This is a genomic window from Cupriavidus sp. PET2-C1, from assembly GCF_054515855.1.
Genome location: NZ_CM137259.1, coordinates 3,120,352 through 3,174,857 on the forward strand (window position 1 = coordinate 3,120,352; position 54,506 = coordinate 3,174,857).

Here is a 54,506-nt window from a genome sequence, read left to right on the forward strand (position 1 = left end):
CGCTGTCGGTCAAGATGGTTTTGCAAACCGTTGATTATACGGGGAAGCCTGACCGTGCGGCATTCCGCCAGGGATTCGCCTTGCGCCGCCCGCAACACCGCGCCCCGCCGCGATCCGGGCCGGCCGCGATGTGCTCCCGGCGGCCTGCCGGTGGTAAAGTGCTGGCTGTCCCAGCCGGACGCCCCCGGGCCTGGTTTCGCGCCAGCTTCCGATTGCCCCGCAAGCCGCCACCCAGACCAGACGGCGGGGCCGCCCGGCCTTCCCTCGCCCACCCCTTGCCGGATCCGCAATACACCCCATGGGAGCTTTAAGCCACCTCCGCGTCCTCGACCTGACCCGCGTTCTCGCCGGGCCATGGTGCGCCCAGAACCTTGCCGACTTCGGCGCCGACGTGATCAAGATCGAGCGCCCCGGCGCCGGCGACGATACCCGCACCTGGGGCCCGCCCTGGCTGCAGGACGGCGAAGGCCGCGATACCGCGGAAGCTGCCTACTACCTGGCCGCCAACCGCAACAAGCGCTCGGTGACCTGCGATATCAGCACGCCCGAGGGCCAGGAGCTGGTGCGCGCGCTGGCCGCCCAGAGCGATGTGGTGCTGGAAAACTACAAGGTCGGCCAACTGAAGAAGTACGGGCTGGACTACGACTCCCTCAAGGCGATCAAACCGGACCTGATCTATTGTTCGGTGACCGGCTTCGGCCAGACCGGCCCCTACGCGGCGCGCCCGGGCTACGACTTCATCATCCAGGGCATGGGCGGCTTCATGAGCCTGACCGGCGAGCGCGACGACCTGCCCGGCGGCGGCCCGCAGAAGGCCGGCGTGGCCATCTCCGACCTGATGACCGGGCAGTACGCCACCATCGCCGTGCTGGCCGCGCTGGCCCACCGCGAGCGAACGGGCGAAGGCCAGTACATCGACATGGCCCTGCTCGATGTGCAGGTGGCCATGCTGGCCAACATGAACACCAACTACCTGGCCAGCGGCGAAGCGCCCAGGCGCTGGGGCAACGCGCACCCCAATATCGTCCCCTACCAGACCTTCCAGGCCGCCGACGGCTGGATCATCGTGGCGGTGGGCAACGACGGCCAGTTCCGCAAGTTCGTCGTTGCCGGCGGACGCCCCGAACTGGCCGACGACCCGCGCTTCGCCACCAACCCGCAGCGGGTTGCGCATCGCGATGTGCTGGTGCCGATCCTCGCCGACATGGTCAAGCCGCGCACCCGCGCCCAGTGGATCCTCGACCTGGAAGCCGCCGGCGTGCCCTGCGGCCCGATCAACACGCTGGACGACGTGTTCGAGGATGCCCAGGTCAAGGCACGCGGCCTGCGCGTGGATCTGCCGCACCCGAGCGCCGGCGAGGTCAAGCTGGTGGGCAGCCCGATCAAGATGAGCGCGACGCCGCCCGAGGCCGTGCGCCACCCGCCGCTGCTGGGCGAGCACACCGACGCGGTGCTTGGCGACATGCTGGGCTACACGCCGGAGCAGATTGCCGCGCTGCGCGCCAAGGGCGTGCTGTAGGGTGCTTGCCGCCCGTGCCCGCAGTGGCGGCGCGCGGGCGGCAAGCCGAAGTTTGCCGTCGTTGCCGTCGTAGTTGCCGTAGCGTAAAAAAATAGCAAGAACCCTGCCCCCCGCGCGCGCCGGCGTACGGCGCATGCCTAACCACAAAGGAGTTTGGATGCTGACCGACGCCCTGCTGGCCTTCCTGCACTACACCTTCATCTTCCTGCTGATCGCCTTGATGACCGCCGAAGCGGTCGTGCTGCGCCCCGGCATGACGCCGCCCGTGCTCAAGCGCCTGTCGATCTACGACCTGCTCTACTTCCTCACTGCCATGGCGGTGCTGGCAACCGGCCTGCTGCGGCTGTTCTACGGCGCCAAGGGCGCACAGTTCTACCTGCACAACCCGTGGTTCCACGCCAAGATCACCGTGTTCGTGGTGATCGCCCTGTGCTCGCTGCCGCCCACCTTCGCCATCCAGCGGTGGCGCCGCCAGGCGCGCAGCCTGCCGGACTTCGTGCCCATGCCCGCCGAGCTGAAGTCCACGCGGCGCTGGGTCATGATCCAGGCCCACCTGCTGATCCTGCTACCGCTGTGCGCGGTGATGATGGCGCGCGGCATCGGCATGAAATAGGCCGCAGCGCCTTCGCCGCCAGATGCCCCCGGGGCGCCTGGCGCACCCAGATTCCCAATCCAACCCGACGCATCTCCATGCTCAAGAAAAAACTCGCCGCGGCGTTGCTCGCCGCCGCCCTGCCCGCTATCGGCACCTTTATCGCTCTTGGCGCCCTTAGCGTCTTTAGCGCCACGCCGGCCGCCGCGGCCGCCGCCTACCCGACCAAGCCGCTCAAGTTCGTCGTGCCCTACCCGGCCGGCGGCCCGCTGGACACGGTGGCGCGCGCCATCGGCGACAAGCTCAAGGACAGCCTGGGCCAGCCCGTGGTGGTGGAAAACCGCCCGGGCGCCGGCGGCAATATCGGCGCCGACTACGTGGCCAAGCAGCCGGCCGACGGCTACACCATCGTGATGGGCGCCGTGGCCACCCACGCCATCAACCCCAGCCTCTTCGCCAAGATGCCGTACGACCCGGTGAAGGACTTCAGCCCGATCACGCTGGTGGCCGACGTGCCCAACGTACTCGTCATGCACCCCGGCAAGGCCGCCGAGCTGCATATCAGCAATGTGCGTGAGCTGGTGGAATACGCGCGCAAGAACCCCGGCAAGCTGGACTACGCCTCGGGCGGCAACGGCAGCGCGGGACATTTGTCGGGCGAGCTGTTCAAGAGCATGGCCAAGGTCAGCATGGTCCACATCCCCTACAACGGCGCCTCGCCCGCACAACTGTCGGTGCTGTCCGGCCAGACCGACATGATCTTCGATAACCTCGCCTCCGCCTCGGCCAACATCAAGGCCGGCAAGCTCAAGGCGTTCGCCGTCACCACCGCCACCCGCGCCGCAGCCTTGCCCGAACTGCCCACGATCGCCGAAGCCGGCAAGGGGCTCGGCCTGGAAGGCTTCGACATCTCCACGTGGTTCGGCGTGTTCGCCCCGGCCAACACCCCGAAAGAGATCGTCGACCGCCTCAACCACGAGATCGTGGCCATTCTCAAGACCGACGACATGAAGGCAAAGCTGGCCCGCATCGGCGCCCAGCCGGCACCGACCACGCCGGAGCAGTTCGGCGCACTGGTGCAGCGCGAGCTGAAGAAGTACGCGCAGATCGTGAAGGTGTCGGGCGCCAAGGTGGATTGACACGCGCGGGGCATCTGCCAAGGGCATTGGCCGAAGCCGCCGAACAGGCCAAAGCCGCACGCCATGACGACGGCTGTCTCTCCCTCTCCCCTCAGGGGGAGAGGGCCGGGGAGAGGGGTGGCTTAGCTAGGAGCCGCTCAAAGCGGAGCCCGTGGTTTTTTCCAGCTCGACAGCATAATGAGCGCCCGCCCTCTCCCCCAGCCCCTCTCCCACAAGTGGGAGAGGGGAGACCACCGGCGCAAATCCTGCTTTGTCAGATTGCCTCCGGCTCCGCCCGAGGCAACAACAACCCCACCTGAATAATCCGCGGCCCATCCATCCGCATCACAGTCAGCTTCAGCCCGGCAATTTCCACGGCATCCCCCTCCACCGGCGGTGTTGCGAAGGCCTCTTGCATAGCGGCTTCCAGCGTCCGTGCCGCCTCGGCATGGCTCAATTCCCGCGTCCCATAAAGCCCCGCCACATCCCGCAGCATGGCCTCCCCGGACAGCAGGAAATCATGGCTAGCCTTGCCCCAGGCAGGTGCCGGCCCAGGCCGATGGAACAACAGCGCCAGCATCGGCACGCTGGTCCCCGGCGCCAGGATCGACACCATGTCCCCAGCCCGCAGCACGGTCTGCCCGAGCGCAGCCAGCGCTTCGTCCCGCACCACGGTCAGCAGCCGGCAACGGGGCGGCAATTCGAGCTGGTCGGCGCGCAGGTTCTCAGCCGGCGAATCGGCCTCGACCCTGAACTGCATCACCTCCAGCGCAGGCGCATGGGTGCCCTGCAGCCGCGAGCGGGCCAGCGGCTCCGGATAGGCGGGACGCAGCACGCGCGCCAGCCGCGCCGCCAGCGGCACGGTGGTGCCCTGCAGCAGCAGGCTGGTCAGCACCACCGCAAAGGCGATGCGAAACAGCAGGCCGGAATCAGGCATGCCCTGCAGCATGGGAAACAGCGCCAGCACGATCGGCACCGCCCCACGCAAGCCCATCCAGGCCACGAAGCCCTTCTCCCGGGCACTGAAGCGAAACGGCAGCAACGCCAGCCAGACCGCCGCCGGGCGCGCCACCAGCATCAGGAATGCCGCCACCGCCACCGCCGGCAACGCCACTTCCCAGATCCGGTGCGGCGCCACCAGCAAGCCAAGCAGCAGGAACATCACGGACTGCGACAGCCAGGCCATGCCGTCCATCGCACGCATGGTGTCGGGGCCTACCGCGCGGTCGCGGTTGCCCACCAGGATGCCGGTCAGGTAGACGGCCAGGAAGCCGCTGCCGCCCGCCGTCTGCACGATGGCGAACACCATGGCACCGCCCGAGCACAGCAGGATGGCCTGCAGGCCTTCGGCCACGCGGATGCGCTCCATCACGTTGGCCATGCAGTAGCCCAGGCCCAATCCGAGCAATCCGCCGACCCCGAACTGCACCACCAGGCGCCACAACAGCGCGCCGGGGCTCAGGCCCGCGGGCGCGGCGATCCAGTCGATCAGGGTAAGGGTCAGGAAAATGGCCATCGGGTCGTTGATGCCGGATTCGATCTCCAGCACGCTCGCCACCCGCTCCTTGAGCCGGATGCCGCTGGTATTGAGCAGCGAAAACACCGCCGCGGCATCGGTCGAGCCGACGATGGCGCCCAGCAGCAGGCCCAGCTTCCAGTCAATCTCCAGCACCCAGGCGGCAAACAGGCCCACCAGGCCGGTCGTGACCAGCACGCCTACGGTCGCCAGCGACAGCGAGGGTTTCAGCGCCACCCGGAACGTGGCCAGCCGGGTGCGCAAGCCGCCATCGAGCAGGATCACCGCCAGCGCCAGGTTGCCGACCAGGAAGCTCAGCCAGGTATTGGAGAAGCGGATGCCGCCGGGGCCATCCACCCCGGCCAGCATGCCGACCGATAAAAAGACGAGCAGGAAGGGCACGCCCACGCGCGCCGAGAAGGCGCCCACCACAATGCCCAGCGACATCACGACAGCGCCGATCAGGATGACATGGTCAATGCTTTCCAAAACGGCCTTCCTTTTTCACTTTTCACTTTCCATGCCGTGCCGCATCGGCCACAGGCTGCGGACGCATCGGCAACGGCAGTGCAGCCGTTGATGATAGCGCAGCCCTGTGACCACTCTGCCGCGGGGATGTGAAAGCGGCACCCGGCAACGGAGCGAGCGGCCTCTGGATGTCTCCTAGGGAGATACCCGCAGATTGACCATTTTTGCAGACATCTGAAAGGTAGCTGAAAGGTCTTCCCCTTAATTTCCTCCCTGCCAGCGGCGGGACGGTTGCGCGCGCGCTTTTAACGCACCGCAACATCCATCGCCGCACGGATTTCAAGCAGTTTTTTCGAGGAGAATCATTTTGCGCATTCGTAGCCAAAAGGACTTTGCCTCCGGCCTGATGTTCATCCTGGTCGGATTCAGCTTTTCCTGGGTCGCACGCGGGTATTCCATGGGCACAGCCGCGAAGATGGGCCCCGGGTATTTCCCGTTCTGGCTCGGCATCGTGCTCGCCTTGCTGGGCGCGCTGGTGCTGTGGAGTTCCCTGTCCGCCAAGAAGGAAGAAGACCAGCTCGCACGCTGGGACATCAAGACCCTGCTGTGGATCCTGGGTTCGGTGGTGCTGTTCGGCCTGATGCTCAAGCCGCTGGGCATGGTGCTGTCGGTGCTGGTGCTGGTGCTGGTGTCGTCGATGGCCAGCCATGAATTCAGCTGGAAGGGTGCCGTTGTCAACGCCATCGTCCTGGTGATCATCAGCCTGGGCGCCTTCGTCTACGGCATCAATCTTCAGATGCCGGTGTGGCCGGCATTCTTGGCAGGATAAGGAGACGGCCATATGGAACTACTAGCCAACCTGGGCCTGGGCTTTTCGACCGCCCTGACCCTGCAAAACCTCGCATACGCCTTCCTGGGCTGCGTGCTGGGCACCCTGATCGGCGTACTGCCGGGCCTGGGGCCTCTGGCCACCATCGCCATGCTGCTGCCGGTGACCTACACGCTGCCGCCGGTGGCCGCGCTCATCATGCTGGCCGGCATTTATTACGGCGCCCAGTACGGTGGATCGACCACCGCCATTCTGGTCAACCTGCCGGGTGAATCGTCGTCGGTGGTGACTACCATCGATGGCTACCAGATGGCCAGGCGAGGGCGAGCGGGGGTGGCGTTAGCCACCGCCGGCCTAGGCTCGTTCTTCGCCGGCTGCGTGGCAACCCTGATCCTGGCCGCGTTCGCAGCGCCGCTGTCGGAACTGGCCTTCAAGTTCGGCCCCGCCGAATACTTCTCGCTGATGGTGCTGGGCCTGATCGGCGCCGTGGTGCTGGCGTCGGGCTCGCTGGTCAAGGCCATCGCCATGATCGTGCTGGGCCTGCTGCTGGGCCTGGTCGGCACCGACGTGAACTCGGGCGCCGCGCGCTTCTCGTTCGACGTGCCTGAGCTGACCGACGGCCTGAACTTCGTCTCGGTCGCCATGGGTGTGTTCGGCTTCGCGGAAATCATCGCGAACCTGGAACAAAAAGATGCCCGCGAAACCTTCACGGACCACATCACCAACCTGTTCCCGACCAAGGAAGACTTCAAGCGCATGATCCCGGCGGTGCTTCGCGGCACGTTCCTGGGCTCCGCGCTGGGCATCTTGCCGGGCGGCGGTGCGGCGCTGGCTTCGTTTGCAGCCTACTCGCTGGAAAAGAAGACCTCAAAGTTCTCGCATGAGTTCGGCAAGGGCGCCATCGAAGGCGTGGCAGGTCCGGAATCGGCCAACAACGCCGCGGCGCAGACCTCCTTCATCCCGCTGCTGACGCTGGGCATTCCGCCCAACGCCGTGATGGCGCTGATGGTGGGCGCGATGACCATCCACAACATCCAGCCGGGCCCGCAGGTCATGACCAGCAACCCCGCGCTGTTCTGGGGCCTGATCGCCTCGATGTGGATCGGCAACTTCATGCTGATCATCCTGAACCTGCCGCTGATCGGGATCTGGGTCAAGCTGCTCAAGGTGCCTTACCGCTACCTGTACCCGGCCATCCTGGTGTTCTGCTGCATCGGCGTGTACTCGGTCCAGAACACCACGTTCGACGTGTTCCAGACCGCTGCTTTCGGTGTGATCGGCTACCTGTTCATCAAGCTCAAGTGCGAGCCGGCGCCGCTGCTGCTGGGCTTCGTGCTGGGGCCGATGATGGAAGAGAATTTCCGCCGCTCCCTGCTGCTGTCGCGCGGCGAGTTCAGCGTGTTCCTGACCCGCCCGCTGTCGCTCGGCCTGCTGATCGCAGCCGCGGTGCTGGTCCTGATCGTGGCGCTGCCGTCGATCAAGAACAAGCGCGAGGAAGCTTTCCAGGAAGAATAAGAGAGCAAGTCCCGCGGCCGGTATCCGTGCCGGCCGCGGGCGACGCTGCCAGAGAAAGAAGACCCTCAAGGTGCCGCAAGGCACCTTTTTTCATGCCTTGCCCGCTGCGGCGCTCAGATACTGGCGGCAAGCGCACCGGCTCGCGCCAGCCAGGCATCCCGCTGCCCGGGCTGCGAGCCCAGTACCGGGCCGAACGCCATGGTGCTGACCGGCCTGATCCCGCAGAACTCCAGCGTGGTCTTGCGCATCTGGCGGATGCCCGGCATGCGGTAGATCCACTTGAAATACCAGGGCGGCGTATCCATGGTCACCAGGAGATGCGCCGAGCGGCCCTTCAGGAGCTGCTCAGGAAACGCTTTGCCGGCGCGGTACTTGAAGGCGAAGCCGGGCAGTAGCACCCGGTCCAGGAAGCCCTTGAGCAAGGCGGGCGGGCCGCCCCACCAGATCGGGAAGACGAACGCAAGGTGTTCCGCCCAGGCCATGGCGTCCTGTGCCTCGACCAGATCGGGCTCGAGGCCCTGGATGGCGTTGTAGCCCGCATGCAGGATGGGATCGAACTTCAGCACATCCAGCCTGAGCAGCCGGACTTCGTGCCCCGCGGCTTCGGCGCGGGCCGCATAGGTCTTGGCAATGGCGCCGCACAAGCCATCGTTCGAAGGGTGACCCATGATCACCAGTACTCGCTGCCGCATCGCGACGCTCTCCCAAAAAGGTTGACGCCGCGAGCGTAAGGCTTGCCCCTTGAGGCAGAGTCAAGGCCGCGGGCACGCCGTTGCATCGTGCGGCGGACCGCTGGCCGCTTCGCGCGCTTCGCCACGGCCAAGGCACGCGCGGATTTCCGCGCCGATCTCGCCAAGCTCGGCGTCCAGCTTGCGCAACCTGTGGATCTCCTCGCGCAGGCTCGCACGCTTGCTGTCGACCTGCTGCACGAGCCGGTGCCAGTCCGGCTCCCCAGCGCCCGCATCCATCACCGGAAGCAGCTCGGACAGGCGAAAGCCCAGGGCCTGCGCCTGCCGGATCAACCCGACCTGCCTGACTGCGTCGTCCGCGTAGACGCGGTATGAGCCGGCGCGCGTGACCTGCCCTAGCAAGCCAAGCGATTCGTAGTGGCGGATCGCCTTCGGCGACGCGCCCGTGCGCCTGGCAATTTCTCCGATGAACATCCCCGTTCCTCCCTTGCATTGGTACGAAACGCCAGTGGCATCCGGCGGCTTGCCCTGGCTTGGCTTGTGGCGCGAGCCCTGTCGCAAGCGCTTCACAGGGTAAGGCTTGCCCTTAGGGGCAGAGTCAAGCTTCCTCGGCGTGCTCCTGTCCCTGTCCGGACCCTTGCCCCTGCGCCGCTACGCCGGCGCCAGGGACATCGAACAGGCCCGCGCAGGCGTCCCGCACGGCCGCCGTGACGTGGCGGCGCGCCTGGTCGCGCCGCTCCAGCATGCCGATGGTGCGCAGCACCGGCGCGCCACCGATCTCGAGCGGCAGGATGCGCAGGGCTTCGTCCTCCAGCCAGCGTGCGCGCTGCAGCAACGGCACCACGGTCACGCCCACCTGCTGGCGCACCAGTTCGACGAGCGCTTCGATCGAGTTCAGCTCGAGGAACTCGTTGACGCGCAGATGCGCGCGGCGCAGCGCCCGCGCAACCAGCATGCCGGTGCGCTGGCCGCGGTCGAAACGCAGGAAGGGGTTGGCTGCCAGCGCTACGCGCGCGTTCGCGCCCAGGCTGTCGCGCCCGGCAATCGCCACCAGCGGCTCCTGGTAAAGCGGTGTCCACACCAACGTGCCGGGCAGGCGGCCCGCCCCTTCCACCAGCATCGCCGCGTCCAGCTCACCGGCTTCCACCTGCGCCGCCAGCTCGATAGACTTGGCGCTGACCAGGCGCACGTCCAACGCCGGGTATTCGCGCTTCATGCGCGCCACCACATGCGACAGGCCGCCCATGACCGACACCACCGCGCCCACCGCTACCGCGCCGGCCATCGCGTCCGGCGCTTCCGGAGGCAGGCGCATCTCGTCGTAGAGCGCGAGCATGCGGCGCGCCTGCGGCAACAGTTCGCGCCCGCCGGCATTGAGCGCCACCACCCGGCCTCCCCGGTCGAACAGCTCGCGGCGCAGTTCCATCTCCAGCGCGCGCATCTGCAGGCTGACCGCGGCCTGGGTCAGGGCCACCCGCTCGGAGGCGGCGGCAAAGGAGCCGTGGTCGGCCACGGCGACGAAGGTGCGCAGGAAACGGATGGTGCTCATGGCGAGAAAGTCATGATGTGCGGCTTGGTGCGTGGCTTGGTGCCTGGCTTGGTGCGTGGCTTTCCATGTTACTTATTATCGACATCAATACTTAAGAAAACCTTTAGACATAAGAAAGAAATATTAGCTTTCATTATGATGACCTGCACGGAATAATGGATCCGCAGCACCGCCTGGCAGCATTCGCAGCGGAGTGTGTTGCCCGAGGGCCGGCCCCGGCCTGCGTTTGCCTTGCTTCCCCGATCCGGAGATCACCATGAAACACTGGCTGCGCCTGTTTGGCACGAGCCTCGCCACGGGACTTGCGCTGAGCGCCGTCCCGGCACTCGCCGACACCTACCCGAACAAGCCGATCCGCCTGATCGTGCCGTTCCCGGCCAGCGGCGCCACCGATTTGCTGGCTCGCGCCATCGCGCAGAAGGTGGGCACCAACATGGGCCAGCAGATCGTGGTCGACAACCGGCCCGGCGCCGGCGGCGCCATCGGTTCCGACATGGCCGCCAAGGCCCCGGCCGACGGCTACACGCTGCTGATCGCCACGACCAGCACGCATTCGATCGGGCCGTACATCAACACGCGCCTGCCGTACAACACCGAGACCGACTTCACGCCGATCGGCCAGGTGGCCATCGCCACCAACGTGCTGGTGGTGCCGAACAGCCTGCCGGTGAAGAACGTCAAGGAGCTGATCGACTACGCCAAGAAGCATCCGGGCGAGCTGAACTACGCGTCCAGCGGCAACGGCACCGTGGTGCACCTGACCGCCGAAGCCTTCAAGGCGCAGGCCGGCGTATTCATCACGCACATCCCGTATCGCGGCACCGCGCTGGCCGTGCCCGACCTGATCTCCAACAAGGTGCAGGTCCTGTTCGACAGCATCGTCTCGGGCCTGCCGCACGTGAAGGACGGCAAGCTCAAGGCGCTGGCCGTGACCAGCCTGAAGCGTTCGCCGCTGGCACCCGAGATCCCGACCGCCAGCGAGTCCGGCCTGCCCGGCTTCGAGTCCGATACCTGGTTCGGCATCTATGGCCCCAAGCAGATGCCGGCCGAGCTGGTGAACCGCCTCAACGCCGAATTCAACAAGGCGATCCAGGCGCCCGACGTGAAGGAGCGCCTGGGCAAGCTGGGCGCGGAACCCGTTGGCGGCACGCCGGCCCAGTTCGCCGCGATGGTCAAGAAGGACAGTGCGCGCTGGGGTAAGCTGATCAAGGATCGCAAGATCACCGTGGAATAACGTACGAACGCTGGCAAGCCGGCCGCGGCATCGCGGCCAAGCGCTGCCAGCGCATCGAACCGAGACAAGCATGCAGAACTTCAACTGGACCAATCCCTACCCTTCCGTGCGCATCCCGCTGTTCGCGCGCAACGTGGTGTCCACCTCGCACCCGCTGGCGGCGCAGGCCGGCCTGCGCATGCTGCTCAAAGGCGGCAACGCGGTCGATGCAGCCATCGCCGCGGCGGCGGCCATCACCATCGTCGAGCCGGTCTCGTGCGGCCTGGGCAGCGACGCTTTTGCGATCCTGTGGGACGGCAAGGAAATGCATGGCCTGAACGCTTCGGGCGTGGCGCCGGCGGCATGGAGCCCCGAGTATTTCAAGAGCAAGTACGGCACCGATGCCAACGGCATCGCCAAGCGCCCCGTGCGCGGCTGGGACGCCGTCACCGTGCCGGGCGTGATCGCCGGCTGGGCCGCGCTGCATGAGCGCTTTGGCAAGCTGCCCTTTGCCGAGCTGATGGAGCCCGCCATCGAGATCGCCGAGCGCGGCTACGCCGTGCCGCCGGTGGTGGCGCACAAATGGGCCGCCGCCGTGCCGGAACTCAAGGACCAGCCTGGCTACGCCGAGGCCTTCATGCCCAATGGCCGGGCACCCAACGTGGGCGAGAAGTTCACGCTCAAGGCTGCCGCCGACACGCTGCGCAAGATCGCCGCCAGCAAAGGCCGCGCCTACTACGAAGGCGAGATCGCCGAGAAGATCGTCGCCTTCAGCCAGGAATGCGGCGGCGCCATGACGGCCGACGACCTGCGCAACTACAAGCCCGACTGGGTCAAGCCGATCAGCAAGGCCTACCGCGGCTACGAGCTGCACGAGATCCCGCCGAATGGCCAGGGCATCGCCGCGCTGGTGGCGCTGGGCATCCTGGACCAGTTCGACATGGCCGCGCTGCCGGTGGATTCGGTCGAGTCGCAGCATCTGCAGATCGAGGCGATGAAGCTGGCTTTTGCCGACCTCTACCGCTACGTGGCCGACCCTGGCAGCATGGAAGTCACGCCCGAGCAGATGCTGGACGACGCATACCTGAAGTCGCGCGCCAAGCTGATCGACATGGAGCGCGCCACGCACTTCGATTTCGGCATGCCCAAGGTCGGCGGCACCATCTACCTGACCGCCGCCGACGAGAACGGCATGATGATCTCGTTCATCCAGTCGAACTACATGGGCTTCGGCTCCGGCGTGGTCGTGCCGGGCACCGGCATCAGCCTGCAGAACCGCGGCGTGGGCTTCTCGATGGATCCGAAATCCCCCAACGTGGTGGCCGGCGGCAAGCGCCCCTTCCACACCATCATCCCGGCCTTCCTGACCAAGGACGGCCAGCCAGTGATGAGCTTCGGCGTGATGGGCGGCGACATGCAGCCGCAGGGCCATCTGCAGACCGTGGTGCGCATGGTGGACTACAACCAGCAGCCGCAGGCCGCGTGCTGCGCGCCGCGCTGGAAGGTCAACCGCGACTTCACGCTGGACGTCGAATCCACCATGGATCCGGCGGTCGTTGCTGGCCTGAAGGCTCGCGGCCACCAGCTCAAGTCGGTTGACGACCCGTACATGGATTTTGGCTCGGGGCAGTTTATCTGGCGCCTGTCGGACGATGCCGAGCATGGCTATGTGGCCGCCAGCGACAGCCGGCGCGACGGGCAGGCCGTAGGGTTTTGAGTACCCGTAGGTAGCACTGGGAGCGCCCGCCGCAAGGCGGGCTTTTTTTGAGAGACCAGGGGCATTGGACGAGGCCGGCAGGACGCACCAAAGCCGTCTGGAATGGCGACGGCTGGGAGAGGGTCGGTTTGACTAGGAGCCGCTGGAAGCGAAGCCAATGGTTTTGTCCGGCATGCCGGCATAACGAGCGCCCGCCCTCTCCCCCGGCCCCTCTCCCACAAGTGGGAGAGGGGAGCCAACCGGCGGGAAAAGAGAACCATTCGGTGTAGCCGTGATTTCCGCCGCCCAGGCGGAAATCACCCACGCGCGATGCGAAGCGAGCCGTCAAGGTTTGAATCTCCCGTTATGCGGCGCCTCGTCGGCAAGCCAAAAGAGCGGAAAAGAGGGACCCATGTCTGAGCATCGCCCTAAGGCGATGTGAGTTTGGGTCCCGGCCGCTCTTTTGGCTTGCCGACGAGGAGTCTTTCGCCGCATCCGGGTCGCCTTCTTTGCCTACTTTCTTGGCGAGACAAGAAAGTAGGTCGCCTCCCCGCAGGGGAGGTGAAACTGCAGTTGACTTTAAGCTTTTGACCTTCTGACCTTCTGACGTCAAGCAGGCCAATGCCACGGAGCAACCCGACCCAAACTGTCAGCAACTGGCCTGCCCGCCTTCCCGGCGAGTGTGCATGGTGTACGCAGCGAGGAGACTTACACTGATGTCTTTGCCTCCACTACAACTGCCATGACCACCTACGCTTTCCGCCTGCTCAACGTCTTCGCCGAATCCACCTTCGGCGGCAATCCCCTGTGCGTGTTCGAGGATGCGCGCGGGCTCGACACGGCCACCATGCAGGCCCTGGCGCTGCAGTTCAACCTGTCCGAAACCACCTTCATCCTCCCCTCCGAACAGGCCAGCGCGCACGTCCGGATTTTCACCACGGGCTATGAGATGCCCTTTGCCGGCCATCCCACGCTGGGCACCGCCCATGTGGTGCGCGACCTGGCCGCTACCGGCGACGCGCTCACGCTGGAGTTCAAAGCGGGCGTGGTGCCGGTGACCGCGCAGGGCGACGTGTGGACCTTCACCGCACCCCATGCGGGTGCGCCCAGGACCGCGCCGGCGGGCCTGCCGGACGCGCAGATGGCATCGCTGCTCGGGCTTGCCGAGACCGACCTGCTGGCGGCGCCGATCTGGGTCGACACCGGCGCCGACCAGCTGATGGTGCCCGTGAAAACCGTGGACGCGGTGCGCCGCGCGCAGCCTGACAGCGCACGCCTGGCGTCCTGGCCGCAGAGCAGCCTGGGCCGCAAGACGGCCTACGTCTTCGCCTTCGACCCGACCCGGCCGGGCCAGGTGGTGTCGCGCTATTTCTTCACCAAGCAAGGCGGCGGCGTGGCCGAGGACCCGGGTACCGGCTCGGCCTGCGCCAATCTGGGCGGCTGGCTGATCGCCAACGATTACGCGCTGCCGGCCGCCTATCAGGTCTCGCAGGGCGAGGCGGTCGACCGGCCGTGCACGCTGCGCCTGGAAGTCACCGGCGAGCGGGCCATCCGTGTGGGCGGACGCGTGATCGAGCTGGGACGCGGCACCATCAACCTGTGATGCGCAGGCTTGCGGCGTCAACGCGACAAAAGGCGCGCTACTGCGTTACAGTGAGCGTCTGCCCGGTCTTCCCAACGCCCTAACGAGCGCCCCACATGCGCCGCCTGACATGACCACGCCGCACGCCCTGACCACGCTGGCCGAGCTGGAGGCCCACTACGCCGAAGCCGGCGAAGCCTCGCTCGCCAAGGAAGTCGACTACCTGCACCCGCACTACCGTGCTTTCGTCGAGGCCGCCCCGCTCTGCATGCTGTCCACGGTGGGCGGCGAGTACGCGGAAGTCTCCCCGCGCGGTGATGCGCCGGGCTTTGTGCAGGTGCTGGACGAGCGCACGCTGCTGCTGCCGGACCGGCGTGGCAACAACCGCCTGGACAGCCTGCGCAACATCATCGCCGACCCGCGCGTGGGCCTGCTGTTCCTGATCCCGGGCGTGAACGAGACCATCCGCGTGGCGGGCACCGCCCATGTCTCGGTGGACCCGGCGCTGATCGCGCGCTGCATCGTGGATGGCAAGGCGCCGGCCACCGTGCTGGTGATTTCGATCCAGTCGGTGTTCTTCCAGTGCGCCCGCGCGCTGGTGCGCTCCAAGCTGTGGGCACTGGAAACACAGGTGGCGCGCAGCAGCCTGCCGAGCAACGGCACCATCCTTGCCGCCGTGAGCCGGGACCCCTTCGACGGCGTCGCCTACGACGAGTCGCAGCCCGCGCGGATGAAGCAAACCCTGTATTGACCCCATGTACACGCCATCCCACTTCGCCAGCACCGAAAGCGACGCCATCGACGAAGTCATGCGCCGCTACCCCTTTGCTACGCTGATCGGCAACGACGCCGACGGGCTGCCGTTCGCCACCCACCTGCCGGTGGTGGCCCAGCGCAGCGGCGACGCCTGGCAGATCGAAGGCCATATGGCGCGCGCCAACCCGCACTGGCGCTGGCTGGAGCAGACACCCAGCGCCCTGCTGGTGTTCCAGGGGCCGCATGGCTATGTGTCGCCAGCGTTGTACGAGCAAAAGCTGTCGGTGCCGACCTGGAACTACGTGGCCGTGCATGTGTACGCGGAGATCGCCACGATCCATGACGCCGATGCCAAGGATGCGTTGCTGAAGCGGTTGATCGCGCAGAACGAACCCGGCTACGCTGCGCAGTGGCGCGCGCTACCGGAGGATTTCCAGCAAAAAATGCTGGGCGCGATCGTGGGCCTGCGCATCGTGCCCACACGCATCGAAGCCAAGTTCAAGCTCAGCCAGAACCGCCCGGCGGGCGACCGCGCCCGCATTCTCGCGGCCCAGCAGGAAGGCAGCCCCATCGAGCGCGACATGGCAGCGTGGATGGCACGCATGACGGGCGCCTGAAGGGCGCCTGAAGAGCGCCTGAAGCCCCTCTCACGGCCAGCTTCGAACCCGGCTCTCGCGCCGCTCAGGCGCGCGGCAGCCACTCCGGCGCGTGCGTGCCCAGCGGCACCGAAGGCAGCGCCCAGTGCGCGGGTGTCTCGGACAAGCGTCCCGCGTGCGACACCGCGCGCAGTTCGCCAAAGCCCGACGGCAGGGTCACCAACAGGTCGGACACGTCCTCGAAGCGCTGGTCCGGCGCCTCCAGGCCACCGTCGACCCGGCCCAGGCCGCGCAACCACTGGCCAACCTGCGCCAGCGACACCCGCACATGCCAGCTGCCACCCTCGGCCGCACGGCGATGCAGCCCGGCCATGGCGCCAAGCGCCAGCAGGTAGCCGGCCGCATGGTCCAGCACTTGCGCCGGCAGCGGCAGCGGCTCCTCGCTGCGTGCCGCGGACGCTTCCGCCTGATTGAAGCCGCTGGCGGTCTGCACCAGCGAATCGAAGCCGCGCTTGCCAGCCCAAGGACCCACATGCCCGTAGGCACTTAACGTCACATAAACGATGCCGGGGCGGGCGCGGGCCACCGCCTCCGGCCCCACGCCCAACTCCGCCAGCCCCTGCGGGCGATAGCCCTGGATCAGCACGTCGGCGCCGTGCAGCAGCTTGTGCAGGGCGCGTTTGTCGTCGGGGTCGCGCAGGTCCAGCTGGCAGGCGCGCTTGCCGCGCCCGGTGTCGATCACCAGCGGGGGAATGCTGGGCAGGTGGGCCGCGCTCACCTGCAGCACATCGGCGCCGTGGGCGGCCAGCGTGCGTCCGGCTACCGGACCGGCGATGATGCGGGTGAAATCCAGCACGCGCACGCCGCCGAGCGGGCGCGCGCCGGCCGTGGGCAGCGCGGCAAGCGGCTGCGGCGGCGCTTCGCCGATGCGCTCGATGGTGAGTGGCGGCATGCCATGCAACGCCTGCCCCTGCGCATGGCGGTCCCATTCGTCGAAGCTGCGCAGGGCGGCCACGACCAGGCCGGCCTCGGAGGCGGTGGCCTCGAAGGCCTCGGCGTCCCATTTCTGCAAGGCTGAGCGCACCGCGGCGAGATCGTGCGGGCAGCCCAGGATGCGCAGCACGCCGTCCCGGTGATGGGGAAAATTGGCATGCACGCGTACCCAGCGGCCGTCGCCGCAGCGGTAGAGGCCAGACACCTTGTCGCGGAACTCCGCCGCGGGCTCGCCGCCCACGCGCAGGTAGCGCTCGCTGCGGAACTCGGCCACGGCATGGCGCATGTCGACGGCCACGTCCTGCCAGCGCCCGCTGCGCTGCTGCCACAGCATGGCGGCGGCCAGCGCCGACGCGCCCAGGCTGGCCTGGGCGGCCGTGCCCACGGCGAACGACGACGGCAGCACCGGATCGGCACCGCTGAGCTGCAGCCGGTCCAGGGCGGCGGCTGGCAGCCCGGCGGCCAGCCAGAGCCCGGCTACGGCCTCCAGCGGGGTTGGGCGGGTGGCTTGGGAAATAGTTGGCGTCGGCATGGCGGCAAGGCTCCACAGGGCGGGTGCGCTCTCTCCATCCTAGGCCGCGCCGGGTGTTTTTGCGCCCGTGCGCGGAGTTTGCACGACTCCGGTCCCCGGCACGGTAAAATCACCCGATCCGGCATTCCGCCATGCAATCGAGCAGCGCGGCAGGCTGCGCGCCAGACTCCGGCCGCCGCCCCGCCTCCTGACTTAACCGCCCACCGGCGCCACCATGAGCAACGACCCCAAAGCCAACGACAGCACGACCGCCGCATCCAATTTCCTGCGCAGCATCATCGACCAGGACCTCGCCGCCGGCACCTACGCCGGCCGCCAGGATGCCCAGGGCGAGCCGTTGCCCCCCGTCATCACCCGCTTCCCGCCGGAGCCCAATGGCTACCTGCATATCGGCCACGCCAAGAGCATCTGCGTGAACTTCGGCATGGCGCGCGATTTCGGTGGCCGCTGCCACCTGCGCTTCGACGACACCAACCCGGTCAAGGAAGACACCGAATACGTCGATTCCATCATCGACGCGGTGCACTGGCTCGGCTTCAGCTGGGACACCACGGCCAAGGACGGCAGCAAGCAGCCGCACCTGTACTACGCCAGCGACTACTTCGACCAGCTCTACGCCTTCGCCGAAAAGCTGATCGAGCGCGGCGTCGCCTACGTGGACAGCCAGAGCGCCGAGCAGATCGCCACCAACCGCGGCGATTTCTCCCGCCCGGGCACGCCCTCGCCGTTCCGCGACCGCAGCGTCGAGGAAAACCTGCAGCTGTTCCGCGACATGCGCGACGACAAGTACGCCGACGGCGAGCACGTGCTGCGCGCCAAGATCGACATGAACGCGCCCAACATCGTGATGCGCGACCCGGTGATCTACCGGATCCGCCACGCGCATCACCACCGCACGGGCGACAAGTGGTGCATCTACCCGATGTACGACTTCACCCACTGCATCTCGGACGCGCTGGAGAACATCACGCATTCGCTGTGCACGCTGGAGTTCGAGAACAACCGCCCGCTGTACGACTGGGTGCTGGCGCAGTTGCGCGAATGCGGCGTGTTCAGCGAGCCGCTGCCGCACCAGTACGAGTTCGCCCGCCTGAACCTGACCTACGCCATCACCAGCAAGCGCAAGCTGCTGCAACTGGTCGCGGAAAACCGCGTGGACGGCTGGGACGATCCGCGCATGCCCACCATCGTGGGCGTGCGCCGCCGCGGCTTTACGCCGGAATCGATCCAGTTGTTCTGCGACCGCATCGGCGTGGCCAAGTCCGATAGCTGGATCGACATGAGCACGCTGGAAGGCGCCGTGCGCGACGACCTCGACGCGCGCGCCGCGCGTGGCGCCGCCGTGCTGGATCCGCTCAAGCTGATCCTCGACAACTACCCCGAAGGCCAGAGCGACGACTGCACGGCGCCGGTGCATCCGAAGAAGCCGGAACTGGGCATGCGCGTCTTCCCGCTCACGCGCGAGCTGTGGATCGAGCGCGACGACTTCAGCGAAGCGCCGCCCAAGGGCTACTTCCGCCTGTTCGCGCCCAAGGACGGCACCCCGGGCAGCAAGGTGCGCCTGCGCCACGGCTACGTGATCGAATGCACGGGCGTGGACCGCGACGCCGACGGCAAGGTCATCGCCGTGCACGCCAACTACCTGCCCGAAACCCGCAGCGGCACGCCGGGCGCGGACAGCGTCAAGGTCAAGGGCAACATCCATTGGGTCAGTGTGGCGCATGCCTATGAAGCCGAGGTGCGGCTGTACGACCGCCTCTTCAACGACCCGAACCCGGACGCCGGCGGCAAGAACTTCCTCGACGCGCTGAACCCGGACTCGAAGAAGGTCGTCACGGCCTACCTGGAACCCGGCCTGGCGCAAGCCGCTCCGGAAGATCGCTTCCAGTTCGAGCGCCAGGGCTACTTCGTGGCCGACCGCGTGGATTCGAAGCCGGGCAAGCCGGTCTTCAACCGCATCGTCGGGCTGCGCGACAGCTGGGGGAAGTAAGCCCATGCAAACCGTAACCTTCCCGCTGGAGGGCGAGCATATCGCCCTGAACGACCTGCTCAAGGTCGCCGGCGTGTGCGACAGCGGCGGCGCCGGCAAGGCGCTGGTGGCGGCCGGCGAAGTCTCGGTCGACGGCACGGTGGAATCGCGCAAGACCGCCAAGATCCGCGCCGGCCAGGTGGTCAGCGTGGCTGGTGTGAAAATCCGCGTGGTGGCGGCCTGAGGCCATCTCGTTCGCGAGCACGCCCGGCAGCCGGCCAGTCCGGTCGCCGGGCGTTTTCCTCCAAGCAAAGGAAATGACAATGCCGATTGCATTCTGGTGTGTGCTGCTGGCGGGGATCCTGCCCGTCATGACGGTGGGCGTGGCCAAGGCGAGCGGACGCGCCTACGACAACCACGACCCGCGCGGCTGGCTGGAAAAGCAGGCCGGGCGCGCGCGGCGCGCCGACATGGCGCACCGCAATCACTTCGAGGCCTTCCCCTTCTTCGCCGCGGCGGTGCTGTGCGCCACGCACCTGCAAGCGCCGGCGGCACGCATCGATGAGCTGGCGCTGGTCTTCCTCGCCGCGCGCATCCTGTACACCGTGTGCTACCTGGCCGATCGCGCCACCTTGCGCACGCTGTGCTGGACCATCGGTTTCCTGTCGGTGATCGGCATCTTCCTGTTGCCGGTGTTCGTCCACTGAGGACACGCATCATGCGGCTTTCGACAACCGTCGCTTGCGCGCTCTGCCTGCTGGCGCCGTGCCTGCCCGGCACGGTGCAGGCCGAGCCCGTCAACTTCACGGTGGACCCGACGCACACCACCGTGTACTTCGCCGCCAGCCACTTTGAGCGAACCTCGGTGCGCGGGCGCTTCGGCAAGATCGATGGCCGCATCAGCTTTGACGAAGCCAGCGGCAGCGGCGCGATCGATTTCACGGTCGATGCCGACTCGGTCGATTCCGGCAACCGCACGCTGGACGGCATCCTGCGCTCGGCCCAGTTTCTCGATGCCCAGAATTTTCCCGTGGTCCGGCTGCGCGCGAATCGCTTCGTGCGGGACGGGGACCGGCTGGTGGCCGTGGAAGGCGAGCTGACCCTGCATGGCGTCACGCAGCCGCTGCGGCTGGAAGCCGAGCGCTTCAGCTGCGGCGAGACCTCCCTGTTCGGCATCAAGCGCCATGTGTGCGGCGGAGACTTCCGCGCCGTGCTGTCGCGCAGCGCGTTTGGCATGACGCGCTTCCTGCCGGAGGTGAGCGATACCGTGGTTCTGACCCTGTCGGTGGAAGCCGCGCCGGCACTTCCGCCGCTGGAGTGACAGCCACGTCACGCTCGCCTTCTTGCCGCCGCGACATGTCGGCCCAGCGACACCTGAAAACCGGAATTCTTCTGTAGAATCAGCGGTTTGCATTTTTCCGGCCGGTCATTTCCCGGCCTCCGCCTGAACGGGGAACCCGAGAACAATGATCACGATTCAAGTTGGGGATGTGGTGGCAGCCTCGCTAGCCGCCGCGGGCGCCTGCCTGATCTGCAGCATCCCGATGGCCTTCCTGCGCAATTTCCCCGCGTGGGCGCTGCGCACCTATGGGCGCCGCGCACTGCTGGTGCCCCTGATGATCCTGCCGGTAGGCAGCTGGCTGGCCAGCCTGGCGCTGTCGGGACAGATCGACAGCCCCGCCGGGCACGCCATGGTGATCGCCCTCGCTTTTCTCTGCCTGACGCTGGCGTCGGCGCTGCTGCGCTACTACCTGAGCGACTACAAGAAATCTCGCTGAAGCGCCGCCAGGCCCACCATGAACACGCCCCTGCGCTTTGACATCAAGGCCGGCGCCGAAACGCTGGCTGCCGACCGCGTGGACGCCGGCAACGGCGCGAGCTGCCTGCTGCTGCACGGCGCGGGCACCAGCCACCGCGCGCGCTGGCTGGCCTTGCGCCAGGCGCTTGCCGCGCAGGGCGTGGGCAGCGTTGCCATCGATTTTTCCGGACACGGCGAAAGCTCGGCGCGCACGCCCAACTCGCTGGCCAAGCGCCTGCGCGAGGCCCAGGCGGCGCTGGCGCACCTTGACGGCACCAGCCCCCGGGCCGTGATCGGCATCAGCATGAGCGGGGAAATCGCCGTGCGGCTGGCCGCCGATCCGAGCAACCGCATCGGGCGGCTGCTGACGCTGGTGGGCGCCGCCTATGACCCGGCCGCGTTCGAGCTCCCCTTCGGCCCGGCCTTTACGGCAGTGCTGCGCACCCCCGGCAGCTGGCGCGCCTCGCTCGCCTTCGACCTCATTGCCGGGTTCCGCGGCCGCCTGACGCTGGTGCGCGGCGCCGAGGATGCCGTCATTCCACCCGGCATCGCCGATACGCTCGCCGAACGCGCCGTCCTGGCCGAGCGCGTGGAGGTGATCGACCTGCCGGATACCGGTCACTTGCTGGGCGAGGCCTGGCAGAACCAGCCCGGCTTTGCCGGCAGGCTGAGCGCGATCGCGCTGCGCGCCGTGGGCGCCTGAGCGGGCACTTGAAAGTCCGGCGCGAGATCGCCCCGCCCGATTCACGTATGATGCGGCCTTTCGCTTCTCGCAGCCTTTGCCGCCCCCGCTTCCTTCATGGCTCTTAAATCCACCATCTACAAGGCCGAACTGTCCGTATCCGACATGGATCGGCCCTATTACGGCAGCCACGCCCTGACCATTGCCAAGCACCCGTCGGAAAACGACGCGCGCATGATGGTGCGGCTGCTGGCCTTTGCCTGCGAAGCCAGCGACACCTTGACCTTCACCCGTGGCCTGGACGAGCCCGACGAGCCGGACCTGTGGGAAAAGACCCTCACCGGCGACATCGCACACTGGATCGAGCTGGGCCAGCCCGACGAATCGCGCCTGAAGCGCGCCGCGGCCCGTGCCGATCGCGTCACCGTGTTCACCTACAATGGTGCGAGCGCGCGTGAATGGTGGAAGGGCATGGCCGGCAAGGCGGGCAAGCTGCGCAACGTGACCATTTACAATGTGCCGGCCGAGGCCGTGGAAGCACTTGCTGCCCTCGCCCAGCGCGCCATGCGGCTGTCGGTGACGATCCAGGATAGCGAGATCTGGGTCAGCGACGACGACCATAACGTCCGCATCACGCTCGAAGTCCTGCAACAGCCCGCGGGCTGAGCCAAACCCGTTCAACCAATCCGCCCGGTGCGGCCGGTTTGCCGCCAGCCTCACCGAACCCGTGACCCTCGCTGATACAGCACAAGGAAGCCATCCATGAATACCACTCCCTCCGGCCTGCAATTTGAAGACACCGTCACCGGCGAAGGCGCCGAAGCCACGGCAGGCAAGCATGTCACGGTGCACTACACCGGCTGGCTCTACGAAAACGGGCAAGCCGGCCGCAAGTTCGACTCGAGCAAGGACCGCAACGACCCGTTCGTGTTCCCGCTGGGCGCCGGCCACGTCATCCGCGGCTGGGATGAAGGCGTGCAAGGCATGAAGGTTGGCGGCACCCGCCGCCTGGTGATCCCGGCCGAGCTGGGCTACGGCGCGCGCGGCGCGGGCGGCGTGATCCCGCCGAACGCCACGCTGCTGTTCGAAGTGGAACTGCTGGCAGTCTGATCGCCTGGCCGCCGCTACGGCAGCGGCCAATCGCATCCATCCGCGCCTTGCGCGGATCACGCAAGCAAGAGGGGCGCCCACGGGCGCCCCTCTTTGCATTGCGCCGCGGACAGGCCGCGATCAGAAACTGATCGCGGCGTTGCCCACGTCGACCCGGACCTTGTCGCGGTCCAGCAGGCGGGCGGCATGGCGGGCGTAGTCCTGGGCCCATGCGGCATCGCCGCTGAAGCGCTGCTCGCCGGAGAACTTGGCCACGCTGAGGATCTTGTCGATCACCAGCACCTTGCCTACCGGACTGGAGGCCTGGCAATCGAGCTCGGCGTATTCGCGGTCGAACCAGCGCCAGCCAGCATCCTCGGTGACAGCAGCCAACTCTGCGTCGCCAATGGTGAAGCCAAATTCCTTGCCGGTACCGAAAACTACCGTGAGCGTGCGCGCCATAGCCTGTTCTCCTGGTTGATGCCACATTGTAAAGACATAGCAGGCGATACCGCCACCTTGCCCGGCAGATAGTGCCAGTGTGTGACAGGAATCCCTGCGTCACCCGGACAATTCGCAGCGCGGCGCCAGCACCGCCTGCGCCACCTCGGCGCCGGGCTGCTGCGCGAAGGCGACCCAGGCCAGTTTGTGCGGGTCGGCGCCGGCTGGCAGCGGCACGCTGCCCGACCAGGCCAGCCCCTCGGCCGGCACCGCGAAGGGGCCCAGCCAGAGCCGCACGACGCGCTCGTGGTGCAGCGTGGCGCCCTGGTTCTCGCCGGCCTTCACCGACGACACCAGCCCGTCCTCGACCAGCGCGGCATAGGCTTGCAGTGGCCCGGAGCGGGCCGCCGGTGTCACGTTCAGCGCGACCTGCACCTGTCCGGCGGCGAGCGCCTGCCAGCCCAGCCGAAGCGAGGCGCCGGGCGCTTGCGCGTTGATCTCGGCGACGCGCGCCGCGACCTCGCCTGCATCGTGCCAGCGGCGCTGCTCGCGCGCGCCGATAAACACCTCGGGCGTATATACCGTATGACTGCCGACGGCGCCCGCGAGCGTACGCTGGCGGGCGGTGAACACCGGGCTGGCAAAGCGGTCGCGCCAGCCCAGGCTGTCCCAGTAGTCGACGTGCAGCGCCAGCGCCAGTGCCTGCGAGGCCGGCAGCCGAGCGGCCTGCGCGCCGAGCCAGTGATCGGCCGGCGGACAGCTGCTACAGCCCTCCGAGGTGTAGAGCTCGATCAGCGCCAGCCGCTGGGGCGGGCTGTCGTGCAGGCATGCGGCCGGCACGGCGCCGGCCGCCGCGCGCGCCGGGCCGGCCAGCGCGGCGAGCATCAGCACCGGCGCCCAGCGCACCGGCAAGGACCTGGGCTTGCAGGATTTCCGGGATGGGGTGCGCGGCCCGGCTTGCCGGTGCGCGATGGCATCGGCCTGCGCCGCTTGTTCGAGATGCTTGTGCATGCTGGACCTCCGAAGGCTGCCTGACCGTTGTCAGTCGCATACAGCCTGCCGGACCTTACAGACATTTCTGCGTGCCATGTGGTTTCCATGCCGCCTGCCGCGCGGCTTTGGATTATGCTTGCATCATGGCCATCACCCGACAAGATCTCGAAACAGATCGGCTGCGTGCTTCTCTTTGCAGCACGCCGGTGGCTTCCTCGCTACTTCCCGAAGACGTTTTCGAACGCTCTCTGCGCGCTACGCTGGACCAGCGGCCGGATACGCCCGGGCTGGCCGGCGATGTCCTGCTGTTCGGCTACGGCTCGCTGATCTGGAACCCGATGGTGATTCACACGGACCGCCAACTGGCTACCGTGCATGGCTATCACCGCGGCTTCTACCTGTACTCGCGCATCAACCGGGGCACCTGGGACGACCCGGGCCTGGTGCTCGCGCTGGACCGCGGCGGCTCGTGCCTGGGCGTCGTCTTCCGCATCCCCCATCACATGATCGAGCAGGAATTCCGCCTGCTGTGGCGCCGCGAGATGCTGACCGGCGCCTACCATCCGCGCTGGCTCAATGTGAAGATGACCGGCAGCCCGCCGCAGCGCGCCCTGGCCTTCGTGATGAACCGCGAGCATGAAGCCTATGCCGGACGCTTGCCGGACGACCACGTGGTGGCCCGCCTGCGCCACGCCTGCGGCCTGTATGGCCCGGCCCGCGAATACCTGCAGCAGACGCTGCTTGGCCTTGCCACCAACGGGGTCGAAGACCCCTACCTGGGCCGGCTCTGGCGCCGGCTGCAGGATACGGATGCCACGGCCGCACAGGCTGTCAGCGAACCCGCCTGACCCAGGAACGACCAGGATGCCACGCCCTGCTGCCCGCCCCCGCCGACTGGTGCTTGCCGAAGTGCTGGGCCTCACCGGATTGCTGATGGGCGGCGCGCTGCTGGCCGGCCCCGGCGGATCGACGCTGGCGGCGCGCCCGGCCAACGGCGGCCCGGCCCAGTCATCGCCGCGCTCGCACGGGCAAGGCGCTGCCGCCTCCACCGCTCCCGCGCACGATGGCGTTGGCGGGCTCGACCGCAATCTCCTTGCGGCGGCAACACTGGGAGACCTCGAACTGGTCAAGCGCTTGCTGGCTTCGGGCGCTTCCGCCCAGGCCGCCGACGAACGCGGCCGCAGCGCCTTGCTGGTGGCGGTCTATAGCCGCCATACCGAGGTCGCCAAGGCGCTGGTGGCGGCTGGCGCCGATGTCAACCACAAGGACATGGAATCCAACAGCCCCTTCCTGCTGGCCGCGTCCACCGGACAGCTCGAGCTGGTGCAACTGGCGCTGGCGCATGGGGCCGACATCAACAGCACGGACAGCTACGACAACACCGCCCTGATCGCCGCGTGCGAGCATGGCAATACCGAAGTGGTGAAGGTGTTGTTGAAAGCCGGTGTGGCGGTCGACCATATCAACCGCCAGGGCTGGACCGCCTTGCTGGAGACCATCGTCATGGGCGATGGCAGCGCGCGGTATGAAGACACGGTGCAGTTGCTGCTGGACGCGGGCGCGGACGCCAACCTCGCCGACCGGGATGGCACCACCCCGACCCGGCACGCCCGCGAGCGCAGCTACAAGACCATGGTGAAGATGCTGGTGCGCGTGCGCGGGCACTGACGCGGGCACGGATGTGCCCGCGCATCCCGCCGATGCGGCGCTATCCGCTCAGGCCACTCAGCACACTCAGGCCGCTGCCGGCTTCGACTCTGCGCTGCGCGCGTTCTCGCTCTCCTGCAGCGCGCGCCACATCACCTTGCCCGTGCCCGACTTGGGCAGCGCGTCGACAAACTCCACCACGCGCGGGTATTTGTAGGCCGCCATGTTTTCCTTGGCCCACTCGATGATTTCCTCGGGCGTGGTCTTGCCCTTGGCGTGCGTCTTGAGCACCACCACCGCCTTCACGGTTTCGCCCCGATACGCATCGCGCGTGCCGATGATGCAGGCCTCCTGCACGTCGGGATGCTTGTACAACAGGTTCTCCACCTCAGCCGGCCACACCTTGAAGCCCGACGCGTTGATCATGCGCTTGAGCCGGTCGGTGATGAAGTAGTAGCCCTCTTCGTCCATGCGGCCCAGGTCGCCGGTACGGAAGAAGGTCTTGCCATCGAACTCGATGAAGGCATCGCGCGTGGCATCCGGCTTGCCCCAGTAGCCCTTGAACACCTGCGGGCCGCACACGATGATCTCGCCGGTCTCGTTGACCGCCACTTCCTCGAGCGTGACCGGATCGATCACGCGCGCGTCGGTATTGAAGGTGGGCACGCCCAGGCACTGCAGCTTGGGCCGGTCGCCCGGATTGCTGTGGGTCGGCGCCATGGTCTCGGACAGGCCGTAGCCTTCAATGTAGTTAAGGCCGAACTGCTGCTTCAGGCGCTCCGCTACCGCCTGCGGCATGGCCGCGCCGCCGCCGCCGATATAGCGCAAGCTCGACAGGTCGAACTGGTCCAGGTTCGGGCTGCCCAGGAAGTCGATCACCATGGTCGGGATGTTGGTCCAGTGCGTGATCTGGTAGCGCGAGATCAGCCGGCCCGCGACTTCGCGGTCCCAGCGCGGCAGCATCACCACGGTAGCGCCGCTGTAGATCGGGCCGTTCATGCCGTACTGCATGCCGGTCACGTGAAACAGCGGCAGCACCGCCAGGATCGTCGATTCCGCGCCGCTGCCGCTCCAGATGCCACCGCCGATCACGTTATGCATGACGGAGCGGTGAGTGTGGATGCAACCCTTGGGAAAGCCGGTGGTGCCCGAGGTGTAGGGCATCACCGCCATATCGTCCGGGCCCGCGGTATGCGGGCCAGGCACCAGTTGCGCGGCAAGCGCCTCGGCCCAGGGGGTGGCGCCGGCCGGCAGCGGATGCTGCGTGGTCAGCCAGGCGCCCGGTGCGTCTTCGGGGTTCTCGTAGGTGGCCGGCAGCGCATCGCTGTATTGCGTGACCAGCAGGTGCTGCAGGCGCTGCTCGGGCGGCAACTCGTCATTGGCCTGCTCGGCGCCCATGGCCAGATCCGCGCTGCAGATCGCCACACTGGCCTGCGCGTCGGTGATGTAGTGCTTGAATTCCTCGGACCGGTTCATCGGATTGACCGGCACGACCACGGCATCCGCGCGCAGGATCGCGTAATAGGCAATGATGAACTGCGGGCAGTTCTGCATATACAGCAGCACCCGGTCGCCCTTCTTCACGCCGGCCTTTTGCTGCAGCCAGCCCGCCATGGCGCTGGCCTGGGTTTCCAGCGCCCGGAAGGTGATGGCATTGCCGAAATACCGGATGGCCGCCTTGTCGGCGTAGCGATGGGCGGAGACCACCAGGTTGTACCAGAGCGAGGTCTCCGGCAGCACGATCTTGGTAGGCACGCGCTTGGGCCAGAACTGGAAATGCGGGCGTGCGGGCTGGGGGGTCTGCATAAAGGTCTCCTGTGCGGTCTATCCGACCTGATCTTGGATGCGAGGCGAGAGGTGAATCTGGCGAAACCAGCAATCAGTCAAGCAATATAACCGAACGATCGTTCTTTTTTCAATCCATCGCTTACCCTTGCCTGCGCCAGCATCCACGCCCGCGCGGCGCGCAAAGGTTGCATTCGGCGGGGCGGTCCTAATATGAGAGGCAAGATATCTTTGCGCGAGTGGAGCCATTCGCGCCAGCGTTCCACACTCCGAGGCCAAGCCATGAGCGACGTAACCCTGCAGAATTTTGACGCCAACGTGATTGAGACGTCGCGCCACATCCCCGTGCTGGTGGATTTCTGGGCACCGTGGTGCGGCCCTTGCCGCACCTTGGGGCCAATGCTGGAAAAGCTTGAGGGCGAGGCGGCCGGCAAATGGCGGCTGGCCAAGGTGAACGTGGATGAGAACCAGGAGCTGGCCTCGCATTTCGGCGTGCGCAGCATTCCCCACGTGGTGGCGTTCGCCGACGGCCAGGCGGTGGACCAGTTCACCGGCGTGCTGCCGGAATCCGGGCTGCGCGAGTTTATTGCCCGCGTGATGCCGGATCCGGGCAGGGTGGCCCTGCGTGCCGCCCGCGCCGCCGCAGCCGCGGGCGAGCGCGAGGCGGCCAGGTCGGCGTTCCAGGCGGCGCTGGCATTCGACCCCGGCTTCGATGCGGCGCGCCTTGAATACATCGGCTTCCTGCTGGATGAAGACGCACTGGACCAGGCCCAGGCCGAGTTCGGCATGCTCTACCCCGACGCGGCCCAGGAGGACGGCTACGCGGCGCTCGCCACCCGGATCGAGGCCATGCGCGGCGCCTCCGGCCTGCCCGACACGGCCACCCTGGCGGCCCGCGTCGCCGACGCCCCCGGCGACCTGCAGGCGCGGCTGGACCTGGCGCGCGCGCTGATCGCGCACAGGCAATATGAGCCGGCGCTGGAGCAACTGCTGGCCATCGCGCGCACGGATCGCACCTTCGAGGACGATATCGGCCGCACGGCCATGTTGTCGGTATTCAAGCTGATGAGCGATCAGCCCGACGTGGTGTCGCGCTATCGCCGCCTGCTGGCCTCGGCGCTCAATTAAACTGGCGGGTGAACGCGGCGGGCCGGGCCCGCCGTTTTATTTCCCTGCAACCGCCCTGTTCCGCCGTGACTGCCTCCCCGCCCCGCCTGATCGACTTCCAGACCGACCCCGAACCGCTGCCCGGCCACGATCGCCCACGCCCAGACCGGCTGGTTGCCGGCAACCCGGAGCGCACCACCTGGACGCACTACAGCGCCAGCCAGGGCGATTTCGATTGCGGCATCTGGGCTTGCGAGCCGGGCGCGTGGCGCATTGCGTTTCCGGCCGGCAAGGAGGAGTTCTTCCATGTCATCAGCGGCCGCCTGCGCATCAGCGACGACGCGGGCAACGCCCGTGAATTCGGGCCCGGCGACGCCTGCGTGATCCCGGCCGGCTTCACCGGCCTGTTCGAGGTGCTCGAACCGGTGCGCAAGCACTTTGTCGTGCTGGACCGGGCTGCCGCCGACGCAATCTAGGCAATCGGGCCATCCAGGTCATCCAGGCCATCCAGGCCATCCAGGCCATCTAGCCCGCCTGCTCCGACGGCGCCTCGATCAGGCTAAAGCCGTTCTCGCGCATGTGGTTGACCATCATCGCGTCCATCGCCTTCACGTGCTGGTCGAACCAGCCGGGCAGCTCCGACAAGAGCCGCCGGCCCAGCGCCAGGTCGCCCTCGGCCACCTTGTCGCGCACCGCGCCGGCCACCGCCAGCACCTGCTCGTGCTCGCCGCGGTGGCAATGCTGCGGGCCGAAGGCCATCGCCTCCATCCAGGCTTCCTCCTGGCCGAAATGATGGCGGGTGTGGTCGATCCACTCGTCCAGGGCCGCCAGGAAGCCCGCATCGTCGGCGCGCGTGGCGGCGTCCAGCAGTTGGACGAATTCGGCGTGGGTGGCATCGGTGACCGGCTCGCCCAACAGCAGGTCGGGGGCCAGCGTGGCGGTGCCAGGCGAAGAGGAATCGGTCATATCGGAAGGGACAACATCGCGAAAACCGCAAGGATACCGAATCCGCGGCGGCTCGGACTGATCCAGGACAAAGCGCGGCGCCGCCAGAGCCACCGGCACGCGCAGGGTATGCTCAAGGCTGGCTCTATCACCGCTCCAGGCTGATCCCTGGCTTCCCATGCCCCGACTGCTCTTCTTCTGCGGCCATGCCGGCACCGGCAAGACCACCCTGGCCCACCGCCTGATCGGCCCACTGATGCAGGCCACCGGCGAGCCGTTCTGCCTGCTCGACAAGGACACGCTCTACGGTGGCTACAGCGCCGCAGCCATGGGCGCGCTGACCGGCGACCCGAACGACCGCGACAGCCCGACCTACCTCAAGCACCTGCGCAATGCGGAATATCATGGCCTGCTGGATACCGCGCGGGAGAACCTCGCGCTGGGCATCAGCGTGATCGTGGTAGGCCCGCTATCGCGCGAGGTGCGCGACCACCTGCTGCACGATCCCGAATGGCTGCGCGTGCCCGCCAGCACCATCGTGCGCACCCTGTGGGTGCACCTGCCGGAGGACGAGGCCCATGCGCGCATCGTCAAGCGCGCCAACCCCAACGATGCCTACAAGCTGGCGCACTGGGACGACTACCGGACCCGGCGCTTCATGCCCGAGCCGGCGCAATACCCCGAGCTGGCCTACTTCGACAATACGGCGCCGGACGACGCCGCGCTGAACGCCCTGCTCGCCACGCTCGCGGCGTAGCCAGCCGCCGCGATGCTCACTCCGGCGCCGTCGGAACGTCCGGCGCCGTGAGGGCGGCCAGCACGCTGGACGCCGCCACCATCCCGAACACCGCGGTGACCGCCACCGAGGAGCCGAAGCCGGCGCAGGCCAGCCCCTGCGGGCCGGCCGGCGGCTCGGCCGGGGCGCCTGGCGCGGCTTCCGGGGCCTCGTCGATCTCGCAGGACTGCTGCTCGGGCTCCGGATAGCGCAGCGGCTCGTCGGAGAAGACCGCGTCGATGCCGAACTTGCGCTTGGGGTTGCGCGGCCAGCCCCAGTCCTTGCGCAGGGTGGAGCGCACCTTGGCCAGCAGCGGATCCTGCACGGTGCGGGAAAAGTCCACCACGCGGATGCGGGTCGGGTCGAGCTGGCCGCCGGCGCCGCCGCAGGTGATGATGCGCCGGCCCACGCGGCGGGCCCAGCCCAGCATGGCGATCTTGACCTTGACCGAGTCGATCGCATCAATGATGTAGTCGTGCCCGTCGAGCAGTTCGACAAGGTTTTCCGGGGTCACGAAATCGTCCACCTCGGTCACCCGGCAGCGCGGGTTGATCTGCACCATGCGCTCCGCCATGGCCTGCACCTTGGCGCGCCCATAGGCGTCGCCCAGCGCGTGGATCTGGCGGTTGGTGTTGGACACCGCGATATGGTCCAGATCGATCAGCGTGACGCGGCCGACCGCGTTGCGCGCCAGCGCCTCGGCCGCCCAGCTGCCCACCCCGCCGATGCCGACCACGCAAACGCTGGCTGCCTCCAGCCGCGCCAGGCCCGCCGCGCCGTACAGGCGCGCCACGCCGCCGAAGCGGCGGTGGTAGTCGTCATCCTCCGGGCTCTCGTGGGTAAGGGCTGGCGGCAGTTGCGCCAGCTCCGGTTCCGGCTGGGTGGCGGTTGCGGGGACGGGGTTGCTCATTTCTACGCTCGAAACTGGCTGAATTGGAGGACACTGCGGAGGAAAAGCGCGCGTTGCCGCACCTTGTCAGCCAAGCGCCGACAGGGGAGCGGGGCGCGCAACTATACAATACCTACAGCAGTGGTTCGATCGCCGTATTGTCTCGCAGAGCGCGCGCGGCTGCCGGCGCCAACCAGGAAACCGATCCCATGCCCCTGCGCCGCAAGGCCCTTCTCTGGAGTGTACTGACACCGCTGGTGCTGATCGCGGCGCTGGTCGTGATCATTCTGACCTTCGACTGGAACCGCCTCAAGCCGTGGCTGAACCAGAAGGTCACCGAGGCCATCGGCCGGCCCTTTGCCGTCAATGGCGACCTCACCCTGACCTGGCGCAGCGCCGAGGGCGAGACCGGCTGGCACACCTGGGCCCCCTGGCCACGCCTGTCTGCGCGGGATATCACCGTCGGCAACCCGGAATGGGCACACGAGGCCAACTTTGCCACCGTGCGCGAGCTGATCTTCGTGCTACGCCCGCTGCCCCTGCTATCGCACCAGATCTCGATCTCCAGCATTACCGTCGACAGCCCCGCGGTCTGGCTGGAGCGGCTGGCCGACCAGCGCAACAACTGGACCTTCGTCACGCCCGCCGGCAAGGCGCCATCGCCATGGCGGCTCGACATCGGCGAGATCTCGCTGGCGCGCGGCGACCTCGCGCTGAACGACCAGGCAATGAAGATTGAGCTGCAGGCGCGCCTGGACACCATCGGCGACGCCGCCCTCTACGACAAGACCCGCGACGGCGCCCTGATCGCGCCCCCGGCATCCAGCACGGCCAGCGCGGTCGGCCAGCCCGGCGGCGCTGGCGCCGTCGGCAACGCCGGCCAGCGCTATGGCCTGCGCTGGAAGGCCACTGGACGCTACAACGAGGCCACCATCAATGCCACCGGCAAGGCCGGCACCGTGCTGAGCCTGCGCGACACACAGGATCCCTTCCCGCTGCAGGCCGATATGCGGGTGGGCAACACCCGCGCGGTCGTGGAGGGCACGCTGACCAACCCCGCCCACCTGGGTGCGCTCGACATGCACCTGCAGTTGTCCGGCGACAACATGGCCAAGCTGTACGCGCTGACCGGCATCGTGCTGCCGAGCACCCCGCCCTACGAGACCAGCGGCCGGCTGGTTGCCACCTTGCGCAAAGGTGCTTCCGTGTACCGGTACGACAAGTTTTCCGGGCGCGTCGGCGGCAGCGACCTGAATGGCTCGCTCACCTACACGCAGCGCCAGCCACGCGCCCTGCTGTCGGGCGAACTGGAATCGAAGCAACTGCGCTTCGAGGACCTGGCTCCGCTGATCGGTGCGGATGCCAAGCCCGGGCAGGCGGCATCCGACAGCACGGTGCGCCAGCCCGCCGACAAAGCGCTGCCGGTGGCGCCGTTCCGCACCGAGCGCTGGGACAGCATCGACGCCGACGTGAAGTTCACCGGCCAGCGCATCATCCGCACCGCCGACCTGCCGATCACCGACCTCGTCACCCACCTCAAGCTCGACGATGGCGTGCTGACGCTGGACCCGCTGAACTTTGGCGTGGCCGGCGGCAACCTGGTGTCGTCGCTGCAGCTCAACGGCAAGCGCGAGCCGCTCGCTGCCACCATCGACATGAAAGCGCGCCACCTCCGGCTCAAGCAATTGTTCCCGAAGTTCGAGTCGATGCGCGCCAGCGTGGGTGAGGTCAACGGCAGCGCCAAGCTGAGCGCCACCGGCAACTCGGTGGCGGCCTTGCTGGGCTCGTCCAATGGCGAGGCCAAGCTGCTGGTGGAAAACGGCACGGTCAGCAAGTTCCTGCTCGAGGCGATGGGCCTGAACGTGGGCAGCGTGGTGATCTCCAAGCTGTTCGGCGACAAGCCGGTGCAGATCCATTGCGGCGTCAGCGATTTCAGCTTCACCAACGGCGTGGCGCGCTCGCGTGTCTTCGTCATCGACACCCAGGACGCCGTGATCGACACCAGCGGCGCCATCGACCTTGGCAGCGAGCGCCTAGCGCTCACCGTGCGGCCGGATTCCAAGGGGCTGCGCATCTTGTCGCTGCGCTCGCCGCTCTACGTGGGCGGCACGCTGAAGAAGCCTTCGGTCAGCCCGGACATCGGCGTGCTGGCCTTGCGCGCCGGCGGCGTGGTGGCACTGGCGCTGGTAGCGCCGGTGGCCACGGCAGTCCTGCCCCTGACCGATCTATCGCCCGCACCCGACGGCCAGTGCGGCAAGCTGCTGGCGGAGATTCGCACGCGCCCGACCGCGCCGCCGCCTGGGCAGGCCTACCGCGACCCGAAGGCCGGCAAGACCAACCAAGCGGCCGGCCCTGCCCCTTCGCCGGACACGCAGGCCGCGCCCGCCGCTTCGGCACCCGTCAAGCGGGCGGCGCCGTCGCGCCCCGCCGCATCCGACCGGCCAGCGCCAGGCAATTCGCTCTATCAGGGCGGCTAACCGGCGGTGCGCCACACGGCTTCAAGCCCGGTTTCAAGCCGGACGTTGCCTGTTTGCGACACCGTGCGCCCGCCCTTCTGCCACCGACGCAATTACGCAACACTTTGGTGCATTGCAACGCAAGGCATCGTTGTGCATCGCCCACGTTCGACCGCATAATTAAACGGCCATTTACAACGAAGTTCTCAATACGTGGCATGAAGCGGATGTCTGGCTCCGATGCATTTCGAGGCTGGCGTCCTTCTCAAGGTGCGGTTTCGGCCGCACTTGTTTTTCCCGACTTCCCTTCCAGCCCCCGCCCCTGCATGACGCCGCTACATGCCACCGTCCCGCCGATCAGCTGCCTGATCGCACTAACGGTGTGCAACCACGTAGCCTTCAATGCCAGCCGCGTCGTGGTTTCCCTGTTTGCCCTTTCGCTCAAGGCATCGACCGTCACGCTCGGCATCCTGATGTCGCTCTATGCGCTGCTGCCGATGCTGCTCGCGATCCATGCCGGCAAGCGCATCGACGAGATCGGGCCGCGCAAGCCGATGACCGCGGGCTCCTTGATGGTAGTCGCGGGCACGCTGCTGCCGGCGGTGTGGCCGGGCATCGCGGCGCTCTACCTTTCCTGCGCGCTGATCGGCGTCGGCTTCATGCTGGTGCAGGTCGCCATGCAGTTGCTGATCGGGCAGATTTCCACCGATGGCACGCGGCTGCGCAACTACACGCTCCAAGCGCTGGGATTCTCGTTCTCCGGCACGCTGGGCCCGGTGATGATGGGCTATGTGATCGAGCACGCTGGCTACCGCCCGGCTTTCTTTGTGCTGGTAGCGGTAGCGGCCGCAGGGCTGGTCGGCCTGTACTTCATGCGCGGGCGGCTGCCGGCACACGGCGGGCGCGCCGCGCGCGGCGCCATCGTTGACGGCACCCGCAACTCCACATTGGGCTTGCTTGCCCACCCGGAGTTGCGCGCGGTCTTTATCGCCAGCGCGGTCCTGTCGGCAGCCTGGGACCTGCACGCCTTCCTCATTCCCATCCAGGGCACCCGGGTTGGCCTCTCGCCGTCGTCGGTCGGCTGGGTGCTGGGCGCCTTCGCCATTGCCACCTTCGCCATCCGCGTGGCAATGCCGCTTGTCTCGCGCCGGCTCTCGGAGTGGAAGGTGATTCGGGTCGCACTGCTGGTCGGGGCGGTGGCCTACCTGCTCTACCCCTTCGCGGCCGAGTTCTGGCTGATGTGCTGCCTGGCCTTCCTGCTGGGCCTGGCGCTCGGCAGCGCCCAGCCCAACGTCATGAACATCCTGCACACGGCCTCGCCCTCCGGGCGCGCCGGCGAGGCCCTGGGATTGCGCTCGGCCGTGCTCAATACCAGCCAGGTGGTGTGGCCGCTGACCTTTGGCGTGGTCGGCACGGCGCTTGGCATGCTGCCGATTTTCCTGTCGATGGCAGGGGCGATGGGCGTGGCCGGCTATTACTCGCGCGGCCAGGCCCGCAAGCTGCCCCAGCCACCAGCCTGAGGCGCCCACGGCATCGCGCATGAGTTGCGTAGGCGCAAATGCGGTCCGCTGCGCTTTCGCTATACTCAAATCAGACAGGCCGCCGGCGCCGTGCATGCTTGCCTCGCGCGCGGCCTGCTGACTCGATACCTGATCTGACATGACCCAACTCGCCGACCTCCGCCGCACCTACGTACTCGGATCGCTGTCCGAATCCGACGTGGCGCCCGATCCCATCAGCCAGTTCCAGCGCTGGTTCGATGAAGCCATCCACGCCAAGCTCCCGGAACCCAATGCCATGACGCTGGCCACCGTCGACGCCGACGGCCAGCCCTCGGCACGCATTGTGCTGCTCAAGGCCATGGACGCCCAGGGCTTTACCTTCTTCACCAACTACGAAAGCCGCAAGGGCCTGGACCTTGCCGCCAACCCGCGCGCGGCGCTGCTGTTCCACTGGGTGCAGCTGGAGCGCCAGGTGCGCGTGGAAGGACGCGTTGAAAAAGTGACCGATAGCGAGAGCGATGCTTACTATGCGACGCGTCCGCTCGGCTCGCGCCTCGGGGCATGGGCCTCGGAGCAGAGCCGCGAGGTGGCGGACCGCACGGTGCTGGAGCAGCGCGAAGCGGAATTCCGCGCCAAGTTCGGCGATAACCCGCCGCGGCCGGCGCACTGGGGCGGGTACCGTCTGGTGCCGACCCGCATCGAGTACTGGCAGGGACGCCCGTCGCGCCTGCACGACCGGATCGCCTACCGCCTGGCGCCGGACGGCAGCTGGCAGATCGTGCGTCTGTCGCCCTGAGCGCCCTGAGCGCCCTGAACGCGGTGCCGCCGGCCGCCAAGGCCGCGCACTGCACAAAATTAGGAATTGTCGTAAAGTAAGTCAGGGTCGCTTTCCGGTTTTGTGAGGAGGCGGCCACCAGGAGCAGGCCTCGCCTGCCCTGTGCTGTAGTTCGAGGAGTGTGCCGCAACCATCAGGAGGGAGGCCGCATGTTTTTCAAGCAAGCACTGGACAAGCAACTGGACCACTGGATCGCCGATCTGCGCGACCGGGCCAACCTCCCTGTGAGGCTGCGGCTATGGAACGGCAACGAGTATCCGCTCGGCCGCTTCGAACATCCCGCGGTGACCCTGACCATACGCGAGGCGGGTGCCTTGCCCCTGCTGCTCACGCCCAGCCTGGACAACCTCGGCGAAGCCTATGTCCAGGAAAAAATCGACCTGGACGGCACGCTCAGCGACATCATTGCCGTGGCTTACCGCTTCTCGGCTGCCGCCAGCGCGCAGGCCGGTGGCGCGCTGGCACGGGTGGCCCAGCATTTCGCCCACACCAAGGCCGCGGACAAGGCCTCGATCCAGTATCACTACGACGTATCGAACGAGTTCTACCGGCTCTGGCTGGACCCGGGCATGGTGTACTCCTGCGCCTACTTCGAGCATGGCAATGAAGACCTCGCCACCGCTCAGCGCAAGAAGATCGACCACATCCTGACCAAGATCCGGCTGCAGCCCGGACAGACCTTGCTCGACATCGGCTGCGGCTGGGGCGCGCTGGTCATCCGCGCGGCGGAAAAGTTCGGCGCGCGCTGCGTGGGCATCACGCTGTCGCAGAACCAGTTCGACCTGGCGACCGAACGCGTCAGGCAGGCTGGCCTGTCCGACCGCATCGAGATCCGTTTGCAGGATTACCGCGACATGGCCGGCACCTTCGACCGCATCACCAGCGTCGGCATGTTCGAACACGTCGGCAAGAACAACCTGCCCGCCTATTTCGGCCGCATGCGCGAGTTGCTCGCCGATGATGGCTTCGCCATGAACCATGGCATCACCTCGCCCGACCCCGAAAGCGGCGCCACGCCCATGGACGGCTCCGAGTTCATGGACCGCTACGTGTTCCCGCAGGGCGAGCTGCCGCACATCGGCATGGTGCTCAACACCCTGCAGCGTGGCGGCCTGGAGGCTACCGATGTGGAGCTGATGCGCCGCCACTACCGGCGCACGCTGCAACATTGGGCGGACAACTTCGAAGCGCAGGGTGATACCATCCGCGCCATGGTGGGCGAGAAGAAATACCGCATCTGGCGCGTCTACCTGGCAGGCTGCGCCCATGCCTTCGATACCGACCAGATGTCGATCTACCAGGTGGTTTGCCACAAGGCCGGCCTCTCGTCGCAGAGCTTGCCCTGGTCGCGCCGCTACATCTACGACAATTCGCTTGACTGAAAATCGGCTTGACTGAAGACCTGTTCGGCGGCCTGCTGGAGCCGCCAGGGGTGGCCGCTGCCGGCAACGCCGCACCATTTGCCGCAGCTACCCCGACCGATGCCGCCGGCACCAAGCCATCCCGCGGCAAGAGCGTGCTGGCGCCGCCCCCGGACCCCGCCCTGCTGGCACTGGCGCAACGCCTGCCGGCCGGGCTGCATCTGGGCACGTCGTCATGGTCTTATAACGGCTGGAACGGATTGGTCTATCAAGGTGAGTACACGGACAGCCTGCTCTCGCGCAAAGGCCTGGCCGCCTACTCGCAGCATCCCTTGCTGCGTGCCGCCGGCATCGATCGCGGGTTCTACGCGCCGATCCCGCTTGCCGACTACGTTGCCTACGCGGCCCAGGTGCCCGCGCACTTCCGCTTCCTGGTCAAGGCACCTGCCAGCGTTTGCGATCCGTGGCTGCGCACGTCCGAAGGCGCCGGCCGGCTGGCCAACGCCAGCTTCCTCGATGCCGAGATTGCCGCGCGCGACTTCGTCGCGCCGGCCACCGCGGGCCTCGGCGCCAAGTGCGGGCCGCTGCTGTTCCAGCTCTCCCCGCTAGGCGCGATGGCCGCCGACAGCGCCGGCTTCCTGTCGCGGCTCGACGCCTTCCTCGGCGCCCTGCCCGCGCTCGACGCCGCCACGACACCGCACGCCTGCTACGCCGTGGAGTTGCGCGATGCCGCCTTGCTCACGCCGCGCTTCATCAAGCTGCTGCGCGCACGCGGCGTGCGCTTCTGCCTGTCCGCGCGCGAGCGCATGCCGCCGGCCGAACGGCAACTGCCGGCACAAGCACTCATGGACGAGGGCGCACCAGGACCGCTGGTGCTGCGGTGGATGCTGCATGCGGGCTTTGCCTACGAGCAAGCCGAATCCCGCTACGCGCCGTTTGACCGGCTGATCGACGAAGACCCGCATACCCGCGCGGTGATCGCCGAGCAGGTGGTGCGCACGCTGCGCGCGGGCCAGCCCGCCTATGTCATTGTCAGCAACAAGGCGGAAGGCTCGGCGCCGTTGACTTGTGCGCGGCTGGCCGAGGCCATTGCCGAGCGGCTGGAAGCAAGCTGAGCGCAGGCCAGGCGCATCAGCGATTCAGGTGATGCGCGAACTTCTGCCGGAACTTGGCCAGCTTGGGTGAAATCACAAACGAGCAATAGCCCTGGTTCGGGTGGTTCTGGAAGTAGTTCTGATGGCCTTCTTCCGCGCGCCAGTACGGTTGCGTGGGCTCGATCTGCGTCACCAGCGGCGCATCGTAGAGCTTTTGCTCCGCCACCTCCCGCATCACATACTCGGCCACCGCACGCTGCGGCTCCGTGTTGGTGAAGATCACCGAGCGGTACTGCGTGCCGACATCGTTGCCCTGCCGGTTGAGGGTGGTGGGATCGTGGATGGCAAAGAAGATCTCCAGGATCTCGCGGAACTTGATCACCGTGGGATCGAAGGTCACGCGCACCACTTCGGCGTGCCCGGTGTCGCCACCGCACACCTGCTCGTAGGTTGGATGGCTTACGTGGCCGCCGGTATAGCCCGACTCCACGGCCCGTACGCCCTTGACTTGCTGGTACACCGCTTCCAGGCACCAGAAGCAACCACCGCCCAGCGTGGCAATCTCATGCTCGTTGTCCATCTTGATCTCTCCGGCTCATGACTCGTGACTCGTGACGCGTGACTATTGGTAGCATACTCGTTCGCCATCCGTCACGCCGCCGGAGACTGCAATGGACGCTGCGCCTAACGGATCGGCAAAGCGACCGGCCGGATCGGCGCGGCGTCGGCCCCGCGGAACTTCAATGAGGCGCCGATAAAAGCGAACTGGTAGACGCGCTCGCGCGACAAGGCCTCCAGATTCACCAGCTCGATGATCGGTGCGCCCTGCTGCGCCAGCAAATAGGTATGGACCGGGATGTAGTTGTCGGGCACCTCCGCCGGGAACGTCTCGAAGCTCAGGTTATCGGCCCCCACGACCATCGCCCCCCCTTCCTCGACCAGGAACCTGGCTGCATCCAGTCCCAGGCCAGGCGGGTTGGCCATATAGGCCTGGGCGTTTTCATAGTGCTGCATGCGCCCGGTGCGGATCAGCACCACATCGCCCTGCTCCAGCGCCACGCCTTGCTTGTCCAGCGCTTCGCGCAGGTCCTTGCGCGTCACGCGGTAGTTGTCGGGCAGCATGTCCAGCCCCTTGGCCGCGGCCACGTCGATCAGCACGCCACGGGCGACGATCGGCGGCAGCTTCTCCGCGCCTGTCACTTTCCAGCCGCGATCGCCCAGGTGCTCGGCAGCGGAATAACCATTCCAGATCTTGCCGTTCAGGCCGAAGTGGTTCAGCGCATCGATATGCGTGCCCATGTGGGCATACATGGAAACCGCCGAGCCGCTGTAGCTGACATGCCGGTTCATCGCCTCGCCCACCTGCATGGAATCAGCCACCAGGTTGCCGTGCGGGGTATGGGTCATCCACATCTGGTAGGGCGGATCGCCGGCGGCCTGCCAGCTCGGCATGCCGATGAAGTAATCCACCGCCAGGTCGTAGGCCTGCGTGCCGGAAACCCGCGCCATGATGGCGGCGCGCGAGGCCGGGGTGATCAGGTTGAGGCGGCCGATCTCATCCTTGGGGCCCCAGGGGCTGACGCCCACCTGGGGCGCCGCGCTGGCGGCACCGCTCAGTAGCGCGAACAGCAGCGGCAGGGAAAAAGCGGCCAGGCGGCGCGTGGCGCTGGCGGCAGGGGTGAGACGAGAGGACATAGGGGACTCCTGACTGAATTGACGGTTTCCACAGCAACGTGGAAGGCATGCCGCCATCCTATTAGGCATCCGGTGGTAGATAATCTGCGAATCCAGACAAACATATTTAACTGAAAGGAAAATATATGGATCTGCTCGCGGCGATGCGCACCTTCCGGCGCGTGGTGGAACGCGATAGCTTCAGCCATGCCGCCGCCGATCTCGGGCAATCGACCGCCGCGGTCAGCAAGCAGGTGCGCCAGCTGGAGGCGCGCCTGGGCGCGCTGCTGATCCAGCGCACCACGCGCCGCATGCGCCTGTCGGAAACCGGCCGCGCCTACTTTGCCGAATGCTGCCGCCTGCTCGACGAGCTCGATGCGCTGGAACGGGCCACGGCCGCTGGCACGGATGAGATCAGCGGCCGCCTGCGCGTGAACGCGCCGCTATCGTTCGGGCTCAAGGTGCTCTCGCCCCTGCTGGTGACGTTCATGGCGCGCTATCCGCAGGTGCAGGTCGAACTGACCCTGGACGACCGCTTGCTGGACGTGGTGTCGGAGGGCTTCGACGTCTCGCTGCGCATCCGCTCGGCATTGACGGACTCGTCCCTCATCGCGCGGCGGCTCGGCGAGGTAGAGCAAACCATCTGCGCCGCCCCCGCCTACCTGGCGGCGCGCGGCACGCCGCGCACCGTCGAGGACCTGCGCAGCCACGACTGCCTGGCCTACCAGCTGGCCGACTATCCCGGCAGCTGGCACCTGGAAGGGCCGCAAGGCACCACCAGCATCGAAGTGCCCGCGCGTTTCTCGGCCAACAACAGCCTGCTGCTCAGCGATATGCTGCTGGCCGGGCTTGGCATCGGCGCGCTGCCCTCGTTCATCGCGCTGCCCTTGCTGGCGCGCGGCGAGCTGGTCAGGGTGCTGCCGGAACATGCGCTGGCCGGCCGGAGCATCTATGCGCTCTATGCCAGCCACCGGCACCTGCAACGGAAGGTGGGCGCGTTCGTGGCGTTCCTGGCCGAGGCTCTGCAAGGCCAGCCGGACGCTAGCTTGACGACGCCGCCACCATCGCTCGCAACTTGGGCTTAAGGACCTTGCCAAGCGCGCTCTTGGGCAGGCTATCCACCAGCACCACCCGCTGCGGCAACTTGAACCGCGCAATCGACAGCGCCAGCGTTTCACGCAGCGCCTCTGGCGCCAGCGCGGCGCGATCCGCGCCGGCGGCAGCCACCACGACGGCAACCGGCACCTCGCCCCAGCGCGCGTCCGGCAGCCCCACCACCGCGCAATCCAGCACGCCGGGCAGGCCCAGCAGCGCGTTCTCGATCTCGGCCGGATAGATGTTCTCCCCGCCCGAAATGATCATGTCCTTGCTGCGGCCGACCACCTCGATGCAACCATCGGCATTGCGATGCGCAAGGTCCCCCGAGCGGAACCAGCCATCGCGGAAATCCGGATGGTCAGGCTGCCGCCAGTAACCCTGCATCAGGTTGGCGCCCGCGAGCCAGAGCTCGCCCACGTCACCGTCGGCGACCGCATTGCCTTGCGCATCGGCTAGCCGTACCCGCACCTCAGGCTGGGGCCAGCCGGCATAGCCGGGCCGGGCCCTGGCCTGGTCCAGGCGCAGCACGACCGATACGGGACCGGTCTCGGTAGCGCCGTAGACCTGCCCGAGCGCGACGCCGCGCGCATGGAAAGCATCGATGTACGCGCGGGGAATCGGCGAGGAGCCTGCCATCACGCCGCGCAGCGATGAGAGGTCCGCGCCTGGCCAGCCGGGATGCTCCAGCACGGCGCGCAGCGTGGCTGGCACCATCAGCGACAGCGTGGGCTGCGTCTGCGCGCACGCATCGAGCCAGGCATCCGGCGCGAAACGCTGGTGCAACGTCACCTGCGCCCCGGCCAGCAATGCCGGCAGCGTCTGGATGCACAGGCCGCCTACATGAAACAGCGGCAGCACGGACAAGACATGGTCGTCCCGCGTCATGCCGTGCGCCCACCAGCTCGCGCGCGCGTTGGCCAGCACCCCGGCCTGCGTGTGCAGCGCGCCCTTGGGATGGCCAGTGGAGCCCGAGGTGTAGACCAGCAGCAGCGGCGCCTCGCCGGGCGGCTGCGATGGCCTCGGCAGGGGGGTGTCCAGCGGCGCCGGCCGGTCGATCAGGCTATCGATCGGCGCCCGCGCGGCTGGCTCCGGCAGGGTAGCTGCCACCGCCGCCGCAGCCTGCGCGTGCGGCGCATCGTGGAACAGCAAGCGAATGCCCGCATGCGCGGCGATGGCGCTCAGCTCCGGCACGGCCAGCCGGAAGTTCAGCGGCACGAAGATGGCCCCGAGCCTTGCGCACGCGAACAGGATGGCGAGCTGCAGATCGTGGTTCAGGCACAGCGTACCCACGCGATCGCCCGGCTGCACGCCCCAGGTGCCGGCCAGGTGCGCGCAGACGCGTTCCACGCGGCGCCACAGCTTGCCGTAGTCGATGGTGTAGCCGAGGCTATGCAGCGCCGGGCGCAGGGGCGCGGCGCTGACATGCGCATACAGTGTGCGCAGCAGCGCGCCCGGCTCCGGCGTGCCGGCGAACAGCCGGTTGGCGCGCTCGCTCATTCGTCGCGCTCGCCCGACTCGTACAGGGTCTCGCGGCCCATGCGGTCCAGGATCAGCTCGGCGGTCCAGGGCAGCATCAGCGCGCCGCAGCGCGAATCGCGATAGAGCCGCTCCAGCGGCAGGTCCTTGAGCATGGACTGGCCGCCGCAGGTGCGGATCGCCAGCCGGGCGATGTCATTGGCGCCTTCCATCACGCTGTAGTGCGCAGCGTACAGCCGCATGCGCGCATCCTTCCCCGGGCTGGCGCAGGCTTCATGAATCACGCGCCAGAAGATCGAGCGCATGTTCTCCAGCTGGATGCGCATCTGCGCTACGGCGATCTGCTTGGTGGGATACATGCGGCGCTTCACCGGCCGCTGGCCCGGCACTTCGCCGCGCAGGTACTGCACGGTGAAATCGTAGGCGGCCTGCGCCACGCCGAGATAGGTCGGCGAGAGCGTGAAGAACATGGCTGGCCAGGTCTGCGCCGCTTTGTAATAGACGCCGCGCGGCATCAGCTGCTCCTGGTCGGCGACGAACACATCCTTGAGCAGCAGCGTGCGCGACACCGTGCCGCGCATGCCCATCGGATCCCACTCGCCGGTCACGGTAAGGCCTTCGGCCTTGCCTGGCACCGCGATGTAGAGCGTGTCGCGCATATCGGCCGAATGGTCCGCGCACGCCTCCGTGCAGAGGATCCCGTAGTAGTCCGCCGCGCCCGACAGCGATGCGAAGATCTTGCGGCCATTGAGCACCCAGCCGCCGTCCACCTTGCGCGCGCTGGTGCCGAAGGGCGCGCGCCCGGCCGCGGCGGCCGAGCCCTCCGAGAAGGGCTGAGCGTAGATCGCGCCGTCCTTCACCACGCGCGCAAAGTGCAGCTCGCGCCGGGCCTCGTGCTCGGCGCGCTGCTCGGGCGTCATGGCAATGCCGTCGGCCAGCATGCCGGTCCACATGGTGGAACAGATATGCATGTTGTAGGTCAGCGCGGTGGCGCCACAGAAACGGCCAATCTCCGCGCCCACCATGCAATACGTGGCGAAGTCCGCGCCCTCTCCGCCGAACTCGCGCGGCACGCACAAAGCCAGCAGGCCGGCCTCGCGCAAATCATCATAGTTGGCAAAGGGAAAGCTGGCCTCGCGGTCCCACTGCGCCGCGCGCGGGGCAAAGCGCTCGCGGCCGAGCCGGTTGGCGAGCGTCAGCAGGCGCTCCTGCGCCTCGGTGAAATCGGCGCTGCCGACGGCGGGGATGAAGTCCAGTGGCATGATCGTGTCTCCCGGGCATCGGCCACGCGCGTGGCGATGCCGCGATGTTCTTGTGGATTCAGTGCAACGGAGATTGCAGCGGGGATTGCAACGGGAAGTGCCGCCCCAGGAAGCCGAGCACGGCGGCATTGAAATCCGCCGGGCGCTCCATGCAAGCCAGGTGGCCCACCGCGGGCAGGCACAGGTACTCGGCGCCAGCGATCTTCTGCGCCATGCGTTCCATCACGGCGGGCGCGGCGTTGGCGTCGTGCTCGCCGGCCAGCACCAGCACCGGCACGGTGATGCGCGCCAGCACTTCGCGCCGGTCAAAGCGCACCAGCGCCTGCAGGGCAGCGCGATAGGTGTCGGGCGGCACGGCCGCCATCACGCTGGCGGCGAACGCCACCGCGCGAGGTTCGGCCTGCGGCGCGACCATGGCGCGCACCAGCCCGTTGGCCATCTCCGCCATGGTCTTGCCGGCATCGAGCGGCGCCGTGCGCGCGGCCACGAAATCGCGTTGCCACTGGCCATCGGCCTTGCCGAATGCGGGCGACGTACCGGACAGCACCATGCCGTCGATCAGTCCAGGCATGGCTGCGTAAGCTTCCTGCGCGACCATGCCGCCCATGCTGTGGCCTAGCAGCACCACGCGCCGGCCCGCATCGCGCTCGGCCTGCAGCACCGGCTGCAAGGCTCGCGCCAGCCCGGCGAAATCACAGGGATCGATCATGGCACTGTCGCCGTAGCCAGGCATGTCCCAGGCCACCGCGCGATAGCCCGCTTGCACCAGCGCGGCGATCTGCGATGGCCACGCGGCCTTGCCGCCGCCGATGCCATGCAACATGACGACGGCCACGGGGCCGGTGCCCTGCGCGATGGTGGACATGCCATTGGCATGGGTCTGCGTCTGGGTCTGGGTCTGGGTCGTGCCAGGATTCACGTTCTCGTTCATGCGCTTGCCTTGTTGTTGGTTTGGGCCGCCTCCGGCGTGGCCGGGCCGGCGAGCCGGCCCTCATCCACCTCGCCCACGCCGTCGAGCGTGATCGTGCAATTGCGCAGCGGCAGGTCGAAGTGGCCCAGCGTGTGGCGGCCGGCGACCTCGTTGGCGCCGGTGGAGTAGAGGAAGTTGCCGGCAAAGGCGCGCAGCTCCGTGCCATTGCAGTCGCGCTTGTCGTAGAACGTCATCGCATCCCAGCGGGCCTGCGGGTTCAAACCCCAGCCCACGTGCGAAACCGCGTAGGCGTCGCGCGTGCCTTCGCGGTCGGCCCACGCCGCGTAGTAGCCGCGCATCATGTCGGCATCCATGCCCTGCCCTTCGATGCCGACCATGTAGTCATCCTCGATATGGCAGACGATGGTGTCGCGCAGGTAGGTCTTGAAGGTCAGGTTGACGTCGCCCGGCGCGAGCACCAGCGTGCCGTTGACCTGCCCGCCGGCGGGGAAGGCCAGGCACAGGCCGCCCGGCCAGTGCGCAACCTGGCCCGGCTTGTTGCAGTAGCCCCAGACGCCGCCTACGCGCGCGCTTGCGAGCCCGACGCGCAGCTCGGTGCCGGCGGCCGAATGCACGCGCATCTCGCCTGCGCCGCGCAACCGTTTCATGGCCGCGCGCACGCTGCTCTCCAGCGCTGGATCGGGCAGGCAGCGCTCCAGGATCTCGGGATGTTCGTTGCTGACCATCAGCAGGCGCGGCACGATGCCGTCGGCGCCTTTGAGGATCAGCGGGAGTTCGGGCGCATGCAGCAGGCCCTCCACGGTGCAATCGATCACCAAGTGGCAGCGCTGCAAGGCGGCCACCACCGGGGCGAGTTGCTGCAAGGCATCGCTGGCGCCGGTGGAACGCACGGGCGCGGGGGCAGCAAGCGCCGGGGACGGCACCCGGATGCGTACGGGCGTGGCGCCCAGCGATTGCACCGCCAGTTCCGCCAACTCCACATTGACGCGTCGGGATTGGGACTCCGTTACAATCCCAACCACTTCCTGGGCGGACAAGGCGCACAGTTCAAGGGTGCGCCGAAAAGCCGCTAGCCAGCGGTGCTCGATTTGCTCGATGAGCATAGGTCTCCTCCTGGTGCGATCTGCTGCGGTCCTGGCAGGGTCCCGGGGGAATGGCTTTGGTGCGCCAGCCCACCGATGCCTCCTGCCGGACGCATTAGCTTTGTGCTTGTGATTCTTGTCGCTGGCGCAAATAATATATGAAATTTCATGGATCCCAGTGGAGCCCGCGCTATGGGCATGCCTGAGGCCACGCCAAGCATCATCGGCAAGGCCGCTTCTCCCGATTTCGATACGCTGCACTTCCGGCGCACGCTGTCGCAGTTCGCCACCGGCGTGACGGTGATCACCACCCGCGCGGGCCCTGGCTCGCCGCCGGGCGCGCCGTTCGTGGGCATTACCGCCAGCTCGTTCAACTCGGTCTCGCTCGATCCGCCGCTGGTGCTGTGGAGCATGGCCACGCGCGCCAACAGCCTGCCGATGTTCCGCGACGGCTCGCACTACATCATCAATGTGCTGTCGGCCTCGCAGCTGGACCTGTGCCAGCGCTTCGCCACGCTCAAAGGCGACCGCTTCGCTGGCGTCGACTACCGCCTGTCCGAGAACGGCCTGCCGATCCTGGCCAACGCGCTGGCCTGGTTCGAATGCCACAACCGCAGCCGCTACGACGAGGGTGACCACGTCATCTTCGTGGGCGAGGTGGAGCGCTGCGGCGTACACGACAACGCGGGCAACCCGCTGGTGTTCCACGACGGCCGCTTTGCCACCACCGATCCGCTGACGGACTGAAGTCCGGGCACAGCACATGAAGGATTCGCCCAAGCCGGCCCCGGCGGCCCCAGACGCTTTTGTAGACGGCTACCTGCCCTATCTGCTGGCGCGGGCCAGCCACCTCGTGTCGGGCGAGTTCCACCGGCAGGTCGAGGCAGCCGGGTTCTCCGTGCCCGAATGGCGCGTGCTGGCCACGCTGGCCGACCGGCCAGACTGCACCATCGGCGCGCTGGCCGATATCACGCTCACCAAGCAGCCCACCCTGACCAAGCTGATCGACCGCATGGCCGCCGACGGACTCGTCACGCGGCGCAACGGCGCCCTGGACCGCCGCCATGCGCTGGTATCGATCACCGCGCGCGGCCGCAGCCGCGCCCGCGCCTTGCTAGACCAGGCCGCCGCCCACGAGCAACAAGTGCTGGATGACTTTGGCGTCGCGCAGGGCAATCAGCTCAAGGACACCTTGCGCCGCCTGATCGCGCTGCACGCGCCGCGCTGAGTGCCGGCAGCGTTCAGGGCCGCGGCTCGCTCTTGACGACCGCTAGCGGCGAGCCATCGGTCTTGATCCTTTGCAGCACGATGTTCGAGCGGATATCCATCACGCCCGGCGTGCGGTAGAGCCGGTTCACGATGAAATCCGAGTAGTGCTTGAGGTTGCGCGCCTGCACGGTCAGGATGTAATTGCTGTCGCCGGTGATGATGTAGGCCGACACCACTTCAGGCCAGGATTGCACCGCCGCGTTGAAGGTATCGTGCCAGCCTTCGGTTTCAGGACGCATCGACACCTGCACGATCGCCTCCAGTTCCAGGCCGAGCCGCTCGGCGTCAAACCACGCCCGGTAGCCGCCGATCACACCGTCCTCCTCCAGCAAACGCACGCGCCGCAGGCAGGCCGAAGGCGACAGCGCCACGCGGTCGGCTAGGTCCTGGTTGCTGATGCGTCCGTTCTCCTGGAGGCAGGTCAGGATGCGCAAATCGATGGGATCCAGGTTCATTTCGCAGATTCTTCCATAATTCTCTTCGCAGATGAAATTCTATGCGAAAACCAACGGAATCTACGGGCCAATTCGCAAGCCTCTTGCCCGTAATATTGACTATCATGCCGTCATCCGCTCCGCGATGAGCCTTGGAACGCCGCTCCCAGGCGTCTGCCCCCGATGACGACCCGCCCCACCCCCGATACCTACGATAGGCCGCGCCAGCTCTGGGACATCAGCCCCGCGCTCTCGCCCGACACGCCAGTGTGGCCGGGCGACACGCCGTTCCAGCTCGAGCGCAACTGGCAGATCGACGCCCACTGCCCCGTCAATGTCGGGCGCATCACCTTGTCGCCCCACACCGGCGCCCATGCCGATGCGCCGCTGCACTACGCCGCCGACGGCGCGCCCATCGGCGCGGTGGACCTGGCGCCCTACCTCGGCCCGTGCCGGGTGATCCATTGCATCGGCGCGGCCCCGCTGGTCGAGCCCCGCCACATCGAACATGCGCTGGCAGGCGTACCGCCGCGTGTGCTGCTGCGCACTTACCAGCAAGCACCGCTGGCAACGTGGGACCCGGGCTTCTGCGCGGTCGCGCCGGAAACCATCGCGTTGCTCGCAGAGCACGGCGTGATGCTGGTCGGCATCGATACGCCCTCGCTGGACCCGCAGGAATCCAAGACCATGGCCGCGCACAACATGGTGCGCCGGCATCGCCTGGCCATCCTCGAAGGCCTGGTGCTCGACGCCGTGGCCGAGGCCGACTACGAACTGATTGCCCTGCCGCTGCGCTTCGCCGGACTCGATGCAAGCCCGGTGCGTGCCGTGCTGCGCAGCCTGGCCTGAACGATCGCACTGAACGACCCGAACCCAACCTCCCCCCAGGAAACCTCTCAGACATGACCGCACTGACTCGCGAGCAATGCCTCGCCCTCGACCAAGAAGATCCGCTGCGCCACCTGCGCGACCAGTTCGCGCTCCCGGAAGGCGTGATCTACCTCGATGGCAACTCGCTGGGCGCGCGCCCGCGCAGCGCCGCGGCACGCGCCGCCGAAGTGGTGAGCGAAGAATGGGGCACGGGACTGATCCGCAGCTGGAACACGGCCGGCTGGTTTGAACTGCCCCAGCGCCTGGGCAATATGCTGGCACCGCTGGTCGGCGCCGGCGAGGACGAAGTCGTGGTGACCGACACCACCTCCTCCAACCTGTTCAAGGTGCTGGCAGCCGCGCTGCGCGTGCAGCAAACCCGCGACCCGAAGCGCAAGGTAATCGTATCGGAAGCCAGCAACTTCCCCACCGACCTCTACATCGCACAGGGGCTGGCCGACCTGCTGCAGCAAGGCTATTCGCTGCGCCTGGTGAATGCGCCCGAAGAGATCGATGCGGCGGTGGACGCCGACACCGCCGTGCTGATGCTGACCCATGTCAACTACAAGACCGGCGAAATGCTCGACATGGCCAGCGTGACCGAGATGGCGCATGCCCGCGGCGCGCTCACGGTGTGGGACCTGGCCCACTCGGCCGGCGCCGTGCCCGTGGCGCTCAAGGCATCGGGCGCGGACTACGCGGTCGGCTGCACTTACAAGTACCTCAACGGCGGCCCCGGCTCGCCCGCCTTCCTGTGGGTCGCGCCCTCGCTGCGCGATGCCTTCTGGCAACCGCTGTCCGGCTGGTGGGGCCATGCCGCGCCGTTCGCCATGGAACCCGGCTACCGCCCGCGCGAAGGCGTAGCGCGCTTCCTGTGCGGCACCCAGCCCATTGCCTCGCTGGCCATGGTCGAATGCGGGCTCGATATCTACGCCCAGACCGACATGGCAGCGCTACGCGCCAAGTCGCTGATGCTGACCGACCTCTTTATCGCGCTGGTAGAAACACGCTGCGCTGCGCACCCGCTCGAACTGGTGACCCCGCGCGCCCATGCGCGCCGCGGCAGCCATGTGAGCTTTGCCCATCCGGACGGCTTTGCCGTGGTGCAGGCCCTGATCGAGCGCGGCGTGATCGGCGACTACCGCGAGCCACGCATCGCGCGCTTTGGTTTCACACCGCTGTACACCAGCTTCACCGAGGTCTGGGATGCAGTGGAAATCCTGCGCGATGTACTCGACAGCGGCACCTACAAGGCCGAGCGTCACCAGACGCGCGGCCTGGTGACCTGAGCAGGAGCACGCCATGAGCAACCACAAGGGATGCCCGATGTCGGGCGCAGGCGCCACCGAGGCCACCGACACCGGCGATGCCAGCTGGCACGACGCCCAGATGGATTTCGCCAAGGACATGAGCTACGGCGATTACCTGGCGCTGGACCAGATTCTCAACGCCCAGCACCCGCTCTCGCCCGAGCACAACGAGATGCTGTTCATCGTGCAGCACCAGACCAGCGAGCTGTGGATGAAGCTGGCGCTGCACGAGCTGCGCGCCGCGCGCGATTGCGTGCGCCAGGACCAGTTGCCGCCTGCCTTCAAGATGCTCACGCGAGTCTCGCGCATCATGGAGCAACTGGTGCAGGCGTGGAGCGTGCTGGCGACGATGACGCCGCCGGAGTACTCGGCGATGCGTCCTTACCTCGGGATGTCGTCTGGTTTCCAATCGTTCCAGTACCGCGAGATCGAATTCATCCTCGGCAACAAGAACGCGGCCATGCTGCGTCCGCATGCGCACCAGCCGCAACACCTGGCGCTGGTGGAAGAAGCCCTGCGCACGCCGTCGCTGTATGACGAAGCGATCCGACTGATGGCGCGGCGCGGCTTTGCCATCGATGCGGCCTGCATCGAGCGGGACTGGACCAAGCCGGCCGGCGAGAACGCCTCGGTGGAAGCGGCATGGCTGGAGGTCTATCGCCGGCCAGAGGCGCACTGGGAACTGTATGAACTGGGCGAGAAGTTCGTCGACCTGGAAGATGCGTTCCGGCAGTGGCGCTTCCGCCATGTCACCACCGTCGAACGCGTGATCGGCTTCAAGCGCGGCACCGGCGGCACCGAAGGCGTCAGCTACCTGCGCAAGATGCTTGACGTGGTGCTGTTCCCGGAATTGTGGAAGCTGCGCACGGATCTGTAAGCAGGCAGAAGCGGACAGAAGCGGGCCGTATTGGCAACGCGACACCGGCCAAGGCGGGTGTCGCGTTGCTTCAGAGCGCCGGGTCCGACAGCCGCGCTGCCAGCGCGCGCAAGGCCGGCGCCAGCTTGTCGTGGAACACCGCTTCCTCGACCGAGCCATAGGACGCACTGCAACTCAGCATGTGCAGCTCCTTCTCCCCCACCGGACGGAATGCCACCGCGCATGCGTGGATGGCCGGGTGCCAGTCGCGGAACGACGCCGCATAGCCCAGGGTGGACGCCTGCTCCACCGTGGCACGCATGGCCGCCTCCTGGGTTTTCCACTGTTCCGGATAGGCCAGGGCAAACTCCGCCAGCACCCGTTCGCGCTTGGCTGCCGGCAAGGCCGCCAGGTAGGCGCGGCCCATGGAGCTCGACACCAGCGAGAGCCGCGACCCCACTCCCAGCCCCAGCATCACGCCCGCATCGTTGCGGATCGATTCCAGATAGATCACCTCCATGCGCTCGCGCTTGCCCAGCGAGACCGACACCCCATAAGCCTGGGCAAACGCCAGCATGTGCGGACGCGCCAGCGTCACCACATTGGACGCGGACAGGTAGGAATAGCCTAGCGCCAGCACACCGGCATCGAGTGCGTACTTGCCCAGGCTATCGTCGTAGCGCAGGTAGCCCAACTGCACCAGCGTGCCGGCCAGCCGGCTCACGGTGGCTTTGGGAAAGCCCGTGCGGCGCACGAAATCCTGGTTGCCCAGCATCGACTCGCCAGTGCGAAAGCAACGCAGCAACTCAAGGCCGCGCGCCAGCGCGGCAACGAAATTGGGATCGCTTTCGCGCGGTGTGGCGTTGGCGGCATCCGCCGCAGGCGTGGCTTGCGATTCAGTGGCCAAAAGTGATCTCCGCGGATTGGATGGAGGCAGCACGCCCTATTGCATGGATCGCGCATTGCGATATACTACATCATCGGAACAAAGTTCCGCAATGCGGAACCGCAAAAGCACCTCGGCGGACCGCGGAATGCGCCGATACTTCCTGAATTCAGGGCCGGCTCGCGAGGCCGCCCATCCCGATCCGCACTAGACCTGCACTACCGAAGGAGACCTACATGGCTGCCAACGCCGAATTCCACTGGGCCGACCCCCTCTTGCTGGACGACCAGCTGAGCGCCGACGAGCGCATGGTGCGCGATGCCGCCCTGGCCTATTGCCAGGACAAGCTCGCCCCGCGCGTGCTGCAATCGTTCCGCAATGAGAAGACCGACATCGAGATCTTCCGCGAGATGGGCGAGCTCGGCCTGCTCGGCCCCACCATTCCCGAGGAATACGGCGGCCCCGGCCTGAACTACGTGGCCTACGGCCTGATCGCGCGCGAAGTGGAGCGGGTGGATTCGGGCTATCGCTCGATGATGAGCGTGCAGTCGTCGCTGGTGATGGTGCCCATCCACGAATTCGGCAGCGAAGCGCAAAAGCAGAAATACCTGCCTAAGCTCGCTACCGGCGAGTGGATCGGCTGCTTCGGCCTGACCGAGCCGAACCACGGCTCCGACCCGGGCTCCATGATCACGCGCGCCAAGAAGGTTGCAGGCGGCTATGAGCTGTCCGGCGCCAAGATGTGGATCACCAACTCGCCCATCGCCGACGTATTCGTGGTGTGGGGCAAGCTGGTCGGCGACGACGGCAAGGAAGCGATCCGCGGCTTTATCCTCGAAAAGGGCTGGAAGGGCCTGTCTGCACCTGCCATCCACGGCAAGGTTGGCCTGCGCACCTCGATCACCGGCGAAATCGTCATGGACCAGGTGTTCGTGCCGGAAGAGAACCTGATGCCCGGCGTGTCCGGCCTGAAGGGTCCGTTCACCTGCCTGAACTCGGCCCGCTACGGCATCGCCTGGGGCGCCTTGGGCGCCGCCGAGTTCTGCTGGCATACCGCGCGCCAGTACACGCTGGACCGCAAGCAGTTCGGCCGCCCGCTGGCCGCCAACCAGCTGGTGCAAAAGAAGCTGGCCGACATGCAGACCGAGATCACGCTGGGCCTGCAAGGCTGCCTGCGCCTGGGCCGCATGAAGGACGAAGGCACCGCCGCGGTGGAAATCACCTCGATCATGAAGCGCAATTCCTGCGGCAAGTCGCTGGACATCGCCCGCGTGGCGCGCGATATGCTCGGCGGCAACGGCATCTCGGACGAGTTCGGCGTGATCCGTCACGTGGTCAACCTCGAAGTGGTCAACACTTACGAGGGCACCCATGACATCCACGCGCTGATCCTGGGCCGCGCACAGACCGGCATCCAGGCGTTCTTCTAAGGCACGCCGCCCGGGCCCGCCCGCTCTCTCGCAAGAAATAAAAATGGCCCGGCTGCAAAGCCGGGCCAAGCACACTACCAAGGAGAGACGACGGGCGAGCCCATCGTTGTACAACACTGGTCCGCCGGCCCGGCGCTACGTGCCCCGGCCGGCTGCTTGCTTACTTGTTGGGTTGCGGCGTCAGCCGCAGGTAAGGCCGAACGGCCTTGTATCCCTTCGGAAATTTCTGCTTTATCACGTCCTCGTCCTTCAGCGAGGGCACAATCACGACATCCTCGCCGTCCTGCCAGTTGCCCGGCGTGGCGACGCTATGGTTGTCGGTGAGCTGCAGAGAATCGATCACCCGCAGGATCTCATTGAAGTTGCGCCCGGTGCTGGCCGGGTAGGTGATGGTCAGCCGCACCTTCTTCTTCGGATCGACCACAAACAGCGAGCGCACCGTCAAGGTCTCGTTCGCATTCGGGTGAATCATGTCGTACAGCTCGGAAACCTTGCGCTCGCCATCGGCGATGATGGGAAAATTGACCGTGGTACCCTGGGTCTCGTTGATATCCTTGATCCACTCGCGATGGGACTCGACAGGATCGACCGACAGTGCGATGACTTTGACATTGCGCTTGGCAAAATCACCCTTCAGCTTCGCCGTCAGGCCGAGTTCGGTCGTGCAGACCGGTGTGAAATCGGCCGGGTGCGAGAAAAGCACGCCCCAACTGTCGCCCAGCCATTCATGAAAGCGGATCGGGCCTTCACTGGAATCCTGTTCGAAATCCGGCGCGATGTCACCGAGACGTAGAGCCATGCGGGTCTCCTCAAGAGGCAAAATAGGGTTGAACCAGTCTAGTGCGATTGCGATCCAACCCAAACGAATATAAAGTCACTACAAAATCACCTTTTTGTATTAAGACCTTTGTTAAGACCTTTGTCCTGCGTCACAGTCCTGCACGCTGTGTCGGACTCGTGGTGTTGAAACCACGGCGGTTCCCCGCATATGCTAGTAAAGAGGGCGAGAAGCTGCCCGACAACGTGCGAGGAAGGCAAAATGTCACAATCCGAAACCACCGCCCGCAAACAGGAGAAACTGATGAGCGATGTCAAGACCGTTTTGTCCGATGCCGAAGAACTGCTTAAGCAAGCGGCCTCGACCACAGGCGAGAAAGCTGCCGAACTGCGTGAGCGCGGCATGGGCCTGCTGAAACAAGCCAAAGAAAAGGCCCAAGACCTCCAGGACGCCGTGGTCACCAAGAGCAAGGCGGCTGCACGTGCCACCGACGACTACGTCCATGACCATCCGTGGCGCGCAGTCGGCGTCGCCGCCGGCGTCGGCCTGGTGATCGGCCTATTGCTGAACCGCAAGTAATTCGCCGGGCCGCAGGCCTCGCGCATGAACCCAAACGCCT

55 protein-coding genes are annotated in these 54,506 nt (G+C 67.1%); 36 read left to right on the top strand and 19 right to left on the bottom strand.

Going from position 1 to position 54,506, the window contains the following annotated elements; all coding sequences use genetic code 11:
- The first annotated feature begins 298 nt into the window (after positions 1-298).
- From ACX12D_RS14075 to ACX12D_RS14085, 3 genes are all read left to right on the top strand, one after another.
- A complete protein-coding gene (locus tag ACX12D_RS14075; RefSeq protein WP_459371564.1) occupies positions 299-1,519 on the top strand; it encodes a CaiB/BaiF CoA transferase family protein in 1,221 nt (406 codons plus the stop codon).
- A 157-nt stretch (positions 1,520-1,676) separates the two neighbouring features.
- Positions 1,677-2,132 carry a DUF2214 family protein gene (locus tag ACX12D_RS14080; RefSeq protein ID WP_459371565.1) on the top strand — a complete coding sequence of 152 codons (456 nt, stop codon included), beginning with the start codon at positions 1,677-1,679 and terminating at the stop codon, positions 2,130-2,132.
- A 77-nt stretch (positions 2,133-2,209) separates the two neighbouring features.
- On the top strand, positions 2,210-3,250 hold the full coding sequence (locus ACX12D_RS14085; RefSeq protein ID WP_459371566.1) for a Bug family tripartite tricarboxylate transporter substrate binding protein: 1,041 nt from the start codon (positions 2,210-2,212) through the stop codon (positions 3,248-3,250).
- A 253-nt stretch (positions 3,251-3,503) separates the two neighbouring features.
- Here the strand turns inward: ACX12D_RS14085 and ACX12D_RS14090 are convergent, their stop codons facing one another.
- A complete protein-coding gene (locus ACX12D_RS14090) occupies positions 3,504-5,234 on the bottom strand; it encodes a potassium/proton antiporter (protein ID WP_459371567.1) in 1,731 nt (576 codons plus the stop codon).
- 346 nt (positions 5,235-5,580) lie between these two features.
- Between ACX12D_RS14090 and ACX12D_RS14095 the strand changes: the two genes are divergently transcribed.
- Both ACX12D_RS14095 and ACX12D_RS14100 read left to right on the top strand, forming a co-directional pair.
- The gene (locus ACX12D_RS14095; RefSeq protein WP_043348382.1) at positions 5,581-6,042 is read left to right on the top strand and encodes a tripartite tricarboxylate transporter TctB family protein; all 462 of its coding nucleotides are present in this window, start codon (positions 5,581-5,583) and stop codon (positions 6,040-6,042) included.
- 12 nt (positions 6,043-6,054) lie between these two features.
- Entirely contained in the window at positions 6,055-7,557 is a 1,503-nt protein-coding gene (locus ACX12D_RS14100) for a tripartite tricarboxylate transporter permease (RefSeq protein ID WP_174422528.1), read from the top strand.
- Between the two features lie 113 nt (positions 7,558-7,670).
- Here ACX12D_RS14100 and ACX12D_RS14105 read toward each other — a convergent pair whose 3' ends face one another.
- The 3 genes from ACX12D_RS14105 to ACX12D_RS14115 form a co-directional block, all read right to left on the bottom strand.
- The gene (locus ACX12D_RS14105; RefSeq protein WP_459371568.1) at positions 7,671-8,249 is read right to left on the bottom strand and encodes an NAD(P)H-dependent oxidoreductase; all 579 of its coding nucleotides are present in this window, start codon (positions 8,247-8,249) and stop codon (positions 7,671-7,673) included.
- Positions 8,250-8,309: 60 nt separating this feature from the next.
- Positions 8,310-8,720 carry a MerR family transcriptional regulator gene (locus ACX12D_RS14110; protein WP_459371569.1) on the bottom strand — a complete coding sequence of 137 codons (411 nt, stop codon included), beginning with the start codon at positions 8,718-8,720 and terminating at the stop codon, positions 8,310-8,312.
- 124 nt (positions 8,721-8,844) lie between these two features.
- On the bottom strand, positions 8,845-9,795 hold the full coding sequence (locus ACX12D_RS14115) for a LysR substrate-binding domain-containing protein (protein WP_459371570.1): 951 nt from the start codon (positions 9,793-9,795) through the stop codon (positions 8,845-8,847).
- A 256-nt stretch (positions 9,796-10,051) separates the two neighbouring features.
- Between ACX12D_RS14115 and ACX12D_RS14120 the strand changes: the two genes are divergently transcribed.
- The 5 genes from ACX12D_RS14120 to ACX12D_RS14140 all read left to right on the top strand — a co-directional run bounded on the left by ACX12D_RS14120 (position 10,052) and on the right by ACX12D_RS14140 (position 15,659).
- On the top strand, positions 10,052-11,029 hold the full coding sequence (locus ACX12D_RS14120; protein ID WP_459371571.1) for a Bug family tripartite tricarboxylate transporter substrate binding protein: 978 nt from the start codon (positions 10,052-10,054) through the stop codon (positions 11,027-11,029).
- 70 nt (positions 11,030-11,099) lie between these two features.
- Positions 11,100-12,725 (top strand): gamma-glutamyltransferase, encoded by a 1,626-nt coding sequence (ggt, locus tag ACX12D_RS14125; RefSeq protein WP_459371572.1) that lies wholly within the window; start codon positions 11,100-11,102, stop codon positions 12,723-12,725.
- Positions 12,726-13,446: 721 nt separating this feature from the next.
- The gene (locus ACX12D_RS14130) at positions 13,447-14,307 is read left to right on the top strand and encodes a PhzF family phenazine biosynthesis protein (RefSeq protein ID WP_459371573.1); all 861 of its coding nucleotides are present in this window, start codon (positions 13,447-13,449) and stop codon (positions 14,305-14,307) included.
- 109 nt (positions 14,308-14,416) lie between these two features.
- Positions 14,417-15,037 carry a pyridoxamine 5'-phosphate oxidase family protein gene (locus ACX12D_RS14135; RefSeq protein WP_459371574.1) on the top strand — a complete coding sequence of 207 codons (621 nt, stop codon included), beginning with the start codon at positions 14,417-14,419 and terminating at the stop codon, positions 15,035-15,037.
- A gap of 4 nt (positions 15,038-15,041) precedes the next feature.
- Positions 15,042-15,659 (top strand): FMN-binding negative transcriptional regulator, encoded by a 618-nt coding sequence (locus tag ACX12D_RS14140; protein ID WP_459371575.1) that lies wholly within the window; start codon positions 15,042-15,044, stop codon positions 15,657-15,659.
- A 64-nt stretch (positions 15,660-15,723) separates the two neighbouring features.
- Here the strand turns inward: ACX12D_RS14140 and ACX12D_RS14145 are convergent, their stop codons facing one another.
- Positions 15,724-17,163: a CoA transferase gene (locus ACX12D_RS14145; protein ID WP_459371576.1), complete on the bottom strand. Its 1,440-nt coding sequence runs from the start codon at positions 17,161-17,163 to the stop codon at positions 15,724-15,726.
- Positions 17,164-17,377: 214 nt separating this feature from the next.
- Between ACX12D_RS14145 and ACX12D_RS14150 the strand changes: the two genes are divergently transcribed.
- The 8 genes from ACX12D_RS14150 to ACX12D_RS14185 all read left to right on the top strand — a co-directional run bounded on the left by ACX12D_RS14150 (position 17,378) and on the right by ACX12D_RS14185 (position 22,722).
- On the top strand, positions 17,378-19,153 hold the full coding sequence (locus tag ACX12D_RS14150) for a glutamine--tRNA ligase/YqeY domain fusion protein (RefSeq protein ID WP_459371577.1): 1,776 nt from the start codon (positions 17,378-17,380) through the stop codon (positions 19,151-19,153).
- A gap of 4 nt (positions 19,154-19,157) precedes the next feature.
- Positions 19,158-19,376 (top strand): RNA-binding S4 domain-containing protein, encoded by a 219-nt coding sequence (locus tag ACX12D_RS14155; protein WP_459371578.1) that lies wholly within the window; start codon positions 19,158-19,160, stop codon positions 19,374-19,376.
- A gap of 79 nt (positions 19,377-19,455) precedes the next feature.
- Entirely contained in the window at positions 19,456-19,839 is a 384-nt protein-coding gene (locus ACX12D_RS14160; RefSeq protein WP_459371579.1) for an MAPEG family protein, read from the top strand.
- A gap of 11 nt (positions 19,840-19,850) precedes the next feature.
- Positions 19,851-20,453: a YceI family protein gene (locus ACX12D_RS14165; protein ID WP_459371580.1), complete on the top strand. Its 603-nt coding sequence runs from the start codon at positions 19,851-19,853 to the stop codon at positions 20,451-20,453.
- Positions 20,454-20,598: 145 nt separating this feature from the next.
- Positions 20,599-20,910, top strand: a complete 312-nt coding sequence (locus ACX12D_RS14170) for a hypothetical protein (RefSeq protein ID WP_441634391.1) — start codon at positions 20,599-20,601, stop codon at positions 20,908-20,910.
- Positions 20,911-20,928: 18 nt separating this feature from the next.
- Positions 20,929-21,633, top strand: a complete 705-nt coding sequence (locus ACX12D_RS14175; RefSeq protein ID WP_459371581.1) for an alpha/beta hydrolase — start codon at positions 20,929-20,931, stop codon at positions 21,631-21,633.
- 96 nt (positions 21,634-21,729) lie between these two features.
- The gene (locus tag ACX12D_RS14180; protein ID WP_043348422.1) at positions 21,730-22,278 is read left to right on the top strand and encodes a YaeQ family protein; all 549 of its coding nucleotides are present in this window, start codon (positions 21,730-21,732) and stop codon (positions 22,276-22,278) included.
- Between the two features lie 96 nt (positions 22,279-22,374).
- Positions 22,375-22,722, top strand: a complete 348-nt coding sequence (locus tag ACX12D_RS14185; protein WP_459371583.1) for an FKBP-type peptidyl-prolyl cis-trans isomerase — start codon at positions 22,375-22,377, stop codon at positions 22,720-22,722.
- A gap of 120 nt (positions 22,723-22,842) precedes the next feature.
- On the opposite strand, the gene ACX12D_RS14190 is transcribed toward ACX12D_RS14185, so the two are convergent.
- A complete protein-coding gene (locus ACX12D_RS14190) occupies positions 22,843-23,163 on the bottom strand; it encodes a hypothetical protein (RefSeq protein WP_043348426.1) in 321 nt (106 codons plus the stop codon).
- A gap of 99 nt (positions 23,164-23,262) precedes the next feature.
- Positions 23,263-24,153, bottom strand: coding sequence for a DUF1223 domain-containing protein (locus tag ACX12D_RS14195; RefSeq protein WP_459371584.1), 891 nt, complete (start codon positions 24,151-24,153; stop codon positions 23,263-23,265).
- A 125-nt stretch (positions 24,154-24,278) separates the two neighbouring features.
- Here ACX12D_RS14195 and ACX12D_RS14200 point away from each other — a divergent pair, with 125 nt between their 5' ends.
- Together ACX12D_RS14200 and ACX12D_RS14205 are read left to right on the top strand one after the other, a co-directional pair.
- Positions 24,279-24,983 (top strand): gamma-glutamylcyclotransferase, encoded by a 705-nt coding sequence (locus tag ACX12D_RS14200; RefSeq protein WP_459371586.1) that lies wholly within the window; start codon positions 24,279-24,281, stop codon positions 24,981-24,983.
- Between the two features lie 16 nt (positions 24,984-24,999).
- Entirely contained in the window at positions 25,000-25,803 is an 804-nt protein-coding gene (locus tag ACX12D_RS14205) for an ankyrin repeat domain-containing protein (RefSeq protein ID WP_459371587.1), read from the top strand.
- Positions 25,804-25,869: 66 nt separating this feature from the next.
- Here ACX12D_RS14205 and ACX12D_RS14210 read toward each other — a convergent pair whose 3' ends face one another.
- Entirely contained in the window at positions 25,870-27,588 is a 1,719-nt protein-coding gene (locus ACX12D_RS14210; protein ID WP_459371588.1) for a long-chain fatty acid--CoA ligase, read from the bottom strand.
- Between the two features lie 261 nt (positions 27,589-27,849).
- On the opposite strand from ACX12D_RS14210, the gene trxA reads away from it, so the two are divergent.
- Positions 27,850-28,695, top strand: a complete 846-nt coding sequence (gene trxA / locus ACX12D_RS14215; RefSeq protein WP_459371589.1) for a thioredoxin — start codon at positions 27,850-27,852, stop codon at positions 28,693-28,695.
- Between the two features lie 65 nt (positions 28,696-28,760).
- The gene (locus tag ACX12D_RS14220) at positions 28,761-29,150 is read left to right on the top strand and encodes a cupin domain-containing protein (protein WP_459371591.1); all 390 of its coding nucleotides are present in this window, start codon (positions 28,761-28,763) and stop codon (positions 29,148-29,150) included.
- Between the two features lie 49 nt (positions 29,151-29,199).
- Here the strand turns inward: ACX12D_RS14220 and ACX12D_RS14225 are convergent, their stop codons facing one another.
- Complete coding sequence (locus ACX12D_RS14225; RefSeq protein ID WP_174422549.1) at positions 29,200-29,640, bottom strand: bacteriohemerythrin; 441 nt, start codon at positions 29,638-29,640, stop codon at positions 29,200-29,202.
- Between the two features lie 157 nt (positions 29,641-29,797).
- On the opposite strand from ACX12D_RS14225, the gene ACX12D_RS14230 reads away from it, so the two are divergent.
- A complete protein-coding gene (locus ACX12D_RS14230) occupies positions 29,798-30,376 on the top strand; it encodes an AAA family ATPase (RefSeq protein WP_459371593.1) in 579 nt (192 codons plus the stop codon).
- Between the two features lie 16 nt (positions 30,377-30,392).
- Here the strand turns inward: ACX12D_RS14230 and tcdA are convergent, their stop codons facing one another.
- Complete coding sequence (gene tcdA / locus ACX12D_RS14235) at positions 30,393-31,304, bottom strand: tRNA cyclic N6-threonylcarbamoyladenosine(37) synthase TcdA (RefSeq protein ID WP_459371595.1); 912 nt, start codon at positions 31,302-31,304, stop codon at positions 30,393-30,395.
- Positions 31,305-31,492: 188 nt separating this feature from the next.
- Here tcdA and ACX12D_RS14240 point away from each other — a divergent pair, with 188 nt between their 5' ends.
- From ACX12D_RS14240 to ACX12D_RS14260, 5 genes are all read left to right on the top strand, one after another.
- Positions 31,493-33,760, top strand: coding sequence for an AsmA family protein (locus tag ACX12D_RS14240; RefSeq protein WP_459371596.1), 2,268 nt, complete (start codon positions 31,493-31,495; stop codon positions 33,758-33,760).
- Between the two features lie 305 nt (positions 33,761-34,065).
- Positions 34,066-35,259, top strand: coding sequence for an MFS transporter (locus ACX12D_RS14245; RefSeq protein WP_459371597.1), 1,194 nt, complete (start codon positions 34,066-34,068; stop codon positions 35,257-35,259).
- A gap of 139 nt (positions 35,260-35,398) precedes the next feature.
- Positions 35,399-36,037: a pyridoxamine 5'-phosphate oxidase gene (gene pdxH / locus ACX12D_RS14250; RefSeq protein ID WP_459371598.1), complete on the top strand. Its 639-nt coding sequence runs from the start codon at positions 35,399-35,401 to the stop codon at positions 36,035-36,037.
- A gap of 188 nt (positions 36,038-36,225) precedes the next feature.
- On the top strand, positions 36,226-37,458 hold the full coding sequence (locus tag ACX12D_RS14255; RefSeq protein ID WP_459371599.1) for a class I SAM-dependent methyltransferase: 1,233 nt from the start codon (positions 36,226-36,228) through the stop codon (positions 37,456-37,458).
- An 8-nt stretch (positions 37,459-37,466) separates the two neighbouring features.
- Positions 37,467-38,552, top strand: a complete 1,086-nt coding sequence (locus ACX12D_RS14260; protein WP_459371600.1) for a DUF72 domain-containing protein — start codon at positions 37,467-37,469, stop codon at positions 38,550-38,552.
- A gap of 16 nt (positions 38,553-38,568) precedes the next feature.
- Here ACX12D_RS14260 and msrA read toward each other — a convergent pair whose 3' ends face one another.
- Positions 38,569-39,111, bottom strand: coding sequence for a peptide-methionine (S)-S-oxide reductase MsrA (msrA, locus tag ACX12D_RS14265; RefSeq protein WP_459371601.1), 543 nt, complete (start codon positions 39,109-39,111; stop codon positions 38,569-38,571).
- A 104-nt stretch (positions 39,112-39,215) separates the two neighbouring features.
- Positions 39,216-40,226 carry a cyclase family protein gene (locus tag ACX12D_RS14270; protein WP_459371602.1) on the bottom strand — a complete coding sequence of 337 codons (1,011 nt, stop codon included), beginning with the start codon at positions 40,224-40,226 and terminating at the stop codon, positions 39,216-39,218.
- A gap of 125 nt (positions 40,227-40,351) precedes the next feature.
- Here ACX12D_RS14270 and ACX12D_RS14275 point away from each other — a divergent pair, with 125 nt between their 5' ends.
- A complete protein-coding gene (locus ACX12D_RS14275) occupies positions 40,352-41,290 on the top strand; it encodes a LysR family transcriptional regulator (RefSeq protein WP_459371603.1) in 939 nt (312 codons plus the stop codon).
- On the opposite strand, the gene ACX12D_RS14280 is transcribed toward ACX12D_RS14275, so the two are convergent.
- From ACX12D_RS14280 to ACX12D_RS14295, 4 genes are read right to left on the bottom strand one after another with little or no spacing between them, the layout of a single operon-like run.
- Positions 41,247-42,800, bottom strand: coding sequence for a class I adenylate-forming enzyme family protein (locus tag ACX12D_RS14280; protein ID WP_459371604.1), 1,554 nt, complete (start codon positions 42,798-42,800; stop codon positions 41,247-41,249). The two genes, ACX12D_RS14275 and ACX12D_RS14280, sit on opposite strands and share 44 nt — an antisense overlap.
- Positions 42,797-44,041 carry an acyl-CoA dehydrogenase family protein gene (locus ACX12D_RS14285; protein ID WP_459371605.1) on the bottom strand — a complete coding sequence of 415 codons (1,245 nt, stop codon included), beginning with the start codon at positions 44,039-44,041 and terminating at the stop codon, positions 42,797-42,799. The genes ACX12D_RS14280 and ACX12D_RS14285 overlap by 4 nt, the downstream gene beginning before the upstream one ends.
- Positions 44,042-44,099: 58 nt before the next feature.
- Positions 44,100-44,972, bottom strand: coding sequence for an alpha/beta fold hydrolase (locus ACX12D_RS14290; RefSeq protein WP_459371606.1), 873 nt, complete (start codon positions 44,970-44,972; stop codon positions 44,100-44,102).
- A complete protein-coding gene (locus ACX12D_RS14295) occupies positions 44,969-46,075 on the bottom strand; it encodes a peptidase M29 (protein ID WP_441634347.1) in 1,107 nt (368 codons plus the stop codon). Before ACX12D_RS14295 ends, ACX12D_RS14290 begins: the two co-directional genes overlap by 4 nt.
- Before the next feature lie 171 nt (positions 46,076-46,246).
- Between ACX12D_RS14295 and ACX12D_RS14300 the strand changes: the two genes are divergently transcribed.
- Positions 46,247-46,801: a flavin reductase family protein gene (locus tag ACX12D_RS14300; protein ID WP_006162962.1), complete on the top strand. Its 555-nt coding sequence runs from the start codon at positions 46,247-46,249 to the stop codon at positions 46,799-46,801.
- A 16-nt stretch (positions 46,802-46,817) separates the two neighbouring features.
- Positions 46,818-47,282: a MarR family winged helix-turn-helix transcriptional regulator gene (locus ACX12D_RS14305; RefSeq protein WP_459371607.1), complete on the top strand. Its 465-nt coding sequence runs from the start codon at positions 46,818-46,820 to the stop codon at positions 47,280-47,282.
- A 13-nt stretch (positions 47,283-47,295) separates the two neighbouring features.
- On the opposite strand, the gene ACX12D_RS14310 is transcribed toward ACX12D_RS14305, so the two are convergent.
- The gene (locus ACX12D_RS14310) at positions 47,296-47,778 is read right to left on the bottom strand and encodes an Lrp/AsnC family transcriptional regulator (protein ID WP_441634343.1); all 483 of its coding nucleotides are present in this window, start codon (positions 47,776-47,778) and stop codon (positions 47,296-47,298) included.
- A 162-nt stretch (positions 47,779-47,940) separates the two neighbouring features.
- Here ACX12D_RS14310 and kynB point away from each other — a divergent pair, with 162 nt between their 5' ends.
- The 3 genes from kynB to kynA are packed head-to-tail and all read left to right on the top strand — an operon-like array spanning position 47,941 to position 50,814.
- Positions 47,941-48,606: an arylformamidase gene (kynB, locus tag ACX12D_RS14315; protein WP_459371608.1), complete on the top strand. Its 666-nt coding sequence runs from the start codon at positions 47,941-47,943 to the stop codon at positions 48,604-48,606.
- 53 nt (positions 48,607-48,659) lie between these two features.
- A complete protein-coding gene (kynU, locus tag ACX12D_RS14320) occupies positions 48,660-49,916 on the top strand; it encodes a kynureninase (protein WP_459371609.1) in 1,257 nt (418 codons plus the stop codon).
- Positions 49,917-49,929: 13 nt separating this feature from the next.
- Positions 49,930-50,814, top strand: a complete 885-nt coding sequence (gene kynA, locus ACX12D_RS14325; protein ID WP_459371610.1) for a tryptophan 2,3-dioxygenase — start codon at positions 49,930-49,932, stop codon at positions 50,812-50,814.
- A 70-nt stretch (positions 50,815-50,884) separates the two neighbouring features.
- Here kynA and ACX12D_RS14330 read toward each other — a convergent pair whose 3' ends face one another.
- The gene (locus tag ACX12D_RS14330; RefSeq protein WP_459371611.1) at positions 50,885-51,700 is read right to left on the bottom strand and encodes an IclR family transcriptional regulator; all 816 of its coding nucleotides are present in this window, start codon (positions 51,698-51,700) and stop codon (positions 50,885-50,887) included.
- A 215-nt stretch (positions 51,701-51,915) separates the two neighbouring features.
- Between ACX12D_RS14330 and ACX12D_RS14335 the strand changes: the two genes are divergently transcribed.
- Positions 51,916-53,109, top strand: a complete 1,194-nt coding sequence (locus ACX12D_RS14335; RefSeq protein WP_006162948.1) for an acyl-CoA dehydrogenase — start codon at positions 51,916-51,918, stop codon at positions 53,107-53,109.
- A gap of 160 nt (positions 53,110-53,269) precedes the next feature.
- Here the strand turns inward: ACX12D_RS14335 and ACX12D_RS14340 are convergent, their stop codons facing one another.
- A complete protein-coding gene (locus tag ACX12D_RS14340; RefSeq protein ID WP_459371612.1) occupies positions 53,270-53,908 on the bottom strand; it encodes a peroxiredoxin in 639 nt (212 codons plus the stop codon).
- A 240-nt stretch (positions 53,909-54,148) separates the two neighbouring features.
- On the opposite strand from ACX12D_RS14340, the gene ACX12D_RS14345 reads away from it, so the two are divergent.
- The gene (locus tag ACX12D_RS14345; RefSeq protein WP_459371613.1) at positions 54,149-54,466 is read left to right on the top strand and encodes a DUF883 family protein; all 318 of its coding nucleotides are present in this window, start codon (positions 54,149-54,151) and stop codon (positions 54,464-54,466) included.
- Positions 54,467-54,506: the final 40 nt, after the last annotated feature.

Excerpts from the sequence above, each read along its gene's own strand:
- msrA (WP_459371601.1), bottom strand. The coding sequence starts at position 39,111 with ATGGACAACGAGCATGAGATTGCCACGCTGGGCGGTGGTTGCTTCTGG.
- ACX12D_RS14275 (WP_459371603.1), top strand. The coding sequence starts at position 40,352 with ATGGATCTGCTCGCGGCGATGCGCACCTTCCGGCGCGTGGTGGAACGC.
- ACX12D_RS14205 (WP_459371587.1), top strand. The coding sequence starts at position 25,000 with ATGCCACGCCCTGCTGCCCGCCCCCGCCGACTGGTGCTTGCCGAAGTG.
- kynA (WP_459371610.1), top strand. The coding sequence starts at position 49,930 with ATGAGCAACCACAAGGGATGCCCGATGTCGGGCGCAGGCGCCACCGAG.
- ACX12D_RS14085 (WP_459371566.1), top strand. The coding sequence starts at position 2,210 with ATGCTCAAGAAAAAACTCGCCGCGGCGTTGCTCGCCGCCGCCCTGCCC.
- ACX12D_RS14335 (WP_006162948.1), top strand. The coding sequence starts at position 51,916 with ATGGCTGCCAACGCCGAATTCCACTGGGCCGACCCCCTCTTGCTGGAC.
- ACX12D_RS14290 (WP_459371606.1), bottom strand. The coding sequence starts at position 44,972 with ATGAACGAGAACGTGAATCCTGGCACGACCCAGACCCAGACCCAGACG.
- ACX12D_RS14195 (WP_459371584.1), bottom strand. The coding sequence starts at position 24,153 with ATGCACAAGCATCTCGAACAAGCGGCGCAGGCCGATGCCATCGCGCAC.
- ACX12D_RS14230 (WP_459371593.1), top strand. The coding sequence starts at position 29,798 with ATGCCCCGACTGCTCTTCTTCTGCGGCCATGCCGGCACCGGCAAGACC.
- ACX12D_RS14170 (WP_441634391.1), top strand. The coding sequence starts at position 20,599 with ATGATCACGATTCAAGTTGGGGATGTGGTGGCAGCCTCGCTAGCCGCC.
- ACX12D_RS14210 (WP_459371588.1), bottom strand. The coding sequence starts at position 27,588 with ATGCAGACCCCCCAGCCCGCACGCCCGCATTTCCAGTTCTGGCCCAAG.
- ACX12D_RS14145 (WP_459371576.1), bottom strand. The coding sequence starts at position 17,163 with ATGCCGACGCCAACTATTTCCCAAGCCACCCGCCCAACCCCGCTGGAG.
- ACX12D_RS14240 (WP_459371596.1), top strand. The coding sequence starts at position 31,493 with ATGCCCCTGCGCCGCAAGGCCCTTCTCTGGAGTGTACTGACACCGCTG.
- ACX12D_RS14100 (WP_174422528.1), top strand. The coding sequence starts at position 6,055 with ATGGAACTACTAGCCAACCTGGGCCTGGGCTTTTCGACCGCCCTGACC.
- ACX12D_RS14295 (WP_441634347.1), bottom strand. The coding sequence starts at position 46,075 with ATGCTCATCGAGCAAATCGAGCACCGCTGGCTAGCGGCTTTTCGGCGC.
- ACX12D_RS14200 (WP_459371586.1), top strand. The coding sequence starts at position 24,279 with ATGGCCATCACCCGACAAGATCTCGAAACAGATCGGCTGCGTGCTTCT.
- ACX12D_RS14165 (WP_459371580.1), top strand. The coding sequence starts at position 19,851 with ATGCGGCTTTCGACAACCGTCGCTTGCGCGCTCTGCCTGCTGGCGCCG.
- ACX12D_RS14245 (WP_459371597.1), top strand. The coding sequence starts at position 34,066 with ATGACGCCGCTACATGCCACCGTCCCGCCGATCAGCTGCCTGATCGCA.
- ACX12D_RS14150 (WP_459371577.1), top strand. The coding sequence starts at position 17,378 with ATGAGCAACGACCCCAAAGCCAACGACAGCACGACCGCCGCATCCAAT.
- ACX12D_RS14285 (WP_459371605.1), bottom strand. The coding sequence starts at position 44,041 with ATGCCACTGGACTTCATCCCCGCCGTCGGCAGCGCCGATTTCACCGAG.
- ACX12D_RS14345 (WP_459371613.1), top strand. The coding sequence starts at position 54,149 with ATGTCACAATCCGAAACCACCGCCCGCAAACAGGAGAAACTGATGAGC.
- ACX12D_RS14225 (WP_174422549.1), bottom strand. The coding sequence starts at position 29,640 with ATGACCGATTCCTCTTCGCCTGGCACCGCCACGCTGGCCCCCGACCTG.
- tcdA (WP_459371595.1), bottom strand. The coding sequence starts at position 31,304 with ATGAGCAACCCCGTCCCCGCAACCGCCACCCAGCCGGAACCGGAGCTG.
- trxA (WP_459371589.1), top strand. The coding sequence starts at position 27,850 with ATGAGCGACGTAACCCTGCAGAATTTTGACGCCAACGTGATTGAGACG.
- ACX12D_RS14305 (WP_459371607.1), top strand. The coding sequence starts at position 46,818 with ATGAAGGATTCGCCCAAGCCGGCCCCGGCGGCCCCAGACGCTTTTGTA.
- ACX12D_RS14105 (WP_459371568.1), bottom strand. The coding sequence starts at position 8,249 with ATGCGGCAGCGAGTACTGGTGATCATGGGTCACCCTTCGAACGATGGC.
- pdxH (WP_459371598.1), top strand. The coding sequence starts at position 35,399 with ATGACCCAACTCGCCGACCTCCGCCGCACCTACGTACTCGGATCGCTG.
- ACX12D_RS14120 (WP_459371571.1), top strand. The coding sequence starts at position 10,052 with ATGAAACACTGGCTGCGCCTGTTTGGCACGAGCCTCGCCACGGGACTT.
- ACX12D_RS14255 (WP_459371599.1), top strand. The coding sequence starts at position 36,226 with ATGTTTTTCAAGCAAGCACTGGACAAGCAACTGGACCACTGGATCGCC.
- ACX12D_RS14340 (WP_459371612.1), bottom strand. The coding sequence starts at position 53,908 with ATGGCTCTACGTCTCGGTGACATCGCGCCGGATTTCGAACAGGATTCC.
- ACX12D_RS14110 (WP_459371569.1), bottom strand. The coding sequence starts at position 8,720 with ATGTTCATCGGAGAAATTGCCAGGCGCACGGGCGCGTCGCCGAAGGCG.
- ACX12D_RS14310 (WP_441634343.1), bottom strand. The coding sequence starts at position 47,778 with ATGAACCTGGATCCCATCGATTTGCGCATCCTGACCTGCCTCCAGGAG.
- ACX12D_RS14160 (WP_459371579.1), top strand. The coding sequence starts at position 19,456 with ATGCCGATTGCATTCTGGTGTGTGCTGCTGGCGGGGATCCTGCCCGTC.
- ggt (WP_459371572.1), top strand. The coding sequence starts at position 11,100 with ATGCAGAACTTCAACTGGACCAATCCCTACCCTTCCGTGCGCATCCCG.
- ACX12D_RS14135 (WP_459371574.1), top strand. The coding sequence starts at position 14,417 with ATGACCACGCCGCACGCCCTGACCACGCTGGCCGAGCTGGAGGCCCAC.
- ACX12D_RS14115 (WP_459371570.1), bottom strand. The coding sequence starts at position 9,795 with ATGAGCACCATCCGTTTCCTGCGCACCTTCGTCGCCGTGGCCGACCAC.
- ACX12D_RS14075 (WP_459371564.1), top strand. The coding sequence starts at position 299 with ATGGGAGCTTTAAGCCACCTCCGCGTCCTCGACCTGACCCGCGTTCTC.
- ACX12D_RS14190 (WP_043348426.1), bottom strand. The coding sequence starts at position 23,163 with ATGGCGCGCACGCTCACGGTAGTTTTCGGTACCGGCAAGGAATTTGGC.
- ACX12D_RS14175 (WP_459371581.1), top strand. The coding sequence starts at position 20,929 with ATGAACACGCCCCTGCGCTTTGACATCAAGGCCGGCGCCGAAACGCTG.
- ACX12D_RS14270 (WP_459371602.1), bottom strand. The coding sequence starts at position 40,226 with ATGTCCTCTCGTCTCACCCCTGCCGCCAGCGCCACGCGCCGCCTGGCC.
- kynB (WP_459371608.1), top strand. The coding sequence starts at position 47,941 with ATGACGACCCGCCCCACCCCCGATACCTACGATAGGCCGCGCCAGCTC.
- ACX12D_RS14080 (WP_459371565.1), top strand. The coding sequence starts at position 1,677 with ATGCTGACCGACGCCCTGCTGGCCTTCCTGCACTACACCTTCATCTTC.
- ACX12D_RS14300 (WP_006162962.1), top strand. The coding sequence starts at position 46,247 with ATGGGCATGCCTGAGGCCACGCCAAGCATCATCGGCAAGGCCGCTTCT.
- ACX12D_RS14140 (WP_459371575.1), top strand. The coding sequence starts at position 15,042 with ATGTACACGCCATCCCACTTCGCCAGCACCGAAAGCGACGCCATCGAC.
- kynU (WP_459371609.1), top strand. The coding sequence starts at position 48,660 with ATGACCGCACTGACTCGCGAGCAATGCCTCGCCCTCGACCAAGAAGAT.
- ACX12D_RS14280 (WP_459371604.1), bottom strand. The coding sequence starts at position 42,800 with ATGAGCGAGCGCGCCAACCGGCTGTTCGCCGGCACGCCGGAGCCGGGC.
- ACX12D_RS14155 (WP_459371578.1), top strand. The coding sequence starts at position 19,158 with ATGCAAACCGTAACCTTCCCGCTGGAGGGCGAGCATATCGCCCTGAAC.
- ACX12D_RS14130 (WP_459371573.1), top strand. The coding sequence starts at position 13,447 with ATGACCACCTACGCTTTCCGCCTGCTCAACGTCTTCGCCGAATCCACC.
- ACX12D_RS14180 (WP_043348422.1), top strand. The coding sequence starts at position 21,730 with ATGGCTCTTAAATCCACCATCTACAAGGCCGAACTGTCCGTATCCGAC.
- ACX12D_RS14185 (WP_459371583.1), top strand. The coding sequence starts at position 22,375 with ATGAATACCACTCCCTCCGGCCTGCAATTTGAAGACACCGTCACCGGC.